General features: G+C 69.8%; 53 protein-coding genes, 6 tRNA genes and 1 riboswitch (2 of these 60 cut by a window edge). Of the genes, 34 read left to right on the forward strand and 25 right to left on the reverse strand.

The annotated features are described in order from the left end of the window. Both E6A26_RS05455 and E6A26_RS05460 read left to right on the forward strand, forming a co-directional pair. Positions 1-863 carry the 3' portion of an ABC transporter ATP-binding protein gene (locus E6A26_RS05455; protein ID WP_136610182.1) on the forward strand. 655 nt of this gene lie to the left of the window's left edge, so 863 of the gene's 1,518 nt are visible here — the last part of the coding sequence; the start codon falls outside the window, past its left edge; it ends in the stop codon at positions 861-863. A gap of 77 nt (positions 864-940) precedes the next feature. Then, positions 941-1,561: a hypothetical protein gene (locus tag E6A26_RS05460; protein ID WP_136610183.1), complete on the forward strand. Its 621-nt coding sequence runs from the start codon at positions 941-943 to the stop codon at positions 1,559-1,561. Between the two features lie 124 nt (positions 1,562-1,685). On the opposite strand, the gene E6A26_RS05465 is transcribed toward E6A26_RS05460, so the two are convergent. The 8 genes from E6A26_RS05465 to E6A26_RS05500 form a co-directional block, all read right to left on the reverse strand. After that, positions 1,686-3,836 (reverse strand): 3-hydroxyacyl-CoA dehydrogenase NAD-binding domain-containing protein, encoded by a 2,151-nt coding sequence (locus tag E6A26_RS05465; protein WP_136610184.1) that lies wholly within the window; start codon positions 3,834-3,836, stop codon positions 1,686-1,688. A gap of 1 nt (position 3,837) precedes the next feature. Then, complete coding sequence (locus E6A26_RS05470; protein ID WP_136610185.1) at positions 3,838-5,055, reverse strand: thiolase family protein; 1,218 nt, start codon at positions 5,053-5,055, stop codon at positions 3,838-3,840. A gap of 119 nt (positions 5,056-5,174) precedes the next feature. Then, on the reverse strand, positions 5,175-6,548 hold the full coding sequence (locus E6A26_RS05475; protein ID WP_136610186.1) for a ribonuclease D: 1,374 nt from the start codon (positions 6,546-6,548) through the stop codon (positions 5,175-5,177). Between the two features lie 28 nt (positions 6,549-6,576). After that, positions 6,577-7,191, reverse strand: a complete 615-nt coding sequence (locus tag E6A26_RS05480) for a DUF3000 domain-containing protein (RefSeq protein ID WP_136610187.1) — start codon at positions 7,189-7,191, stop codon at positions 6,577-6,579. 60 nt (positions 7,192-7,251) lie between these two features. Next, on the reverse strand, positions 7,252-8,445 hold the full coding sequence (locus tag E6A26_RS05485) for a M20 metallopeptidase family protein (protein ID WP_136610188.1): 1,194 nt from the start codon (positions 8,443-8,445) through the stop codon (positions 7,252-7,254). 58 nt (positions 8,446-8,503) lie between these two features. Continuing rightward, positions 8,504-9,289: an amino acid ABC transporter ATP-binding protein gene (locus E6A26_RS05490; protein WP_136610189.1), complete on the reverse strand. Its 786-nt coding sequence runs from the start codon at positions 9,287-9,289 to the stop codon at positions 8,504-8,506. Then, positions 9,279-10,223 (reverse strand): amino acid ABC transporter permease, encoded by a 945-nt coding sequence (locus tag E6A26_RS05495; protein ID WP_234865085.1) that lies wholly within the window; start codon positions 10,221-10,223, stop codon positions 9,279-9,281. Before E6A26_RS05495 ends, E6A26_RS05490 begins: the two co-directional genes overlap by 11 nt. Then, positions 10,220-11,161 (reverse strand): ABC transporter substrate-binding protein, encoded by a 942-nt coding sequence (locus E6A26_RS05500; RefSeq protein WP_136610190.1) that lies wholly within the window; start codon positions 11,159-11,161, stop codon positions 10,220-10,222. Before E6A26_RS05500 ends, E6A26_RS05495 begins: the two co-directional genes overlap by 4 nt. A gap of 218 nt (positions 11,162-11,379) precedes the next feature. Between E6A26_RS05500 and E6A26_RS05505 the strand changes: the two genes are divergently transcribed. Beyond that, positions 11,380-12,009 (forward strand): GntR family transcriptional regulator, encoded by a 630-nt coding sequence (locus E6A26_RS05505; RefSeq protein WP_136610191.1) that lies wholly within the window; start codon positions 11,380-11,382, stop codon positions 12,007-12,009. Positions 12,010-12,084: 75 nt separating this feature from the next. Here E6A26_RS05505 and E6A26_RS05510 read toward each other — a convergent pair whose 3' ends face one another. The 5 genes from E6A26_RS05510 to E6A26_RS05525 form a co-directional block, all read right to left on the reverse strand. Further along, on the reverse strand, positions 12,085-13,185 hold the full coding sequence (locus tag E6A26_RS05510; protein ID WP_407695365.1) for a threonine aldolase family protein: 1,101 nt from the start codon (positions 13,183-13,185) through the stop codon (positions 12,085-12,087). A gap of 40 nt (positions 13,186-13,225) precedes the next feature. Then, entirely contained in the window at positions 13,226-14,002 is a 777-nt protein-coding gene (locus tag E6A26_RS05515) for an SDR family NAD(P)-dependent oxidoreductase (RefSeq protein WP_234865089.1), read from the reverse strand. Further along, positions 13,999-15,408, reverse strand: a complete 1,410-nt coding sequence (locus E6A26_RS17855; protein WP_407695366.1) for a DUF6421 family protein — start codon at positions 15,406-15,408, stop codon at positions 13,999-14,001. The genes E6A26_RS05515 and E6A26_RS17855 overlap by 4 nt, the downstream gene beginning before the upstream one ends. Positions 15,409-15,619: 211 nt before the next feature. After that, complete coding sequence (gene msrB, locus E6A26_RS05520; RefSeq protein ID WP_136610194.1) at positions 15,620-16,072, reverse strand: peptide-methionine (R)-S-oxide reductase MsrB; 453 nt, start codon at positions 16,070-16,072, stop codon at positions 15,620-15,622. A 14-nt stretch (positions 16,073-16,086) separates the two neighbouring features. Beyond that, complete coding sequence (locus tag E6A26_RS05525) at positions 16,087-16,572, reverse strand: hypothetical protein (protein WP_136610195.1); 486 nt, start codon at positions 16,570-16,572, stop codon at positions 16,087-16,089. Positions 16,573-16,668: 96 nt separating this feature from the next. Here E6A26_RS05525 and E6A26_RS05530 point away from each other — a divergent pair, with 96 nt between their 5' ends. Next, positions 16,669-18,057, forward strand: coding sequence for an alpha/beta hydrolase family protein (locus tag E6A26_RS05530; protein ID WP_136610196.1), 1,389 nt, complete (start codon positions 16,669-16,671; stop codon positions 18,055-18,057). Here the strand turns inward: E6A26_RS05530 and ybaK are convergent. Next, the gene (ybaK, locus tag E6A26_RS05535; protein WP_136610197.1) at positions 18,031-18,537 is read right to left on the reverse strand and encodes a Cys-tRNA(Pro) deacylase; all 507 of its coding nucleotides are present in this window, start codon (positions 18,535-18,537) and stop codon (positions 18,031-18,033) included. The genes E6A26_RS05530 and ybaK overlap by 27 nt on opposite strands. Before the next feature lie 174 nt (positions 18,538-18,711). Here ybaK and E6A26_RS05540 point away from each other — a divergent pair, with 174 nt between their 5' ends. Next, entirely contained in the window at positions 18,712-19,611 is a 900-nt protein-coding gene (locus tag E6A26_RS05540; protein WP_136610198.1) for a phosphotransferase, read from the forward strand. Here the strand turns inward: E6A26_RS05540 and E6A26_RS05545 are convergent. The 4 genes from E6A26_RS05545 to E6A26_RS05560 all read right to left on the reverse strand — a co-directional run bounded on the left by E6A26_RS05545 (position 19,601) and on the right by E6A26_RS05560 (position 22,414). Beyond that, positions 19,601-20,269 carry a DUF1254 domain-containing protein gene (locus tag E6A26_RS05545; protein WP_211128967.1) on the reverse strand — a complete coding sequence of 223 codons (669 nt, stop codon included), beginning with the start codon at positions 20,267-20,269 and terminating at the stop codon, positions 19,601-19,603. The genes E6A26_RS05540 and E6A26_RS05545 overlap by 11 nt on opposite strands. 1 nt (position 20,270) lies before the next feature. Continuing rightward, positions 20,271-20,873 carry a DUF1214 domain-containing protein gene (locus E6A26_RS05550; RefSeq protein WP_211128969.1) on the reverse strand — a complete coding sequence of 201 codons (603 nt, stop codon included), beginning with the start codon at positions 20,871-20,873 and terminating at the stop codon, positions 20,271-20,273. Positions 20,874-20,945: 72 nt separating this feature from the next. Then, on the reverse strand, positions 20,946-21,413 hold the full coding sequence (locus E6A26_RS05555) for a SufE family protein (RefSeq protein WP_136610199.1): 468 nt from the start codon (positions 21,411-21,413) through the stop codon (positions 20,946-20,948). An 86-nt stretch (positions 21,414-21,499) separates the two neighbouring features. Beyond that, entirely contained in the window at positions 21,500-22,414 is a 915-nt protein-coding gene (locus E6A26_RS05560) for a sulfurtransferase (protein ID WP_136610200.1), read from the reverse strand. Positions 22,415-22,633: 219 nt separating this feature from the next. Here E6A26_RS05560 and zapE point away from each other — a divergent pair, with 219 nt between their 5' ends. After that, complete coding sequence (gene zapE, locus E6A26_RS05565; protein WP_136610201.1) at positions 22,634-23,677, forward strand: cell division protein ZapE; 1,044 nt, start codon at positions 22,634-22,636, stop codon at positions 23,675-23,677. Between the two features lie 468 nt (positions 23,678-24,145). On the opposite strand, the gene E6A26_RS05570 is transcribed toward zapE, so the two are convergent. Further along, on the reverse strand, positions 24,146-24,766 hold the full coding sequence (locus E6A26_RS05570; protein ID WP_327407438.1) for a response regulator transcription factor: 621 nt from the start codon (positions 24,764-24,766) through the stop codon (positions 24,146-24,148). A 507-nt stretch (positions 24,767-25,273) separates the two neighbouring features. Between E6A26_RS05570 and E6A26_RS05575 the strand changes: the two genes are divergently transcribed. Beyond that, complete coding sequence (locus E6A26_RS05575) at positions 25,274-27,319, forward strand: hypothetical protein (protein WP_136610202.1); 2,046 nt, start codon at positions 25,274-25,276, stop codon at positions 27,317-27,319. Positions 27,320-27,381: 62 nt separating this feature from the next. After that, the gene (locus E6A26_RS05580) at positions 27,382-28,089 is read left to right on the forward strand and encodes an ABC transporter ATP-binding protein (protein ID WP_136610203.1); all 708 of its coding nucleotides are present in this window, start codon (positions 27,382-27,384) and stop codon (positions 28,087-28,089) included. Positions 28,090-28,101: 12 nt separating this feature from the next. Here the strand turns inward: E6A26_RS05580 and E6A26_RS05585 are convergent. The 5 genes from E6A26_RS05585 to E6A26_RS05605 form a co-directional block, all read right to left on the reverse strand. Continuing rightward, positions 28,102-28,173: transfer RNA gene (locus E6A26_RS05585), tRNA-Val, on the reverse strand. Between the two features lie 57 nt (positions 28,174-28,230). Continuing rightward, a tRNA-Gly gene (locus E6A26_RS05590) sits at positions 28,231-28,303 on the reverse strand. A gap of 24 nt (positions 28,304-28,327) precedes the next feature. Next, positions 28,328-28,399: transfer RNA gene (locus E6A26_RS05595), tRNA-Val, on the reverse strand. 38 nt (positions 28,400-28,437) lie between these two features. Beyond that, a tRNA-Cys gene (locus E6A26_RS05600) sits at positions 28,438-28,508 on the reverse strand. A 40-nt stretch (positions 28,509-28,548) separates the two neighbouring features. Beyond that, positions 28,549-28,621 (reverse strand) — tRNA-Gly (locus E6A26_RS05605). A 244-nt stretch (positions 28,622-28,865) separates the two neighbouring features. Between E6A26_RS05605 and E6A26_RS05610 the strand changes: the two genes are divergently transcribed. The 15 genes from E6A26_RS05610 to hisF all read left to right on the forward strand — a co-directional run bounded on the left by E6A26_RS05610 (position 28,866) and on the right by hisF (position 40,739). Further along, positions 28,866-28,937, forward strand: a tRNA-Val gene (locus tag E6A26_RS05610). Positions 28,938-29,021: 84 nt separating this feature from the next. Next, complete coding sequence (locus E6A26_RS05615; RefSeq protein WP_136610204.1) at positions 29,022-29,930, forward strand: PD-(D/E)XK nuclease family protein; 909 nt, start codon at positions 29,022-29,024, stop codon at positions 29,928-29,930. Positions 29,931-29,998: 68 nt separating this feature from the next. After that, positions 29,999-30,598 (forward strand): peptide deformylase, encoded by a 600-nt coding sequence (def, locus tag E6A26_RS05620; RefSeq protein ID WP_136610205.1) that lies wholly within the window; start codon positions 29,999-30,001, stop codon positions 30,596-30,598. Beyond that, positions 30,595-31,518 carry a methionyl-tRNA formyltransferase gene (fmt, locus tag E6A26_RS05625; protein WP_136610206.1) on the forward strand — a complete coding sequence of 308 codons (924 nt, stop codon included), beginning with the start codon at positions 30,595-30,597 and terminating at the stop codon, positions 31,516-31,518. The genes def and fmt overlap by 4 nt, the downstream gene beginning before the upstream one ends. Continuing rightward, positions 31,515-33,044 carry an RsmB/NOP family class I SAM-dependent RNA methyltransferase gene (locus E6A26_RS05630; protein ID WP_136610207.1) on the forward strand — a complete coding sequence of 510 codons (1,530 nt, stop codon included), beginning with the start codon at positions 31,515-31,517 and terminating at the stop codon, positions 33,042-33,044. The genes fmt and E6A26_RS05630 overlap by 4 nt, the downstream gene beginning before the upstream one ends. A gap of 70 nt (positions 33,045-33,114) precedes the next feature. Next, complete coding sequence (rpe, locus tag E6A26_RS05635) at positions 33,115-33,783, forward strand: ribulose-phosphate 3-epimerase (RefSeq protein ID WP_136610208.1); 669 nt, start codon at positions 33,115-33,117, stop codon at positions 33,781-33,783. A gap of 184 nt (positions 33,784-33,967) precedes the next feature. Further along, positions 33,968-34,109: riboswitch (FMN riboswitch) on the forward strand. A gap of 75 nt (positions 34,110-34,184) precedes the next feature. Further along, positions 34,185-34,934, forward strand: coding sequence for a nicotinamide riboside transporter PnuC (gene pnuC, locus E6A26_RS05640; protein WP_136610209.1), 750 nt, complete (start codon positions 34,185-34,187; stop codon positions 34,932-34,934). Positions 34,935-34,957: 23 nt separating this feature from the next. Beyond that, on the forward strand, positions 34,958-36,109 hold the full coding sequence (gene ribD, locus E6A26_RS05645; protein WP_136610277.1) for a bifunctional diaminohydroxyphosphoribosylaminopyrimidine deaminase/5-amino-6-(5-phosphoribosylamino)uracil reductase RibD: 1,152 nt from the start codon (positions 34,958-34,960) through the stop codon (positions 36,107-36,109). Then, complete coding sequence (locus tag E6A26_RS05650; RefSeq protein ID WP_136610210.1) at positions 36,109-36,786, forward strand: riboflavin synthase; 678 nt, start codon at positions 36,109-36,111, stop codon at positions 36,784-36,786. The genes ribD and E6A26_RS05650 overlap by 1 nt, the downstream gene beginning before the upstream one ends. Continuing rightward, a complete protein-coding gene (gene ribB, locus E6A26_RS05655; RefSeq protein ID WP_136610211.1) occupies positions 36,783-37,430 on the forward strand; it encodes a 3,4-dihydroxy-2-butanone-4-phosphate synthase in 648 nt (215 codons plus the stop codon). Before E6A26_RS05650 ends, ribB begins: the two co-directional genes overlap by 4 nt. 1 nt (position 37,431) lies before the next feature. Then, positions 37,432-38,103 (forward strand): GTP cyclohydrolase II, encoded by a 672-nt coding sequence (gene ribA / locus E6A26_RS05660; RefSeq protein WP_211128971.1) that lies wholly within the window; start codon positions 37,432-37,434, stop codon positions 38,101-38,103. A gap of 81 nt (positions 38,104-38,184) precedes the next feature. Further along, positions 38,185-38,658 carry a 6,7-dimethyl-8-ribityllumazine synthase gene (ribH, locus tag E6A26_RS05665; protein ID WP_136610213.1) on the forward strand — a complete coding sequence of 158 codons (474 nt, stop codon included), beginning with the start codon at positions 38,185-38,187 and terminating at the stop codon, positions 38,656-38,658. A 101-nt stretch (positions 38,659-38,759) separates the two neighbouring features. Then, on the forward strand, positions 38,760-39,023 hold the full coding sequence (locus tag E6A26_RS05670; protein ID WP_136610214.1) for a phosphoribosyl-ATP diphosphatase: 264 nt from the start codon (positions 38,760-38,762) through the stop codon (positions 39,021-39,023). Positions 39,024-39,105: 82 nt separating this feature from the next. Then, positions 39,106-39,951, forward strand: coding sequence for an ATP phosphoribosyltransferase (hisG, locus tag E6A26_RS05675; RefSeq protein ID WP_136610215.1), 846 nt, complete (start codon positions 39,106-39,108; stop codon positions 39,949-39,951). 14 nt (positions 39,952-39,965) lie between these two features. Continuing rightward, the gene (gene hisF / locus E6A26_RS05680; RefSeq protein WP_136610278.1) at positions 39,966-40,739 is read left to right on the forward strand and encodes an imidazole glycerol phosphate synthase subunit HisF; all 774 of its coding nucleotides are present in this window, start codon (positions 39,966-39,968) and stop codon (positions 40,737-40,739) included. Between the two features lie 93 nt (positions 40,740-40,832). On the opposite strand, the gene E6A26_RS05685 is transcribed toward hisF, so the two are convergent. Then, complete coding sequence (locus E6A26_RS05685; protein ID WP_136610216.1) at positions 40,833-41,477, reverse strand: TIGR03085 family metal-binding protein; 645 nt, start codon at positions 41,475-41,477, stop codon at positions 40,833-40,835. Positions 41,478-41,555: 78 nt separating this feature from the next. Here E6A26_RS05685 and hisI point away from each other — a divergent pair, with 78 nt between their 5' ends. The 11 genes from hisI to pyk all read left to right on the forward strand — a co-directional run. Then, complete coding sequence (gene hisI, locus E6A26_RS05690; RefSeq protein ID WP_136610217.1) at positions 41,556-41,948, forward strand: phosphoribosyl-AMP cyclohydrolase; 393 nt, start codon at positions 41,556-41,558, stop codon at positions 41,946-41,948. Between the two features lie 67 nt (positions 41,949-42,015). Further along, positions 42,016-43,578, forward strand: a complete 1,563-nt coding sequence (locus E6A26_RS05695) for an anthranilate synthase component I (RefSeq protein ID WP_136610218.1) — start codon at positions 42,016-42,018, stop codon at positions 43,576-43,578. Beyond that, positions 43,571-44,245 (forward strand): Trp biosynthesis-associated membrane protein, encoded by a 675-nt coding sequence (locus E6A26_RS05700; protein WP_234865093.1) that lies wholly within the window; start codon positions 43,571-43,573, stop codon positions 44,243-44,245. The genes E6A26_RS05695 and E6A26_RS05700 overlap by 8 nt, the downstream gene beginning before the upstream one ends. Before the next feature lie 90 nt (positions 44,246-44,335). Beyond that, entirely contained in the window at positions 44,336-44,599 is a 264-nt protein-coding gene (locus E6A26_RS05705) for an HGxxPAAW family protein (protein WP_136610219.1), read from the forward strand. Then, positions 44,599-45,429 carry an indole-3-glycerol phosphate synthase TrpC gene (gene trpC, locus E6A26_RS05710; RefSeq protein ID WP_136610220.1) on the forward strand — a complete coding sequence of 277 codons (831 nt, stop codon included), beginning with the start codon at positions 44,599-44,601 and terminating at the stop codon, positions 45,427-45,429. Before E6A26_RS05705 ends, trpC begins: the two co-directional genes overlap by 1 nt. A 70-nt stretch (positions 45,430-45,499) precedes the next feature. Next, entirely contained in the window at positions 45,500-46,894 is a 1,395-nt protein-coding gene (trpB, locus tag E6A26_RS05715) for a tryptophan synthase subunit beta (protein WP_136610221.1), read from the forward strand. Next, the gene (trpA, locus tag E6A26_RS05720; RefSeq protein ID WP_234865095.1) at positions 46,891-47,733 is read left to right on the forward strand and encodes a tryptophan synthase subunit alpha; all 843 of its coding nucleotides are present in this window, start codon (positions 46,891-46,893) and stop codon (positions 47,731-47,733) included. Before trpB ends, trpA begins: the two co-directional genes overlap by 4 nt. Next, a complete protein-coding gene (gene lgt, locus E6A26_RS05725; protein ID WP_136610222.1) occupies positions 47,730-48,890 on the forward strand; it encodes a prolipoprotein diacylglyceryl transferase in 1,161 nt (386 codons plus the stop codon). The genes trpA and lgt overlap by 4 nt, the downstream gene beginning before the upstream one ends. Before the next feature lie 253 nt (positions 48,891-49,143). Next, complete coding sequence (gene gltB / locus E6A26_RS05730) at positions 49,144-53,754, forward strand: glutamate synthase large subunit (RefSeq protein WP_136610223.1); 4,611 nt, start codon at positions 49,144-49,146, stop codon at positions 53,752-53,754. Beyond that, positions 53,747-55,204 carry a glutamate synthase subunit beta gene (locus E6A26_RS05735; RefSeq protein WP_136610224.1) on the forward strand — a complete coding sequence of 486 codons (1,458 nt, stop codon included), beginning with the start codon at positions 53,747-53,749 and terminating at the stop codon, positions 55,202-55,204. The genes gltB and E6A26_RS05735 overlap by 8 nt, the downstream gene beginning before the upstream one ends. Positions 55,205-55,330: 126 nt before the next feature. Beyond that, positions 55,331-56,293, forward strand: partial view of a pyruvate kinase gene (pyk, locus tag E6A26_RS05740; RefSeq protein WP_136610225.1) — the 5' portion only. Its footprint extends 546 nt past the window's final position; the window shows 963 of its 1,509 coding nt (coding positions 1-963); the start codon lies at positions 55,331-55,333; its stop codon lies beyond the right edge, outside the window.

Genomic DNA, 56,293 nt, shown 5'->3' on the forward strand with positions numbered 1-56,293 from the left:
CCGTCGACGCCTTGGTTCGGCGCGCGGATCGGTGCCTCCTGCTCGACGGCGGTACCTCCGCCGCCGAGGGCACGCCGGACGAGGTGCTCGCGTCATCGGCGTTCGCCGCGTCGGGGGTCGCTAGCGCGGGCCGGGAGGCGACCGGACCGACGGATGGCCCGGCGGCTCAGGCCCCTGGGGGCCAGGGTTCCCGCCCGCTGGCCGAGCTCGACCGCGTGACGTTCGCGTATGCCCTGGCCCGCGGACATGCCGCACGCCCCGTGCTGGACGGCGCGTGCCTGACGGCCGGCCCCGGCGAGGTCATCGCGCTGACGGGACCGAACGGCGCCGGCAAGTCCACGGCCCTGCGCCACTTCGCTGGGCTCGCGCGGCCGCTCTCGGGCACCGTCCGGATCGGTGGCACCGACATCGCGGGCGTTCCCGCAGGGCGCGTGGCGGCGACGGTCGGGACCCTCTTCCAGGATCCGCGCGATCAGCTCTTCGAGCGGACGGCCCTCCGCGAGGTCTCCTTCGGCCTCGCCGCATTGGGCCTCGCCCGCGATGCGGCGAGGGCGAGGGCGCTTGAAGCGCTCGACGCGGTGGGGCTCGCGCGGCAGGCCGACGTGCACCCCTACGAGCTCTCCTCGTCGGAACAGCGTCTCGTGGCGCTCGCCACGGTCCTTGCGCGCCGGCCCACGGTGCTGCTGCTCGACGAGCCGACCGTGGGGCTCGACGGGCGCGCGCTCGGCCGCCTCGACGCCGCGGTGACGGATGCGGCTCGGGCGGGCTCCGCCGTCGTCCTTTCCACGCACGACCACGCGTGGGCTCGGCGCCGCGCGCATCGCGTCCTGGCCCTCGAGCGCGGGCGCTTCGCGGAGGCGTGACCCGCGCGGGGGCGCGGATTCGTCCGGTAAGGTCGAACGCTGGGGCCACTCCCGGTGGGCGGCCGTCAGGAGGAACAGTGGAGTCGGCATGGGAGCTGTGGGAGAGCTTCTGGGTGGCTGGCGTCCGGCGCGGTGCCGCGGTTCGGCGCTTCGACGGCGAGCTTCTGTCGACCCGCATCGCGTTCGACGACGGCGTCGGCGCTCCGCTCGCGTCCGAGTCTGAGGTCTGGCTCTCCGACAATCGGGAGACATGGAGCCGGCTCCGCTACCGCCAGGAGCCCGGCGGGCTGCGCGCATCGGCGGACCGCGCTGGGGCCGGACTCGGCGTCGATACGCTGCCAGCGAGCGGCGAGTTCCTGCTCCTCTCCCGTCTGGCCGGATCCGGCGAGCGCAGCACGAGCTATCGGCGCGTGGACGAGGCACGCCCCGAGTTCCCCGCGGCGCCCGCCGAGATCCGGCGGCGACCCGCAGAGGGCATCGACCTGCTGGCGGGACGGTCCGTGCTCGCGGAGCGGTTCGACGTCGTGGCCGGGGGCCTGCGCGTCGCGATGCACTGGGCGTTCGACGGCGCGATCGTGCGGAGCGCGTGGGGCGGGGCCCTGCTCTTTGCATGCCGCAGCGAGGCGGATGCGCTCTACGGACTCAATCCCCGCATGGGCGACTTCCTGCGCCACGGATTCGGCGAGCCCCGGCCCTGACCAAGGACCCCGCAACGGGGCGGACGGGACCCCGCAACGGGGCGGACGGGACCCCGCAACGTTGTGGGGTCCCGTCCCTCAGGTTGTGGGGTCGCGTCCCTCAGGTTGCGGGGTCTCTGGCCACTCAGGCGTCCGCGTGGAACTTGCGTCCCGTGACCCGTTCGGACGCGCCGACCCGGTCGAGGTACGGCGTGATGCCGCCCAGGTGCATGGGCCACCCGGCACCGAGGATCATGCACAGGTCCACGTCCTCCGGACCCGCCACGACCCCCTCTGCGAGGAGCAGCCCGATCTCCTCGGCGAGCGCGTCCTCGGCGCGCGTGAGCACCTGCTCCGCCGTCGACGGCGCGTCGCCGAACGTGAGGAGCTCGAGCGTCGACGCCGGGACCTCCTGGCCGCCGTCCGGCGTGGGGGCCCAGAGGCCCTTGATGCCGGCGTCGATGAGCGCCTGCTGGTTGGCCGAAACGTGGAAGCGGTCCCCGAACGCCGCGTGGAGCGACTCGGAGACGTGCTGCGCGACGGGCAGCCCGACCATGGCCGCGAGAGTGAACGGCGTCATGGGCAGGCCCAGCGGCTTGAGGGCCGTGTCCGCGACCTCGGCCGGGGTGCCCTCGTCGAACGTCGCCGTGACCTCGCCCATGAGCCGGAGCAGGACGCGGTTCACCACGAACGCGGCGGCGTCCTTGACGAGGACGGCGGTCTTTCGGAGCGACTTGGCGAGCACGAACGCGGTCGCGAGGACGGCGTCGTCCGTTTCGGGCGCCCGGACAACCTCGACGAGCGGCATGACCGCAACGGGATTGAAGAAGTGGAAGCCCACCACGCGCTCGGGATGCTCAAGGCCCTCGGCCATCGCCGTGACCGAGAGCGAGGACGTGTTGGTGGCGAGGATGCATTCGGGCGAGACGACGGCCTCGACCTCGGCAAAGACCTGCTTCTTGACCGAGAGCTCCTCGAAAACTGCCTCGATGACGAAGTCGGCGTCCGCGAACGCGTCCTTCGAGACCGAGCCGCTGACGAGGGCCTTCGTCCGGTTGGCGGCCCCTGCGGAGAGGCGTCCCTTCGCGAAGAGCTTCTCGATCTCGCCGTGGACGTGGGCCACGCCCTTGTCGACTCGGGCTTGGTCGATGTCCGTCATCACCACGGGCACCTTGAGCTGGCGTGCAAAGAGGAGCGCGAGCTGGCTCGCCATGAGGCCCGCGCCGACCACGCCGACCTTGGTCACGGGTCGCGCGAGCTTCGCGTCCGGTGCACCGGCCGGGCGCTTGGCCCGCCGCTGGACGAGGTCGAGGAACGCGTAGACCGTGTCGCGGAACTGCGGGGTCTGCATGAGGTGAGTGAGTGCCTCGACCTCGAGCTCGGCCGATTCCTCCTGGGTCGCGAGCTTGCCCGCCTCGAACACGTCGAGCACCTTCCCCGGCGCGGGCGCGGCGTCGCCGGTCTTCGCGGCGACGAGGGCGCGCGCGGCCTTCGCCGCAGCGTCCCAGCGCTCGCCCACCGCCGCGTCCGCGGAAGGATCGACGGCGTGCGGACGTTCGACGGCGGTGCGGCCCGCGAGCACGCCGCCCGCCCAGGCGAGGGACTGCTCGAGGAAGTCGGCCGGCTCGAAGAGTGCGTCCGCGATCCCGAGGGAGAACGCCTCCTGGCCGCCGATGGTCCGGTTGTTGCTGAGCGGGTTCTCGATCATGATCTTGAGCCCCGCCTCCGGGCCCGTAAGGCGCGGGAGGCGGTACACGCCGCCCCAGCCGGGCACGAGGCCGATGAACGCCTCGGGGAGGCCCAGCCCGTTCGCGCCGCTCGAGACGGTGCGGTACGTGCAGGCGAGCGCGATCTCGAGCCCGCCGCCCAACGCCACGCCGTTGATGAAGGCGAACGTCGGCACCCCGAGGTCCGCGAGCAGGTCGTAGGCCGCGTGCCCGAGGCGGGCCATCTGGGCGCCGTGCTCCGGCTTGCGCAGCTTCTTGACCGTGGTGAGGTCGGCGCCCGCGACGAGGAAGTAGGGCTTGCCCGTCACCGCGACGGCCTGGATCTCCCCGTCCCGCGCGCGCTCCCGCAGGCCCTCAAGCGTGCGCCCGAGTTCAACGAGCGTGTTGGGTCCGAGGGTCGTGGGCTTCGTGTGGTCGAGGCCGTTGTCGAGGGTGATGAGCGCGATCGTGGCACCCATCTCGCCGCCCGCTCCGGGCAGGACGACGTCCTTCACGAGGGAGTGGGTGACGATCTCGTCGGGGACCTCGGCGACGAGATCGGCGAACTGGTCGAAAAGCGAGGCGGTCACGTCATTCGCCCTTCCGGTAGTCGGGGTGGTTCGGGTTCTCCCAGATGACGGTTCCGCCCATGCCGAGTCCGATGCACATCGTCGTCATGCCGTAGCGCACGCTCGGGTCCTCGGCGAACTGGCGCGCGAGCTGGGTCATGAGGCGCACCCCCGATGAGGCGAGGGGGTGGCCGACGGCGATCGCCCCGCCGTAGCGGTTGACGCGCGGGTCGTCGTCGGAGATCCCGAAGTGGTCGAGGAAGCTCAACACCTGAACCGCGAATGCCTCGTTGATCTCGAAGAGCCCGATGTCCTCGATCGACAGGCCCGCCTTCGCGAGGGCCTTCTCCGTGGCCGGGACGGGCCCGATGCCCATGACCTCGGGCTCGACGCCCGCGAACGCGAAAGCAACGAGGCGCATGCGCGGGGTGAGCCCGAGCTCCTCGGCAGTCTCCGCGGACGTCAGGAGGCACGCCGTCGCGCCGTCGTTGAGCCCGGCGGCGTTGCCGGCTGTGACGTTTCCGTGGGGGCGGAACGGGGTCCGGAGCGCGGCGAGGTCCTCCATCGTGGTGCCGGGCCGGGGCGGCTCGTCGGCCGTCGCGAGGCCGAAGCCCTCGCCCGGGCGATGGGTCGAGACCGGGACGAGGTCCGGCTGGATCCGGTCCGCGGCATATGCGGCCGCGAGCTTGGCCTGGGACGCGACCGCGTAGCGATCCGCCCGCTCCTTCGTGATGGCGGGGAAGCGGTCGTGGAGGTTCTCGGCCGTGTTGCCCATGTTGAGGGCAGTCGGGTCGACGAGGCGCTCCGACAGGAATCGCGGATTCGGGTCGGTGCCCTGGCCCATCGGGTGGTTGCCCATGTGCTCGACGCCACCGGCGATGACGACGTCGTAGGCGCCGACGCCGATGCCGCTCGCTGTCGTCGTCACCGCTGTCATGGCACCGGCGCACATGCGGTCGATCGCGAAGCCGGGAACCGTGCGGGGGAGTCCGGCCAGGAGCGCCGCGCTGCGCCCGATCGTGAGGCCTTGGTCGCCCGTCTGCGTCGTTGCCGCGATCGACACTTCGTCGACGCGCTCGGCCGGAAGCGACGGGTTGCGGCGCAGCAGCTCGCGGATCGCCTTGACCACGAGGTCGTCCGCTCGCGTGCCGTGGCACATGCCCTTCTCGCCGGCCTTGCCGAAGGGTGTTCTGACGCCATCGACAAAGACGACGTCCCGGATGTGCCTGCTCGAGGCCATGGGCAGCTCCTGCGGTGTGGGGTGGGGTGGGTAGGGTCACTCGGTCCGAGGGCAGGACCGCCCTCAGCCAACATGTTACTGACGAGTAACTTAGCTGGCAATGCCCACCCTGCCACAGGTCAGTGCTCGGACGCAGCCGCCTTCTTGCGCGCCGGGAGGGGCTCAGGGTGCTCGAACGCGTCGAGGACGGTGCCGAGGACGCGCTCGATCTGCCACTCGCGCGCCCCGAGCTCCCGCAGCGCGTCGGCCAGCGACTCGGCGGTGAGCTCCTCGGGCGGCCGCCATGCAATCCGGCGCAGGTGATCGGGCGTCAGGAGGTTCTCGGTCGGCATTCCGAGCTGCTCCGCGAGCTCCGCGACCCGCGGCCTCACCGTGTGCAGCCTCGCGGCGGCTTCGGGATCCCGGTCGTCCCACACGCGCGGCGGCGGGGGCGCGTTGGTCGGCAGGTGGAGGGGCGGCAGGTCGTCGTCCGGCAGGTTCCGCGCGGTCGAGACGGCGCGGAGCCAGCGGGGAGCCTCCCGTTGGGCGGCCCGGCCGTGGAAGCCCTTCGTGGCGATGAGCTGCGGCACCGTGGTCGGCATGGCGCGGGCGACGGCGACCACCGCCGAGTCCGGGATGAGCTTCCCCGGGGCGATGTCCCGCTTCCGGGCGAGCGCGTCGCGTTCGGTCCAGAGCTCGCGCACCGCCGCGAGCTGCCGGCGGTTGCGGATCTGGTGGACGCCGGATGTCCGGCGCCAGGGGTCCGGCTTGGGCTCCGGCAGCCCAGCCGCGAGGATCCCGTTGAACTCCTCCTCGGCGAGCTCGAGCTTGCCCTGGGCTGCGAGGAGTTCGGCGAGCTCGTCCCGGAGCTCCACGAGCACCTCGACGTCGAGGGCCGCGTAGCGGAGCCACGGCTCCGGGAGCGGGCGCGTGGACCAGTCCGCCGCCGAGTGCTCCTTGGCGAGGCCGAAGCCCAGAAGCTGCTCGACGACCGCGGCGAGGCCCACGCGGGGGAGCCCCGCGAGGCGCGCGGCGAGCTCGGTGTCGAAGAGCCGGTCGGGCCACATGCCGAGCTCGGCGAGGCACGGAAGGTCCTGGGTGGAGGCGTGCAGCACCCACTCGACGCCGCGGAGCGCCTCGCCCAGGACCGCGAGGTCCTCGAACGGCTCGGGGTCGATGAGCCACGTCCCGGCGCCTTCGCGTCGTATCTGGACGAGGAAAGCGCGCTGGCCGTATCGGAACCCGGACGCGCGCTCGGCGTCGACGCCAGCGGGGCCCGTGCCGGCCGCGATGGCGCGCGCGGCGCGCTCGAGGCCTTCAGGTGTCTCGATGACGAGCGGCACGCCGTCGCGCGGCGCGTCGAGCTCAATGACCGCGGGAACAGGTTCGGCGAATCCCTCGACGTGGAGGTGGGCCGTCCCGCCGTCGTTCGCGTCAGGGGTCGGTGAGAGGGTAGCTTCGGTGGGGCCGGGCTCCGAACCGGCTTGAGCGGCGTCCTGTGACTGTGCGGTCATGATTCCCTGAGTCTACGCCCGCCGCCCATCACGCCCGGCGGCGAGGCAGCGGTGCGACGCCCTCGGGGAGGGGCGGAACGCCTGCGAACGTGCAGACCATGTCCGCCCAGGCCTCGAGGTGCGATCGGACGGCGGGACTCGCGGGCGTCCACGACGCCCTGAGCTCGATGTCGATGGATTCGCGGCGCCCCGCGAGCGTGCCGAAGCTCTCGGAGAGCACGCGGGTGGCCGTTCCTCCCGCCGCGGTGTAGTCGGCTCCGTGCTTCTCGAGTGCCTCGACGAGCCACGTCCACGCGACGGAGCCCAAGAGCGAATCCTCGGCCATCTCCGGCTCGAGGCGGGCCCGAATGTACGTGACGATGCGGAACGTGCCCTGCCACACCGCCGGCGGTTCGGGGTCGTGGAGCAGGATGAATCGCCCCGTGGCCAGCTCTCCGGAGTCCGGGGCGGCTGCGGCGCGCTCCGGGGCGCGCGAACGGATCACGGCGTCGAGCACCTCGGCTTCAAGTGCGACGGCGTACGGCGCGAGCCGGGCGGGCGCCGGGATCTCCTCGAGCCGCAACTCGGAGCGGCCGACGGCGGCGCGCAGCGAGCGCAGAGCGCTCTGGAAGTCCGCAGGCAACTGGGCTAATGCGGTCACCATCTCAGGGTACGTCGCGGGGCCCCGCCGTGCGCGTCTGGCACGCCGAGGCCCCGCCGATACTCAGAGCGCCGCGTTGGCCGCGATGTAGCCCGCGATGAAGGCGAGCGCGCAGTCCCGGACGAGGCGGTCGGGTGGCAGGAACCTGGAGTGGTGGAGGCCGGGGCCCCCTTGCTCCCGCCCGGCGCCCACGAAGGTCATCAGGCTGGGGAGGCTCTCGGTATAGAACGAGAAGTCGTCCGAGCCGCAGGACCGGAAGCCCGGGCTGGCGACCCTGAAGGACGCGTCCCTGAGCAGGGCTTCGGCACGGACCGAAAGGGCATCGTCGTTGACCAGCGGTGGGCCGCCCCCGTCGACTGTGTAGTCGCCGTCGACCCCGTGGCCGGCGGTGTACGCCTTCACGATGCTCTGGATCTCGGAGTGGACCAGGACGCGGTCCTGCTCGAGCGAGGTTCGCAGCGTTCCGGAGCAGGTGACGCTGTCGGCCACGATGTTGGCACCCGATCCTCCGCGGATCGTCCCGACGGTCAGCACCGTGGCGCGCATCGGGTCCGTGCGCCGGGAGACCACCTGCTGCAGCGCGGAGACGATCGAGCACATCACCGGGATCGGGTCCTTGGTTGTCTGCGGATAGGCTCCATGACCGCCTCGGCCCCGGACGGTGATCGTGAAGTCGTCCCACGATGCGTTCACCATGCCGGGGAGTGCGGACACCGTCCCCACGGGCAGTTCGGGCTGGACGTGGACGCCGATCACCGATCTGGCTCCGAGGCGGTCGAGGATGCCGTCCCGCACCACGTCGGCCGCGCCCTGCGGCGCAGCTTCCTCGCGGGGCTGGAGGAGCAGGGCAGGGGACAGTGGTCCTGGTCCGGCGTCCCTCAGGGCCGCGAATGCCAGCCACGCCGAGGCCATATGCACGTCGTGACCGCAGGCATGCATCGAGCCCGGCACTGCCGAGCGCCAGTCGACGCCTGTTTCTTCATGGATGGGAAGGGCGTCGGTCTCGGCGCGGAAGACCACGGTGCCCCTGTTCGGTCCCTCCAGCCGGGCGACGGCTCCGGTGAGGGCCACAGCTTCGGGGACGGCCCACGGCACGCGCCTGAGGACCATGTCCCGGGTGTCGGCCTCGTCGCCGGAGAGCCGCGGCGAGGCGTGAAGTTCGCGCCGGAGGTCAACGGCCTCGGGAAGCCGGGCGTCTACTGCTGCGGTCAGGGACGATATGAAGTCAAGGTCGTTGATGTTGTCGGAGTTCTCCATCCCCAGGAGCCTGGGGACGCTGGGACTATGGGACGGCACGGGCCACCGCTTCCTTGGACTAGAGCACAGCCGAGAGGAACGCGCGCGTCCGCTCGTGCCGCGGGTTGGTGATGACGGATTCGGCGGGGCCTTCCTCGAGGATCCGCCCGTCGTGCATGAAGACGACGCGATCTGCGACGTCCCTGGCGAAGCCCATCTCATGCGTCACGACGATCATCGTCATGCCCGTCCTGGCCAGGTCCTTCATGACCCGCAGCACCTCGCCCACGAGCTCGGGGTCGAGCGCTGAGGTCGGCTCGTCGAAGAGCATGAGCTTGGGCTCCATGCACAGGGCCCGGGCGATGGCGACGCGCTGCTGCTGCCCTCCGGAGAGGTGCCGGGGGTAGGACTTCGCCTTGCCTGCGAGGCCCACCTGCTCCAGGAGCTTCAGGGCGCGGGCCTCCACGGTCTTCCTCGGCTGCTTGAGCACCCGGAGCGGCGCTTCCATAAGGTTCTCCAGCGCGGTCATGTGCGGGAAGAGGTTGAAGTGCTGGAAGACCATGCCGATGTCGGTCCGCGCGGCGCAGACCTCGTTGTGGGACTGCTCGTAGAGCTTGTCACCTTTGAGGTGGTAGCCGACCACGCGGTCCGCGATCCGGATGAGGCCGCCGTCGATCTTCTCCAAGTGGTTCACGCAGCGGAGGAAGGTGCTCTTCCCCGACCCGGACGCGCCGATGAGGCACACCACTTCGCCGCGCTCGACCTCGAGGTCGATCCCCTTGAGGACCTCCAGGGGGCCGAAGCTCTTCCGGACACCCTCCGCCCGCACGAGCGGCATGGTGTCTGCATTGGTCTCAACGCTCATCGTTCGTGCCCTTTCTCGTGGCCAGCGGTGAATGGACCCTGAAGAACGCCCTCAGACGCCCCCAAGCGGTGGGCGGGGCGCTCCGCGTGGTCCCGCGGGAGAACCGCCGCTCGAGGTACCCCTGTCCGACCGTGAACACGGTCGTGACGACGATGTACCAGATGCTGGCAACGACTAGCAGCGGGATGACCTGGAGGTTCTTGGAGTAGATGATCTGCGCCGAGTAGAGCAGATCGGGAACCGCCAGCACGCTCACGAGGGACGTGGTCTTGAGCATGCCGATGAACTCGTTGCCGGTGGGCGGGATGATGACGCGCATCGCCTGGGGCAGCACCACCCGGGACAGGGTGAGGAGCCGTGGCATGCCGAGCGCGCCGGCGGCCTCGGTCTGGCCCTGATCCACGGACTGGATCCCGGCCCGGACGATTTCCGACATGTAAGCGGCCTCATTGAGCCCGAGGCCAAGGATGGCGGCCGTCATCGGCGTGATGAGCTGGTTGGCGTCGAGGCTGACGCCGGGGATGCCGAACGTGATCTCCGGGTACAGGGCCGCGAGGTTGAACCAGAACAGCAGCTGGACGAGGACGGGCGTGCCGCGGAAGATCGTCACGTAGCCCCCGGCGAAGGCGCTGGCCACGGGATTCGGGGAGAGCTGCATGACGGCCAGGACGACGCCCAAGGCGACACCGACGGCCATGCAGATCACGGTCAGAAACAGGGTGACTTCGATGCCGTTGACCACCGTGACGTCCCGGAAGTACCGCGCCACCTTGTCCCAGCCGAAGCGGGGGTTGGTGACGGCGGAGAAGACCAAGAGGCCCATGATGGCCGTCAGCATGATCCCGGCCGCCCAGCGCCAGGGGTGGCGGGCCGACACCACGGTGAACGCGCCCCCGCCCACGGGAGTGCTCGGGGGCGTGATGGTCTCGATCACTGGGCACCCCTTGCGTCAACGGCGTCCGGGGAGACGGCCACGGACTGGGCCAGGCCGTACTTGGCGTTGATCTGCTTGTAGGTGTCGCCGGTCACGAGCGCCTTGACGGCGGCCATGATCGCCGGGGCCAGCGGCGAGCCCTTGGCCATGGCCATCCCCACCGGGGTGGGCAGGTAGGACTTGTCGCTGGAGAGCTGGAAGGCGCCCCCGGACTGCTTGCTCGCCCAGGCCATGCCGAGTTCGCCGGAGAGAATGCCGTCGATGCGCCCGGAGGCGAGGGCCGTGTTGGCCTCGTCCTGAGTGGGGTACAGCTGGATGTCGATCGCCGGCTTGCCTGCGTCGGTGCACGTCTTGGACCACGCAGGGAGGGTCTCGATGCCCTGGGTGGTGCCCTTCTCGCCGCCGATCTTGGTGCCGCACAAAGTCATCGGATCCACGTCGAGATGCTTCGGATTGCCAGTCTTGACGGCAAGGGCGGCACCGCTGAGCTGGTACTCCGCGAAGTCCGCGTTCTTCTTCCGCTCGGCTGTCACGTTGAAGGCGGAGATCCCGAGGTCGTACTTGTGCGAGCTGAGGCCGGGGAGGATCGCGTCGAACGTGGCGGGCACCATCTCGACCTTCACGCCCAGGGTCTCGCCGAGCGCCTTGGCCAGGTCGGCGTCCAGGCCGATCACGGTCTTGTTGTCGGAGGCGTAGAACTCGAACGGCGGGTAGGTGGGGTCGGTGCCCACCGTCAGCGTTCCCTTTGCCTTGACGTCGGCGGGCAGCAGGTCGGCGGCTGCCTTGTTCAGGGGTGCGGCCGCGACCTCGGCGCTCGGCGCGGAGTTCGCCGTCGCGGCCTGTTTGGCATCGTCGACGGACGCCGACGTGCAGCCGGTCATGGACATAGCCGCGGCCGCCGTGACGGCGGTGGCAGTGAGGAGCTTGGGAAGGGACATGATTGCCTTTCTACGGTGTCGGGCCGTGGTCAACGGCGGTGTTGACCAGTGGTGCCTACCTCGACGGGGCGCAGTCGATGCCGGGGATACGGGGGAATGCGGGGTGTCATGGGCCACTACTTCCGTGTAGTTGGCGTGACTGGATTCACTGTATACAGTGGATTCTGTGATGTAAAGCACCCTAGACTCGGGGTGCACATGAAGGGAGGCGAGCGGTCATGCCCGCACAAGCCGTGAGGACTGGGCGTCCTCTCAGCGAGCAGGTCTACGAGAAGATCAGCAATGACATTGTCAAAGGCGTGATCGCCCCGGGGGCGCCGCTCATCCAGGAGCAGCTTGCCGAAGAGTACTCCGTCTCGCGCACCCCGGTCCGGGATGCGCTCAACCGGCTGGTCCACGAGGGGCTGGCCACGCTCACGCCGGGGTCGGGCTACGCCGCCACAACCCTGACGCGCTCAGAGGTCGCGGAGGTCTACGAGGTCCGCAAGGCGCTCGAGGTCATGGCCATCCGGCAGCTCGAAGGGAAGTACACCGGGTTGGAACTTGCCCGGCTCGAGTTCCTGATCGCCGAGGGGGCCGCGAGCGCTGACGCCGAGGAATTGTTCGAGGCGACGCGCGCCTTCCACCTCGCGCTGATCGCGGCGACCCCCAACCGCTTCCTGGTGAGGACGCTGCAGGCGGTGTGGGACAACCCGGTCCAGCGGCTCATCAGCCATTCCTACCCCGTGGACCAGGCCAAGCTCGACCGCGTCGCGGAAGCGCACCACAAGATCGTCGACGCCGCCCGGGCGGGCGATCTGGAGGCCCTGATCCTGCTGCTGGACACGTGCCATCAGAAGGACCAGTGACGTCTGCATGGTCGTGCGTCGCGTGCGCCGAGCGCCAGAGGCCGCGGTAGCGCTCGGCAGCACGCGCCGAGCGGCCTAGCGGGCGAGTTCCTCGCGTACGGCGGCCGCGAAATCGTCGACATCCTGCTCAGTCGTATCGAACGAGCACATCCACCGCACCTCGCGGCGCTTCGCGTCCCAGTCGTAGAACTTGAACCGGTCGCGGACGCGGTCGGCCACGCCGTCCGGCAGGATCGCGAACACGCCGTTGGCCTGGGTCTCCTGGGTGATCTCGACGCCGTCGAGCCCTTCCACGGCCGCGCGTAGCCGGGCGGCCATGGCGTTCGAGTGGGCGGCCGAGCGCAGCCACAGGTCGTCCTCGAGGAGCGCAAGGAACTGCGCCGAGACGAAGCGCATCTTCGACGCGAGCTGCATGTCCATCTTGCGCAGATACGCGAGGCCATGGGCTGCCTCGGGGTCGAGCGCCACGACGCACTCGCCGAACAGCATGCCGTTCTTCGTGCCGCCGAAGGAGAGGATGTCCACGCCCGCGTCGCGCGTGAACGCCCGCACCGGCACCCCAAGGCCGGCCGCGGCGTTCGCGAGCCGCGCGCCGTCCATGTGCACCTTCATGCCGAGCGAGTGCGCGTGCGACGTGATGCCGCGCAGCTCCTCGATCGAGTATCTGGTCCCGAGCTCGGTCGTCTGGGTGATCGACACGGCGAGCGGCTGGGCGCGGTGCTCGTCGCCCCAGCCCCAGGCCTCGCGGTCGATGAGCTCGGGGGTGAGCTTGCCGTCCTCAGTGGGGACCGAGAGCAGCTTCAGTCCGCCGACCCGTTCCGGGGCGCCATTCTCGTCGACGTTGATGTGGGCCGTCTGCGCGCACACGACCGCGCCCCAGCGCGGCACGAGCGACTGCAGCGAGAGCACGTTCGCGCCCGTGCCGTTGAAGACGGGGTAGGACTCGACGCCGTCCCCGAAGAGCCGCTCCATCTCGGCCTTGAGACGCGCGGTGTAGTCGTCGTCGCCGTAGGACGTCTGGTGTCCGCCGTTCGCTGCGGCGAGCGCCGCGAGGACCTCGGGATGCACGCCCGAGTAGTTGTCCGACGCGAAGCCACGCCGGGCGGTGTCGTGGAGGGGCCAGCCCGCGGGCGCGCCGGGAAGTGCGGGAGGAGCAGGGGTCGAAGTCACTGTCACAGTATTGCGTACCGTTCTCTGGAAGTTTTCGGGGGCGCTGTCACGCCGTGAGGTCGAGCCGGGTGCCGTTGAGTGCAGCGGCATCCTCGGAGAACAGCGACACCACCCGGGCGGCGAGCTCGTCCACGTGCGTGTAGCCGGGGAAGCGCCGCTCGGGCTGGGCCGTGCGCATCGCTTCGTCGAGCAGGGCCTTGACGGCGAGGACGACGGCGGCGCTCGTCTGCGGCGCGGGGTCCGCCTTGCGCGCCGACTGGGCCGCCAAGAGGCCTTGGGCCATCGAGCGGGTCCACATCTCCGCCGCGGCCTTGGCCGCCGCGTAGTTCGCGATCCCGGCGGTGGGCCGATCGAGCGTCGTCGACGTGACCATCGCGAAGCGGCCGCGCGGCGAAGCGGCGAGGTCGTCGAAGAAGGCGCGGCTCGTGTTGCGCAGGGTCGTGATCGCCCCCCGCGAGAGGAAATCCCAGTCCTCGTCGGACTGCTCGGCGAGCGAGCCGCCGCCGCGCCATCCGCCCACGAGGTGGATGACGCCGTCGACCGCGCCGAAGGTTCCGCGCAGCTCCGCGGCGAGCGCCTGGACCGCGGGGAAGTCGGCGAGGTCGCACGCGCGCTGGGGAACGCCGGCGTCATGCGTTCCGAGCGACGGCGAGCCGAACGCCTCGGCGAGGCGGCCGGCGCTGCTGCCCACGGCGACGGCCGTGGCGCCGGCGGCGCGAAGGGCCCTGACCGTCGCGATGCCGGACGCCGCGGTGGCCCCGGCAACGACGACGACCGCGCCCTCCGCCCCGCGCGCCCCCAAGCCGGTGCCGGGTTCGCTCACTGGGCGGCCTCGCCGAACGTGCTCCGGCCAGTGATGCCGGCGGTGGATTCGATGACGTGACGCATCTTCTTCTCCAGGGCCTCGTAGAACATGGATAGCGGGAACTCGTCGTCGAGCACCTGGTCCGTGATCTCCCGAGGCGTTCCCGTGAGGGGGAGCGCGTCGGGACCCTTCGCCCATACCGACGCCGGGTGGGGCGTGACGGTGCCCGAGACGAGTTCGTACGCTGCGAGCCAGTGTGCCACCTTCGGGCGGTCGATGGAGCGCCAGTACAGCTCGTCGATCGCGTCGCCGAGCGCGCTCACGACCGAGGGGACCTTGGCCCAGTCGATCGTGAGCTTCGTGTCGGTCCAGTGCAGCACGCGGTGCTGATGCATCCAGGCAAACAGGAGCTGCCCGCCGAGGCCGTCGTAGTTGCGCGCGCGGTTGCCCGTGATGGCGAAGCGGAAGATCCGGTCGAAGACCACGGCGTACTGGACGAGCTTCGCGTGGCGGCGGGCCTCAGGGTCCGCCGTCTCGTCGCGCTCGATCCTGACGGACTCCCGGAACGCCGTCAGATCGCACCGCAGCTCCTCGAGCGAGTAGAGGAAGAACGGCATGCGCTGCTTGATCATGAACGGATCGAACGGGAGGTCGCCGCGCATGTGCGTCCGGTCGTGGATGAGGTCCCACATCACGAACGTCTCCTCTGCGAGCTTCTGGTCCGCGAGGAGCTCGGCGGCGTCGGCCGGCAGCTCGAGGTTCGTGACCGTGGCGGCGGCGTCGAGGACGCGGCGGAACCGCGCGGCCTCGCGGTCGGCGAAGATGGCGCCCCACGTGAACTTCGGCACCTCGCGCATCGCGACCGTCTCGGGGAACAGCACCGCGGAGTTCGTCGCGTAGCCCGGCGTGAAGTCGAGGAAGCGGATCGGCACGAAGAGCCTGTTGCTGTAGGCGCCGGCCTCGAGCTCGGCGACGAAGTCCGGCCACACGACCTCGACAAGCACCGCTTCGACGAGCCGGTCGCGGCTCCCGTTCTGCGTGTACATCGGGAACACCACGAGGTGCTGGAGCCCGTCGGCGCGGTCGAGCTGGGGCTGGAACGCCACGAGCGAGTCGAGGAAGTCCGGGACGCCGAAGCCCTGGTCGGACCAGCGGCGGAGGTCCCGGACGGCGAGGCGCAGGTAGTCGGCGTCGTGGGGGAAGCGCGGCGCGAGAGCCTCGATCGCGCTCGCGATCTGCTCGATGAGCCGCGCCGCGAGGGCGTGGTCGGAGGCCTCGGGGACCGAGCCATCGTGGGCCTGGAGCGGCTGGAGGCGGATGGCGGCCTCCTTGAGGGTGAGCCACTGGGGATCCTGGGCGACGCTGCCCAGGGCCTGGGGGTCGGGTGAAGTGCCAGGGGCGTGAGCGATGGTGGTCACGGCCAACTCGCTTTCTCTCGCTAGTTCTCTCGCGGTTCCTTCCCGTCGGGGAAGACTGATTCGAGAGTAGCCAAGAGGAAGCATCGCTGACGCTGAAAAGCCGTGAGCATCAGGAAGACTATCGCTTAGGTTCCGGAAAAACCGGCCGTGGCCCGCTGCAGCGAGGCCTCGGCCGGTTTCCTTTTCAGCCCTGCGTCAGTCCTAGGTCAGTCCCACGTCAGTCCTCGTCGGGGACGAGGGTCAGGGAGATCGAGTTGATGCAGAAGCGCTGGTCCGTGGGAGTCCCGTATCCCTCGCCCTCGAAGACGTGCCCGAGGTGGGAGTTGCAGTTCGCGCAGCGGACTTCGACGCGATCCATCCCGAAGGTGCGGTCGTGCAGGTAGACCACGGAGTCGTCCGCGAGCGGGGCCCAGAACGAGGGCCAGCCGCAATGCGAGTCGAACTTCTCGCGGCTGGTGAACAGTTCGGCCCCGCACGCGCGGCAGCGGTAGCTGCCCTTCGTGTGCGTGTCCCAGTATTCACCGGTGTAGGCGCGCTCGGTGCCGGCCTCGCGGAGCACGTGGTACTCCTCGGGGCTCAGGCGCGCGCGCCATTCGGCGTCGGTCAGCGCGGTGGGGTGGGGGAGATCTGGGCGGGTCTGGCCGGCAGGGGTGGGCTGTGCAGCATCCATGCCTACGTCAACGATCAGGAGTCGCCGATGAATCCCGTCCCCGCGTAAAGATGCAGCACGGGGATCCCGATCTTGCGCTGTGCCTGATTGGCCCAGTCGGTGTGGAAAGTGTCCTCGATCGCATGCGGGAGGGTCACCACAACGGCCTGCGCCGCGCCAGAGGACGACGCGCGGTCCGCGAGGGCCGCTACCGGGTCGCCTTCCACGAGGGTGCCGGTAGCGCCGGCCCCAAGGTCTTCGACCGCGGCGAGGGAGCCCGCGAGCGCCGTCTCCGCCATGGCGCGCTGCGCCGCCGGATCGCCTTCGCCGCCGAGGCCTTCGAACGCCTTGCTGAATTCGAGGAGCGAGAGGTGGTCGAGGAAGTCGACCACGAGGCGGCGCTTGCGTCCCGTCGGGACGAGAACCTCGATGGGGGTGTCGTGCTCGACGAGTTTGGACACCGCGGTCCGCTCGGCGGGTCCGAGGGCGACTTCGGTCAGGATCAGGATCGGCGCCGTCATGGGTTCAGACTAGCGGCCGCCCGCCGAATCGCCCACAGGCTGCCGTGGAGCGCGCCGCCGTCCGCGTGGCACTCCCGAACTTGCGACAATGGGGCCATGGCCCGCACATCATCCGGCTCCGAGTCCACCCGCAGCGCCCCTCTTCCGCGCAGCGTCTGGGCGCTCCTGGGTGCCGGGGTGGGCCTCGGCGCCGCGTCCGCGGTCGCGGCCTCGAGCTCGGCGCTTGCGGCGTACTTCGCGCGGCGCATCGTGACGCCGGAGCGCGTCAAGAGCGAGGACCAGGAGGTTCTGGCTGTCCAGGGTTCGGATGCCGAGCGCCGTGTCATCCTCCGCGCGACCCCTGAGACCGTGGTCGACGGCGAATACAGCCTCTTCTTCGACGCCGGGGCGGGGCATGTACGGCTCGGGCCCCTTGAGGACTACACGCCCGGCGACGAGACCGTGACCCGCCGCGTCGTCGCGGAGTACGCCGGGGATCTCGGCAAGGCAGTGCGCGCTCGGTGGAGCGGCGTCGTCTTCAGTTCGCCCGCGGACCTCGACTGCCAGGCTGAAGACGTCACGATCCAGACCGATCTCGGGCCGGCACCCGCGTGGCTCGTGCGGCCCTACAGCCCGGAGCGCTCCCGGACGTGGGCGATTATGGTCCATGGGCGCGGGGCGTCGCGCCTCGAGTCACTGCGCGGCCTCATTCCGGCCCGCCGGCTCGGGCTCACGAGCCTCGTGATCTCCTACCGCAACGACGGCGACGCCCCCGCGACGGCCGACGGCCGCTACGGGCTCGGCATGACGGAATGGCGGGATGTCGAGGAGGCTATTGCCTTCGCACTCGCGAACGGGGCGGAGGACGTGGTGCTCTTCGGCTGGTCCATGGGTGGCGCGATTTGCCTCGCCGCAGCCGACCGCTCGAGCCTGCGCCAGTACATCAGCGCCCTCGTGCTGGACGCGCCCGTGGTCGACTGGGTCGACGTCCTCGCGCATCAGGCGCAGAAGAACCGGATCCCGGCTGGGGTCGGGCGGTTCGGACAGTTCATGCTCGCCCATCCGTGGGGGCGCCGGATCACAGGGCTCGCGGCGCCGCTCGACTTCCAGGCGATGGACTGGGTCACGCGTGCCGTCGAGCTGCGGACGCCGACGCTCATCCTGCACAGCGCCGACGACGACTTCGTCCCGTTCGGGCCCTCCGCTCTCCTGGCAGGCCGCAATCCCGAGATGGTCACGCTCGAGACGTTCCGGAAGGCGCGCCACACCAAGGAGTGGAACGTCGACCCGGAACGGTGGGAGCAGTCGATCGTCACGTGGCTCGGCGAGGTGCTTGCCCCGCGTCCTGGACCCGGGCAGGGCGCCGAGCGCGCAGCCGGCGAGACGCCCTCTGCGGACGTGGCGGCGGAGAGCCGCATGGTCGCGCGGGCAGATGAGGGGCTTCCGCAGGAGGCCGCCTCGGCGAGCTCGGTCGAAGCCTCAGTGCCCGCGCAGGCGGGCGACTGACGCCCTCGTGAGGCGCACGAGGTCCGCCGGGGCGAGCTCGATGTCGAAGCCGCGGCGCCCACCCGAGACGAGGATCGTCTCGTATCGGAGCGCCGAATCGTCGATGGCCGCGGGGGAGGGCTGGCGCTGCCCGAGCGGGGAGATCCCGCCGAGGACGTAGCCCGTGCGGCGCTCCGCAGCGGCCGGATCGGCCATCGACGCCTTCTTCGCGCCGAACGCGGCGGCGGCCGCCTTGAGGTCCAGGCTCCCACTCACAGGCACGACGGCGACGCACAGCTTGCCTGCGACGTCCACCATGAGCGTCTTGAAGACGCGCTCAGGCTCGATGCCCAGCGCGTCCGCTGCCTCGCGACCGTAGCTTGGCGCGGACGGGTCGTGCTCGTATGGTCGCGGGGTGTACTCAACCCCGGCCGCGTCGAGCGCGGCCGTCGCCGGGGTGCCGGGACCCTGAGGTCCCTTGGTCTTGCCCGTGGACCGCATCGGCGCCTCCCTTCGGGCGGAATGCTCATCGGTCGGAGGTGACCGCTCGTCGTCGAAGGACTGTTGCGCGACAGACTACCGGGGGCGGGCCATCCCTCGACACCTGCAGGAGTGCGACCTGAGGGCAGAGCCGGCCAGAGGCTGGATCGACGCATCCCGATTAGGGTGAGTCCCGTGCACGAGAATCAGGTGGAGATCGGCCAGGCCGACGTCGAGCGGCTCGTGCGCGAACAGTTTCCTGAGTGGGCTCGTGAGCCCATCGTTCCCCTTCGGACTTCCGCGACGACGTGCCACATCTTTCGGATCGGCCCGCGCCTCGCGGCGCGCTTCCCGATGCAGGTCGCCGACCCGGGGGACCTTCGGTCGTCGCTTGAAGCGGAACGGACCGCGCTGGCCGAATTCGCCGCCTCGAGCACCGTCCCGTCACCGACAACGGTCGCCATCGGCCAACCCGGTTCCGGCTACCCCATGCCTTGGACGGTGCAGACGTGGATCGACGGAGACGTCGCGACACCCTCGTCCGCGCAGGGGTCCGGGCTGCTTGCACAGGACCTCGCCGAACTGCTCCTGCAGCTTAGAGCAGCCGAGACCCGAGGCAGGCGATTCTCGGGAGGCGGTCGCGGCGGGGACCTGTCCGTCCACGACGAGTGGGTCGAGTACTGCCTGACGCGAAGTGAGGGAATGCTGCCGGTGAGTCAGGTGCGGGCCGCGTGGAAGACGCTTCGCGCGACGCCCCGCACCAGTCCCGACGTCATGGCTCACAAGGACCTGACTCCCGCGAACCTGCTTGTCGCCGATGGCCGATTGGCCGGGGTCCTCGATGCCGGCGGCTTCGGTCCGGCAGACCCGGCCTTGGACCTCGTGGTCGGCTGGCATGTGTTGGACCGAGGGCCCCGTGAGCTCTTGAGGTCGCGGCTCAGCGTCGACGACGACGAATGGCGGCGAGGGGCGGCCTGGGCGCTGCAACAGGCGGTCGGCCTCGTCTGGTACTACGAGGAATCCAATCCCTCGATGAGCGAACTCGGGCGCAGTACGCTCGGCCGCATCCTGGCCGCACCCGACCTCACCTGGTGAGGCCCCTGGCACCCAGCGGGGCGAGCGCAACCTGCTTCGCGAGCCCGTAGGCGGTCGGAAGGTCGCTTTCGTTCGCGACGAATACGCGGCCGATGACGAGCACGGAATGGCCAGGCGAGGGGATGTGCGTCATGCCTTCCGGCACGGATCCGTTCCAGCCCGGCCCGCTGATGACATATTCGCCGGCCCCCGTGCCGGTGGTGCGCGTGCCGACATAGGCAAAATTCGAGCTGTCCGACGGGTTCGTGAACTGGAGGCTGTAGTACCGTCCGGCCATCTCGGGCACGTGGAGGACCAGGGGGCCGTCCTTCAGTTCAAGCCAGCCGCCGAGGTAAAGCAAGTCGTCGGTGCCCGTCGCCAAGAGGCTCCCTCGCGACTCCGATGGCGAGGGCGTGCTTGGCATGGCGTACAACGAGTTGACGGGGATCGGCCCTTCGCCGAACCCATGCTTGACGATCGCCCTCTTGAATCCGCCGACCGTGAGCCGCGGCCACAGGTAGATGAAGGCCGGTGCGCCGACCAACCACACGATGACCGCCGCCACCGCGAGCGGGACGATATCGCTCCCGCCGCGGATGCGCTGGTAGATGACCCACGCGAAGACCGCGAGGATGACCACCGTGAGGGGAATTCCGTACTTCAAGATCAGGCGGTTCACGTCACTGCGCCTTCGCGACAGGCGGTACGCGGTAACTGCCGTTGAGTATTTCGGCTCCCGGCAAATAGGCGCGGAGGGTCAGCTTGAACTTCCCGGAAGGGCTCGGCAGCCAATTCTGTTCGCGGCCCGGGGGAGCGTCGCGTTGGAGATAGATATCGACCGAGCCGTCGGCGTTCTTCTGGAGGGCGGTCCGATCGTCAATGCTCGACCGGTCAATGGCATTGCCCACCATGTATCCGACCGTGTCGGTCATGGTGAGTGACCAGAATGCTCCATTCGGCGGCAGCTGCCCTGCCGGGAAGCGCAGAACATACTCGTGCCTGCCGCTGAGCGGCTGCCCCGTGCCGTCCTTCGTCGTGGTCCAGTAGGCGGCCTCTTCGAAGACGTTGACGAGCGGCAGGGCCTTGGCACAGGCAGCCCGGAGGAGGATCCCGTTTCCGGGCCGTCCGCATTCCCGGAGGGTGCTCCAGCCATTGACCGTCGTCGTCGCGGCCCTGGCCACCGAATTCATGATCAGGATGGCCGTCAAGAACGCGAACGTGGCCCCGATGATGATCCCCTGCACCACACCTGATTGTGCAACCCACGCGAGGACGCTTCCCATGAGCGCACCTTAGCTCCGTTGCGGAGAGTGCACCATCTGCAGCGAATCTTCCTAGGAGCGCGAGCAGGAGCCTCAGGCGGTTTGGCCGAGGTGGCACTCGCCGGCCACCTTGCGCTTGATGCGCGCGAGCATGGCGCTCATGCCGCGCAGGCGCAGGGGCGAGACGGCGCGATCGAGGCCGAGCTCGTGGGCGATGTCGTCCGGCACTGCGAGGATCTCGGTCGCAGGGAGGCCGTCGAGCCCCTCGGCAAGGATGCTCGCGAATCCTCGCGTGGTCGGTGCCTCCCGCGGGGCGGTGAGGAAGAGGCGCACGGTGGGGGACCCGCCGTCGTCCGCTGGCTCCGTCTCGATCGTGATGAACACGGGCGACTGGCACTCGACGACCTGCTCAAGCCGCTCGGGATGGTTCTCGTACCGCTCAGGCAGCTCGGGGAGTGACTGTGCGAACTCGAGCAGGAGCTGAAGGCGCTCGCGCTCCTCGAGCTCCTGGAACTCGTCGATGATCTCCGCGAGGGCCGCGGGCGTGGTGTGAGTCGTCATATCCCTTCCAGACTATGCCGGCGATACGCTGCGCGGCGGCCTCGCTGTGAGACCGCCGCGCCCGTATCGGTGCCTGTGCCCGCTCCCTAGGAGAGCGGCCAAGTGCCTCGTTCTTCACCCTTAACAATCGGAACCCGCACCGCATTTCCCCACTCGGTCCACGAGCCGTCGTAGTTGCGCACGTTGTCGAAGCCGAGGAGGTACTTGAGCGCGAACCACGTGTGGCTCGAACGCTCGCCGATGCGGCAGTACGCCACGACCTCGTCGCCCGCGGTGAGGCCGGCCTCGCCGAGGTACAGCGCCTCGAGGTCGCCGCGCGATTTGTACGTTCCGTCCTCGGCGGCCGCGCGGGCCCAGGGGATGGACGCGGCCGTCGGGATGTGGCCGCCGCGCAGGGCGCCTTCCTCGGGGTAGGCCGGCATGTGCGTCCGCTTGCCGGTGTACTCCTCGGGCGAGCGGACATCGATGAGCGGCTTGCCGAGGTGCGCGAGGACGTCGTCCTTGAATGCGCGGATCGGCGCGTCGTGGCGCTCGACGACGGGGTAGTCGCCTTCGACGGGGTTCGGGACCTCCGTGCTGAGCTCGCGGCCTTCGGCGATCCACTTGTCGCGGCCGCCGTCGAGCAGGCGGACATCCTCGTGGCCGAACAGGGTGAACACCCACAGGGCGTAGGCGGCCCACCAGTTCGACTTGTCGCCGTAGATCACCACGGTCGTGTCGCGGGAGATGCCCTTCGAGGAGAGCAGCTTCGAGAACGCGGGGCCGTCCACGTAGTCGCGGGCGACTTCGTCGTTGAGGTCGGTGTGCCAGTCGATCTTGACGGAGCCCGGGATGTGGCCCGTCTCGTAGAGCAGGACGTCCTCGTCGGACTCCACGACGGCGAGCTTGCCACCCTCGAGCGCGCCATCGGCGAGCTGGGCGGCGAGCCACTCGGTGGAGACGAGGCGCTCGGGGTGGGCGTAGGAGGCGAACTTCTCGTTCGTGTCGAGGGGGTAGCTCACGGCGGTTGCCTTTCGCTCGGGTGAGTCGGAGCCACGGCCAGTCACGACCGCGTGCTCCTGGGAAGCCTCTCCCAGCGTAGCCACGGTGCGCGTGCGGGGTGAGTGCCGCCGTCGTGCGTTGTCATGCTGCGAAACATGACGCGCGTGTCCGCGCTATCCTTGCCCTTGCCCCTCAAACCGATGTAGAGCCCTTGCTCGCCCATATAACGGACGGATTCCTTGGCGACTGTCGCACACCTGACCACCCGCACGCCGAAAGTGTCCGTGGACGAGATCCTGGCGGGCTTCCACCCGTCGCCGCGCTTCGGCGAGGTCTCCTTCGCGAGCTATCGTCCGGACCCGGCGCAGCCCTCGCAGGCGGCGGCGGTCAAGTCGCTCGAGGATTTCGGCGCGTCGGTGGACGGCGCGCGCGACGGCGGAGGCCTGTTCTCCAGGCTCTTCCGCGGCACCAAGGACAAGGGGCGGGCGGGCGTCTACCTCGACGGCGGCTTCGGCGTCGGGAAGACGCACCTGCTGGCGTCGCTGTGGCACTCGGTCCCGGGGCCCAAGGCCTTCGGCACCTTCGTCGAGTACACGAACCTCGTGGGCGCCCTCTCGTTCCGCAAGACGGTCGAGGCGCTCAGCACCTACCGGCTTGTGTGCATCGACGAGTTCGAGCTCGACGATCCGGGCGACACCGTGCTCATGTCGCGCCTCATGCGCGAGCTCGCCGACGCGGGCGTCAAGCTCGCGGCCACGTCCAACACGCTCCCCGGCTCGCTCGGGGAGGGGCGCTTCGCCGCCGTCGACTTCCAGCGGGAGATCCAGGTGCTCGCGGACCAGTTCGACGTCGTGAGGATCGACGGCGACGACTACCGCCACCGCGGTCTGCCGGCGGCCCCGGCACCCCTCGAACCGCACGAGCTCGACGCGCGGATGAATGCAGAGTTCGACGGCGGGACGGTCGCCGTCGATGATTTCGGTGCCCTCCTGAACCACCTCTCGGGGGTCCACCCGAGTCGCTACCGCCAGCTCATCGACGGGATCGACGGCGTGGTGTGGAAGGACGTCCACACGATCGAGGAGCAGGCCGTGGCGCTGCGCTTCGTGGTCCTCGCGGACCGCCTCTACGACAAGGACGTGCCGATCCTCGCCTCCGGGGTTCCATTCGACCAGCTCTTCACTCCCGAGATGATGGCGGGCGGGTACCTGAAGAAGTACTTCCGCGCCGTCTCCCGGCTCACGGCCCTGGCCCGCGAGGGCCAGGCGCACGAGCCCTCGTAGGCCGCTCGCAGACGACTCGGAGACGACTCGGAGACGACCCGGAGACGCAGAAATGCCGGTCCCGCCTCTCAGCGGTACCGGCATCCCTGTGACGTATCTTGGTCGGTCCGGCCTGCGCCGGCTGAGTCCCTAGGACTGGCCCCCGATAGATCGGGACGATGACTCGATTCGCTCGAATCTCATAACGCAGTTACCGGCCCTGCCCGCGATTGCGTCGACTGAAGACACGGCCACCTCCTTTCGCTCAGGGAGCCACAGCGCTCCACCACGAACGATAGTAGCCACGTGTCGGGCCCAATCCAACACCCTCCCCAGAGTTGGGGGCGTTTTCCCGGGGAAGGAGTTGGGGGCGGCCCGCACGTGGCTACCGGGGGGAGAGAGCAGCGGGAGACGCGGATATGACGCGGGTTCCTTCCTCGGGCACGTAAACTCCAAGTGAACGACCCGCCGTTCTGGTGCCAGGGACGCTTATAGCCATTCGTGTTCACGCGCGCGCCGTGCCGCATCATGCCGAGTTGGCGAGTGCATCTTCTGCATGGCGTGTGACAGGTAGTTCCGCACAGTTCCTTCGGCGAGGTGGAGCCTCTCGGCGATGTCGGCGACCGAATAGCCGTGGCTGGTCTCCCTGAGCACGTCGAGTTCGCGTGCGGTCAGTGGGCAGTCGTCGACGACGGCGAGGGCTGAGAATTCCGGGTCGATCCACCGTCGGCCGCGGCTGAGGGCACGGATCACGGCCGTGAGCTGGACGGGTTCGGCGGCTTTGCTCAGGATGCCCCGTACCCCGACGGAGAGGGCGCGGTGGAGACTCCTGGGGCGTGCATGGCGTGTCAGCAGAAGCACGATCTGGGTGGGATTGCACTCCAGGACAGCCTTGGCTACGTCAATGCCGTTCATTTCGTGCATCTCGGCAGCGACGACGAACACATCGGGGCGAATTTCGAGCACGAGTTCAACGGACTCCTCGCCCGTTGCGGCTTCGCCGATCACCACGATGTCTTCTTCGAGGGCGAGAACCGTCGCGAGTGAGCGCCGGAGGAGCCCTTCGTCATCGGCCAATACGACACTCGTTTGCATCCATCCCCCCCCCATAAGCCTGACCTGCGGTCGCCCCTGATGGATCCCGAGGTGCGGTCGGAACCATGATCGGAGAGGCAGGTTTGACACATTACCCGACCGTGAGTCACTGAATTTCGGACGGTGGAGGCACACATCAGTACCCGCCCTCCCAGCGTCTCAACACTCCGCGCCAGGCTGGAGGGAGGGCCGAACCAGTGATGGATGTCATGCATGACTCGTGACAGAGGGACACTGCAGCCGCCTCCGCTGAACGTGCATGCTGGTTGTGCGAGCGGCCAGCACCAATGCGTAAATCAATCACTAACATCTTTGGGGGGAATAATGAATGGTTTGAAGAATGAGCGTCGGCTCGGCGCTCTTATGACGGTTGCGATTGCGGCATCTCTCCTGTCATGGGGCCTGCTTTAGCGGAACAATGCCTAAATTTACAGTCTTAGGAGGCGTCATCGAGGCCGAGGATTTCGTTTGATAGCTCAGGCGCGTCATGTCCACCTCCTCGTATGGATCGGCAGTCTTTGTGTGGGTGTACTGCTGTTTCTCGTCGCGGTGCTGGGCTATCAGGCCATCGATCGGCAGCTTCCCCCGGGCACCCGTGCCGTGGTGCAGATCCAGCAGGTTTCCACGAGCGAAGCCGCCGCGGTGACGACGCTTGAGGCCGTCGCCGTCGATGCCAAGGTAAACCTGCTGAGAATCGGAGCAAATCCTGCTGGGCCCGGTGCCCCTCCGTGGTATTTCGCCTTTGTTGGGGACAGGGCGCTTTTTGAGGCCACGATGCCAAACGGTGCCTACCCAGCGTTCACTCCGACTGCCGCCCCCGAAGTCTTTCCCGGTGCCACCCTCGCCGAGCGCGATCAGCCAGTCCGCGGTGCGTACGCGGTCCAGGGCGAATTCGGCAATCCGCTGACCCTCCGGGCCATGCTGGCGGACGGTGGTCTGGGTGCTGAAGTCACCCAGGTCAGGCCGATCGACAACTATGCAGCGGGATTATTCGCTTCTTTCTCCTGGCTTTCTCTCGTGGCCGCGGTGCTCTCTTTGGCGCTCGCGATCGTCTACTGGATTGCATTCAGCAGAAAGTCGACGGCGCTACAGGAGTTCCATGGATATTCGGCCTGGCGCATAGTCGCAGGCCAGACGCTCGGTGTGATGACGGCTTACGGCTGCTCGATGGTCGTTGTTGTCGTAGTCGGAACGGTCGCCCTGAGCCTTTACAACGGTCTGAGTCAGTTCCCATCGTTTATCTGGTGGGTTGTAGTGCCGATGGTCGTGGTGGGCGTGGCCAGCCTATTGGTCCAACTGTTCGCATCCTTCGCTGCATTGCGGCTGTCGAAACACGCCGCGGTCAAGGGCGCCCGCCCGATGCTGCTCCTCGGTGCCGCCGCAGGCCTGACTCAGATGCTCATGCTGGGACTTGTCTACGTGACGGTCGCCCAGGCGGGCGCTGGAATTGCGAAGATCGTCTCTGACTCGCGCAGTTTCGCTGATTGGGAGGGCGCACGGTCGAGCGTGACGGTCCAGATCAATCCCCACGCCTTCGAAGATCCGCAGGCTCGGCAGGTAGAACCGGCCGTGATGTCAGCCTACGAACGCTTCCGCCAGCTATTTTCCGAGCTGGACCGTGAGGGCAGCGCCGTGCTGAGTTTCCACCAGACGAACCAGCAGACTGATGCGCCGGGCGCCGACCTCGCCAGCTTCGGCCCGCTCGGCGGCAATTCACTCGTCGTGAACAATAACTATCTAGATCGCCACGCGGTGGTCGGTGCCGGCGGGTTACGTTACCGCGGTATGGAACCGGCGGAAGGCCGGATTCATTTGCTCATTCCGGAGGCCCGCCGGGCCCAGAGCGCCGAGCTCGTAGACGCTTGGGCGCAAAGTTCATTTGTCTCGAGAGAGCCATGGAACACCAGTGCGCGGACCGAGCCCTATGACGTGGCCGTCCATTACACGCGCGACGGACAGGAGATCTTCAACTACGGCGACACCTGGAGAATGGAGCGTTGGAGTCAACACGATCCGGTGATCGCGGTGGTCTCGCCCGAGACGGGCTACTTCAGCGGGTACAACCTACTTGGAGCGGCGGCCAATAGCGGCAACGTGGTCTTCAGCGATTCAGCGAGATTCCGGGCATTGGTGAACGAGGCAGGGCTCGCGCCTCGTTTCGCTTCGATCAGCAACCCGGCTACTCATGCCGCGCAGCAATTGCGAGATCGGGAGACCAAGCTGATCGTCGCGGTGGGCAATGCGACGGTCGGCGGAGCCGTGCTTGTCGCGGCTATCGCCGTGCTCGCGGCCATCTACACTAGCGCGTTCCGCCGCGAATCATTTGTTCGGCGCACCCATGGGTGGGGCTCGGTGCGCATTCATGGGAAGGTGGTCAGCGCCGTGGGCATGATCAGCGCCGTCACGGTGGCCGTGACCGGTGCCATGCTCGGGCCCGCGGGTTACATGCGACCGTGGTGGGCGGTTGTCTTGGCCGCGGGGCTTACGGCGACATTCATCCTTACCTTTGCCATCGCGATCATCTTCCTCGACCGCCGAGCGCGAGCCGAGCTGATCAAATGCCCCTAATCGGTTCGAGCCCTGTGCCGTCGAATTCGGCCGACTGTCGATTGAACGTAAGGACCCTTTTCATGAGCTCAGATTCGACGGACCTTCTTCCCGTGCGCGTTGACGGGCTTGAAAAGGGTTTTGGCCGCCGTCGTCTCTGGAGCGGGGTGAGCTTCCAGATCGGTGCGGGCCAGATGCTCTCCCTCGCCGGAGCGAGTGGCTCGGGGAAGACCACCCTGCTCAACTGCGTAGGTTTGCTCGAATCCTCCGACAAGGGGGTGATCCGGTTCGGTAACGTCGATGGCACGCGTCCGGGTCGGGGTCTGCGCCGCCGCCTGTACCAGGACGCGATCGGTTTTCTCTTCCAGAACTCGGGCCTCGTGGAATCCTGGACGGTGCGGGAGAACGTTCAGATCGCACTTGGTCACCGGCGAATGGGCTCGGCTTTGAAGCGTGCGGCGATCCAGGGCGTCCTCGATCGGATGGGAGTTGGAGGCTTCCAGGACGATCCGGTGCACACCCTCAGCGGGGGCGAGCAGCAGCGTGTGGGCCTAGCCAGACTCCTGCTCAAGAAGCCTCGTGTTGTACTGGCTGACGAGCCGACGGCTTCCCTCGATGCCGAGAACGCGATGTCCGTGATCGAGGCACTGCAACAGCTGGCGCTCGACGGCGCCGCGGTGATGGTGTCCACCCATGATGATCGAGTTCTGGGGGCGAGCGACGGGATCCTCCGGCTACACCAGGGAAGTCGTGAACGAGGCGCGCTCGCTGAAGTGAGCTGGCTCGGCTAATCGGCCTTCCGGTGGGCGATACTGGGATCGAACCAGTGACCTCTTCCGTGTCAGGGAAGCGCGCTACCGCTGCGCCAATCGCCCAATGCGCCTTCGACTCATCGACAACTTCCGATTGCGAAGTCCCGTTAAGAAGAAGAGAGCGGACGACGAGACTCGAACTCGCGACATCCACCTTGGCAAGGTGGTGCTCTACCAACTGAGCTACGTCCGCAGGGGAGGCCGTGAAGCCTCTCCGTGGGCGATACTGGGATCGAACCAGTGACCTCTTCCGTGTCAGGGAAGCGCGCTACCGCTGCGCCAATCGCCCAGAGTCCCGGTCGGATCCGGGAATCAGGATGTTCACCGAGGTGGGGACGGGATTCGAACCCGCGTATACGGCTTTGCAGGCCGCTGCCTCGCCTCTCGGCCACCCCACCGTGTTGGCATCCGCATGGATGCTTCCGACAGTGTCCTGCGAGCGGACGACGAGACTCGAACTCGCGACATCCACCTTGGCAAGGTGGTGCTCTACCAACTGAGCTACGTCCGCAGGGTTGTTGTTTGGCCTCATTCCGCCCCGCAACCCATCGGGCCGCGTTCGGGCTCGAGGCCGCGCTTCAACGAGTAAAAACTCTATAGGACGGGCGGGCGATGCACAAATCGCGGCGAGGCGAACCGCCGGTTGCTGCGCGGTGAACCACAAGGATGCAATTCGGGGGCCGTGATTTGGGATCTTGGCGCGGCGTGGGCTAAAGTCGTAGAGCGCTCGGAGACGGGTGCCGCACCGAGAACTCGGGCGATTGGCGCAGTGGTAGCGCGCTTCGTTCACACCGAAGAGGTCACTGGTTCGAACCCAGTATCGCCCACGACTGGACCCCCGGACGCTGTCCGGGGGTCCTTCCTTTTATCGGCGCGCTCGCGTTGTCGGACCCGCGTGAAAGGGTGACCTCATGACAGTCCCTGGCCTCGCTGCAGAATCTCCGGACGGTTTCGGCAGGATGTATCGGCGGTCTCTCTCCGTCGAGCCCACCGTGCCGTCGATCACGACCGTCATAGCGCAGCAGCCGCTCGACCTCGACGGGTGGCGCAGCTATATGGCCGCGCGTCATGTGGCGGACCACCCCGAACTCCGCGACGCACTCGACAGTCCCGCCCGGATCCGGCAGCTGGTGCGGACCGCGGTCGACGCGTCGGAGGTCTACGCGAAGTCGGCTGCCCAGCGCGGCGACCGGGTCCACACGTTCGCCGAGCAGCTTGCGCTGCGCGCGCTCGGGCGGCCGCACCGCCTCGACGACGCGCGCGAGGACCTGAGGTCCCAGGGCGAGGAAGCGTTCGCGCTCAGCGTCGAGCGGTGGTGGGAGAGCTTCGGTGTCGAGCCCATCGCTCCAGAGCTCACCGTGTGGAACACGACGGTCGGCTACGCCGGGACCCTCGATCTCGTGGCACGAATCAACGGGCGGGTCTGCGTCGTGGACTACAAGACGAAGGGCACCACTCGGGACGGACGCGTCAAGCCCCCGGACGACAAGGTGGCGATGCAGCTTGTGGCGGGGATGAAGGCCGAGGAGAGCCTCGTGGACGCGGCCGCGGGGGAGTGGGAGCCGTGGAAGTACGGCGAGGACCCGATCCTCATCGCTGTCGCCGTCGGCGAGACGGAATTCGCGGCGGTCCGGGTCAACCCCGAGGTCCGGAAGTTCCATTGGCAGACGTTCTGCCGGCTGCGCCGGGTGTGGGCAGCGAGGGTCGAGGCCGCCTCGGCGGGACGTACCCTCCTGCCTCTTCCTCCGCCGCCCCGCGCGGCCGAGGCGGGCGAGCCGGACGTGAGCCTCGCCCCGCCGTCCTCCGTCACGCCCGATTAGACTTGCCCCAGCTCACCTGCCGTCTCCCACCTCAGCCCTGACCCCGTCCTGAAAGGCTCCGAAGCGCCATGGCCATCCTGCCCATCCGGATCATCGGCGACCCCGTGCTGCGCACCCCAGCGGACCCCGTAGCCGACTTCGGGCCGGAGCTCGAACGGCTCGTAGCGGACATGATGGAGACCATGGAGGACGTCGACGGCGCGGGCCTCGCCGCGCCGCAGGTCGGCGTTGGCCAGCGCGTCTTCACGTATCATATCGACGGCGTGCGCGGGCATCTGGTCAACCCTGTCCTCGAGCTGTCCGACGACTTCCAGGACGACGTCGTGGAGGGCTGCCTGAGCATTCCGGGGGTTGCCTACCCCGTCCGGCGCCGTCGCACTGTCACCGCGTCCGGTTTCGACGTACAGGGCAATGCCATGACGATCGAGGCCGAGGGAATGCTCGCGCGCGCATTCCAGCACGAGACGGACCACCTCGACGGAATCCTCTTCGTCGACCGGCTCGAGGGCGACGAGCGCCGCTCGGCCTACCGGGCGATCCGCGCGGCCGACTACTCCTCGGTGGCCGGACAGACCGTGACGAAGCGAGCGGGCCACGTGGGCTCGGCCTTCGGCACCGGCGCGTCGTTCGGCAAGAGCGCGTTCGGCGCGGCGAGGAGCAGCGCGTGAGGGTCCTCTTCGCGGGCACCCCAGAGGTCGCTGTGCCGTCGCTCGATCGGCTCGCGGCCGAGCCGGGCATCGAGCTCGTCGGGGTGCTGACCCGGCCGGACGCGCCGATCGGACGCAAGCGGGTCCTCACGCCGTCGCCCGTTGCCTCGCGTGCCGCGGAGTTGGGGCTGCCCGTCGTCAAAGCCGCGCGCATCACCGCCGAGGTGACCGAGCAGCTGGCCGCGCTTCGGCCCGAGGCCGCGGCGATCGTCGCCTACGGGGGCCTGGTGCCGCCTGCGGCTCTCGCGGTACCGGCCTATGGCTGGGTCAACCTGCACTTTTCGCTGCTGCCGGCATGGCGCGGGGCGGCCCCCGTGCAGCACGCCGTGATCCACGGGGATGACGTCATGGGGGCCTCGACGTTCCGGCTCGAGGAGGGCCTCGACACGGGACCCATCTTCGGGACTCTCGCGCTCACCCCCGCCGCGGACGCGACGGCGGGGGAGCTGCTCGGCGAACTCGCCGTGAGCGGGGCCTCGCTGCTCGCGCGGACCCTCGGGGGGATCGCGGACGGGTCGGCGGCCCCCCAGCCGCAGACGGGCGAACCGACGTATGCGCCGAAGCTCTCACTCGAGGACGGCCGCCTCGACTGGGAGCAGCCGGCCGTGGCGATCCATCGACGGGCCCGCGGCGTCACCCCGGAGCCGGGTGCGTGGACGACGCTCGGCGGCGAGCGATTCAAGCTCGAGCCCCCCAGGCTCAGGTCCGATGTCACCGGGTTGCCCGCAGGCGAGCTCTCGTGGGACGGGAAGACGCTCCTCGTCGGGACTGCGACGCACGCGCTGGAGCTCGTCCGCGTCCAGCCCGCGGGGAAGAAGATGATGGCCGCCGCGGACTGGGCCCGTGGAGCGGCCACCGCCGAAGGGATGAGGTTCGCATGACGCCGTCGGAGCGCGGATCCGCAGATCGCGGGCGCTCGTCCCGGCGCAACGAGCAGGGGCGCGAGCGAAATCGCGGCGCGACCGGGCAGCGGCACTTCAGCCAGCAGGCGCCGAGCCAGCGCGCGCGGGCCGCTGACCCCGCACGGCTTGTGGCCTTCGAGGTCCTCCGGGCCGTCTCGCGCGACGACGCCTACGCGAACCTCGTGCTTCCCGCCCGGATCCGGCATCACCGGCTGGACCGCCGGGACGCGGGCTTCGCGACGGAGCTCGCGTACGGGGCGCTCCGCGGGCAGGGAACGTACGACGCAATCCTGGCGCGGTGCGTGGACCGCCCACTCGATCGCCTCGATCCGGCCGTCCTCGACGTCCTGCGGCTCGGGGCCCACCAGCTCCTCGCGATGCGCGTCCCGCCGCACGCCGCGCTCAACCAGACCGTCGCCCTCGCGCGGGGCACGGTCGGTGCGGGCCCGGGCTCGCTCGTCAACGCGGTCCTGCGGCGCGTGAGCGAGCGCGACCTTGGGCAGTGGCTCGACGAGCTGACGAGCACGACGGCGGACGAGACTGAGGCGGCCGCGGTGCGGTACGCGCATCCGCAGTGGATCGTGCGCGCGCTGCGCCAGGCGCTCGTGGCCCATGGGCGCCCGGTGGCCGAGATCGATGCCCTCCTCGAGGCCGACAACGCCGCCCCGGTGGTCAACCTCGTCGCCCTGCCCGGGCTGGGGAGCGTCGATGAGGCGCTCGACGCCGGCGCGACACCGGGAGAGCTCGTCGAGGGCTCCGCCCTGTCGGCGGGCGGGGACCTGGGCCGCTGGGCGGCCGTGCGCGGCGGGACGCTCCGGGTGCAGGACGTCGGTTCCCAGCTCGTGGCCCGCGCGGTGGCGGCTGCGCCGCTCGTCGGGCAACGCGGCGAGGACGACGGCGAACGCTGGCTTGATCTGTGCGCCGGCCCTGGCGGCAAGGCCGCGCTCCTCGGTGCGCTCGCCGCCGAACGCGGGGCGACGTTGCTCGCGAACGAGCCCGCCGAACACCGCGCGGACCTCGTGCGCCAGGCCCTGCGTCCCGTTCCCGGGCGGGCGTGGGACGTCCGCACGGGCGACGGTCGGACGCTCGGCGCGGAGCTCAACGGCACGTTCGCCCGCGTGATCGCGGATGTTCCGTGCAGCGGGCTCGGCGCGCTCCGCCGTCGTCCGGAGTCGCGCTGGCGCCGCACGCCCCAGGACCTCGCAGAGCTGGCGCCGCTCCAGCGCGAGCTCCTCGCGGCGGCGATCGACGCGACGGCGCCGGGAGGCGTCGTGGGCTACGTGACGTGTTCCCCGCACCCTGCCGAGACCGTCGCCGTCGTCGAGGATGCGCTCCGCCGGCGCACCGACATCGAGCCGGTCGACGCGGGCGCGGCGCTCGATGCGGTCGCACTCAGGCCGCTGGGCGCGGGGCACGGCATGACCGCCCAGCTTTGGCCGCATGTGCATGGGACCGACGCGATGTTCCTGGCGCTCTTTCGGAAGCGCAGCCGCGGAGACGGCTGAGGCCCGCCGTGTTGCCCAACCCTGCCCGCGGCGTGCCGCCACGCCGCCGCACCCACAGAAGGAGTCCTGAGTGAGCCGCTGCAGCATCCACCCGAGCATCCTGTCCGCAGACTTCGTGAACCTCGAGGCCGAGCTGGCCCGGATCGGGACCGCGGACGCCGTGCACGTGGACGTCATGGACAACCACTTCGTCCCCAACCTGACGCTGGGGCTGCCCATCGTGGAGCGGCTCCAGGCGGTGAGCCGGCTGCCGCTCGACGCGCACCTCATGATTGCCGACGCCGACCGTTGGGCGCCGCTGTACGCCGACCTCGGGCTCGCGTCCGTCACCTTCCACGCCGAGGCGGCCATCGCGCCGATCAAGCTCGCGCGCGAGCTTCGCGCCCGGGGCTCCAAGGCCGGGATGGCGCTGCGGCCCGCCACGCCGGTCGAACCGTACCTGGACATGCTGACGGAGCTCGACATGCTGCTTGTCATGACGGTCGAACCGGGCTTCGGAGGCCAGGCTTTCCTCGACCTGACGCTCCCGAAGATCCGCCGGGCGCGGGAGGCCGTGGACGGCAGCGGGGCCAAGGTCGCGATCCAGGTCGACGGCGGGATCTCGGCCGCGACCATCGAGCGCGCCGCCGAGGCCGGGGCGGACGTCTTCGTGGCCGGATCGGCGGTCTACGGGGCTGACGACCCGGCGTCGGCCGTCGACGCGCTGCGCGCGGCAGCCGAGGCCGCAGTTCGGGCGTAGCTCCCCGCGGCGGCGCGGCGGCGCGGCGGTGCAGCGGTGCCTCGGCCCGGCGGTGCCGTGACGTTTATGACGTTCGCACCCCGCCCACAGGGACCGTGTGCCACAATGGCAATGGCCGTTTGATTGATCTGTCATCTGCAGCACTTGGGCATCGATGGCGGGTCATGAGCGGTTGAGAAAAATGAACGTGCTCCGGGGTCGGTGAAAGTCCGAACCGGCGGTGACAGTCCGCGACCCTGCGGCCGAGCTCCCTGTGGGCGAGGCCAACGGTTGAACCGGTGGAATTCCGGTACCGACAGTTAAAGTCTGGATGGGAGAAGCACGTGCAGTCTGCGGTGCGCTGTGGCGCGCCGCCTCTGTCGCAACCCCGGAGCCGCTGCGGTCCGGAAAGGAAGGTTGCGATGGACTTCTTGCAGTGGCTCTTTACCGCGCAGATCCCGATTGCGGGATCGGCGCTCCTTGTCCGTGAGGTGCTGGGCAACGTCTTCGGCCTCGCGAGCGCCCTCGGCGGGATGGCCCGCCGCGTGTGGGCATGGCCCGTGGGCATCGCGGGCAATCTCCTCCTTGTCACAGTCTTCGCGGGCGCGGCCTTCGGGGTCGCCCCGGAAACCGGCGTCGGCTCGGCGACCCTGTGGGGCCAAGTGGGGCGCCAGCTCATGTTCCTCGCGGTGTCGGCGTACGGGTGGGCCAAGTGGCAGCGCGCGCGGGACGCCGCCCGGCGGGGCGACCCAGGAGCCGGCCAGGCGGACCTCGCGCAGGGGGCGATCGCGCCCCGCTGGGCGAGCGGACGCACGCGGCTGGGGCTCGCCATCGCGCTCGTCGCCGGAACGGCGGCGCTCACCCCGCTCTTCGCGACGCTCGGCTCGTACCCGCCCGTGTGGGCCGACGCGTGGACCTTCATGGGCTCGTTCCTCGCGACGTACGGCATGGCGCGGGGCTGGACCGAGTTCTGGCTCATCTGGGTCGCGGTGGACGTCGTGGGCGTCCCCCTCCTCTTCAGCGCGGGCTACTACGCGAGCGGCACGATGTACGCCCTCTACGGCACGTTCACCCTCGCCGGCTTCTTCGTGTGGTGGCGCGAGCAGCGCCGGGAGTCCCGCGCGGCGGCCGCCGCGGCACGGTCCGCGGACGGCGAGGCGGCGGCGGTATGAGCGTCGCCCCGCTCCCAGCGAGCATGGACCCTTGGACGTGGAGCGCTGACGACGTCGCGCACATGGCCGACGCGCTCTCCCTCGCCAGCCGCGGGCTGCGGGGAGCCAACCCGCTCGTCGGGGCGGTCGCCGTCGGCCGCGATGGCTCGATCCTCGCGACGGGCCACCACCGCGGCGCCGGCACGGCGCACGCGGAGGCGGACGCCATTGCGAGCGCCGAGCGCGCGGGCGTGGACCTCAGGGGCGCCACGATGTTCGTCACGCTCGAGCCGTGCAACCACACTGGCCGCACGGGCCCCTGCGCGCAGGCCCTCATCCGCGCCGGGGTCGAGAGCGTGGTGTATGCGATCGACGATCCCCACAGCGCCGCCGCCGGCGGGGCCCAGACGCTGCGCGCCGCCGGTGTCGAGGTCAAGTCGGGACTCCTCGCGGACCGCGCCGAAGAGCTCAACGAGCGCTGGCTTGCGGCCGTGCGCGGGCGCCGCCCGTTCGTGACGCTGCACATGGCCCAGACACTCGACGCCCGGATCGCGGCCGACGACGGCACGAGCCAATGGATCTCCAGCCCCGAATCGCTCGCGGACAACCACGCGATCCGCTCCCGGATCGACGCGATCCTCGTGGGCACGGAGACCGTGCTCGTGGACAATCCGCGGCTCACCGCGCGGGACGGCGACGGCACCCTGCTTCCGAGCCAGCCGCTGCGCGTCGTCATGGGACTTCGCGACGTCCCCGAGGGCGCCGCGGTGCGCGGCACGGACGGCCGCTTCCACCACGTGCGCACGCAGGATCCAGCGGCGGCCCTCGCGGAGCTGTTCGACCTCGGAGTGAGGCATCTCATGGTTGAAGGCGGCTCGCGAATCATTGCGGCCTTCCTCGCCGCGGGGCTCGTCGACGAGCTCATCGTCTACGAGGCGCCCACGATCCTCGGCTCCGGCAAGGGGACCGTCTCCGACCTGGGCATCCGCACGCTGGCCGACGCCCAGCACTGGGCGTGGGACGAGAGTGGGGGAGGCGCGGTCCGACGCCTCGGCACCGACCTGCGCCTGCATCTGCGGCCCGCCGCTGCACCGCCCGCCACCGCCCCGCAGGCCACCACACCGCCCGCCACCACACCGCCCGCCGAGGCAGGACCTCGCGACACCCCTCATCCATCCGAAGAAGGACACCACTGATGTTCACCGGGATCATCGCCGAGCGCGGCATCGTCGAGGCCGTCGAAGCCACGGCCCAGAGCGCCGTCATCACCCTCACCGCCCCCACCCTCGCAGCCGACCTGCCCCTCGGGGGCTCCATCGCGGTGGACGGCTGCTGCCTCACCGCGATCCGCAACGACGGCCACACGTTCGCAGTCGACGTCATGGGCGAGTCCCTGGCCCGCACGACGATTGGGGGCCTCGCCCCCGGAGACAGCGTGAACCTCGAGCGCTGCGTCCCTGCAGGGGGCCGGCTCGACGGGCACGTGGTCCAGGGGCACGTGGACGGTGTGGGCGCCCTGGTTGAGAGGGAGCCGCAGGGCAACTGGCATCGCCTTCGCTTCACCGTGCCGGCCGGGCTCGCGCCGTACGTCGCCGAGAAGGGCTCGATAGCGGTCGACGGCGTGTCCCTCACCGTGACAGCGGTGAGCCCTGCGTCCGAGCCCGAGCAGTGGTTCGAGGTCGGACTCATCCCCGCGACGCTCGCCGAGACGGGGCTCGGTGCGAAGGCCGTCGGCGCCGCCGTCAACCTCGAGGTCGACGTGCTCGCGAAGTACACCGCGCGCCTGCTCTCTTTCGAAAGCGTGGCTCAGGGCAGTGCCCGGGCGCGGCATGCCGCCGGCGTGACGATGGACCCCGAGGAGGCGACGGCATGAGCGCCCCTGCCCAGGCCATCCGCCTCGAGCCCGTGCAGGCGGCGGTCGACGCGCTCCGGGCGGGCCGCGCCGTCGTCGTTGTCGACGACGAGAACCGCGAGAACGAAGGCGACATCATCTTCGCCGCGCAGTATTCGACGCCAGCGCTCATGGGCTGGACGATCCGGCACACGTCCGGCGTGGTGTGCGTGCCGCTCGCGAACGCCGTCGCCGATCGCCTCGCGCTGCCGCCCATGGTGGAGCGCAACGAGGACGCGAAAGGCACGGCGTACACGGTTTCGTGCGACCTCCGCGCAGGCATCTCGACCGGCATCAGCGCGACGGACCGCTCCAAGACCGTCGCGGCCCTCGCCGACGCGACGTCGACGGCCTCCGACTTCACGCGCCCGGGGCATATATTCCCGCTGCGGGCGGTTGACGGAGGTGTGCGGGCCCGCCGGGGCCACACCGAGGCGGCCGTTGACCTGTGCCGTCTGGCTGGATTGGCCCCAGTAGGAGTGATTGCAGAAGTGGTCCACGACGACGGAGAGATGATGCGGCTCCCTGCATTGCGGGGATTCGCGAACGAGCACGGATGCCCGCTCATCTCGATCGCGGACCTCGTCGACTTTGTGGCGGCCCGCGGGCATGCCGGGGAGGAATGAGATGAGCAGCACGAGTGCAGACGGCGCGCGGCGCAAGCATCCGGTCAGCGGCGGCCCCATCGTGAAGCTGCCGACGGCGTTCGGCGAGTTCGTCGCGCAGGCCTGGATCGATGAGGAGACGGGACACGAGCATCTCGCCGTGAGCTCACCGGAGCCACCGGCCGACGGCGTGGCCCCCCTCGTGCGGCTCCATTCCGAGTGCCTCACGGGAGACGTCTTCGGTTCTTACCGCTGCGACTGCGGCGAGCAGCTCGCCTACGCGCTCGCGCTCATCCGCGAGGAGGGCGGCACGCTCCTGTACCTCCGCGGGCAGGAGGGCCGGGGGATCGGCCTCGCCAACAAGATCAAGGCGTACGCGCTCCAGGAGGCCGGCTTCGACACCGTCGAGGCGAATGAGCAGCTGGGCCTCCCGGTGGATGCGCGGTGCTACGACGCGGCCGCCCAGATCCTCGCAGAGATGGGCCTCACGCGGATCCGGCTCCTCAGCAACAACCCCGACAAGCAGCACCGGCTGGCCGATGCTGGCGTGCACGTGGTCGAGATGGTGCCCACCGAGGTTCCCTCGCGCGCCGAGAACCTCCGGTACCTGCAGACCAAGAAGGAGCGCATGGCGCACCGCCTGACGCTTGACGTCGAGGCCGTCCTGCCGCGCATCCAATCGGACAACGACTGAGCGTCCCTTCGCGGAGACGTCGCCTTTCACGACCACGCGGACGTCCAGCGACGTCCCTGAGAGACAAGGAACCACCACCACGTGAGCGGACACGGCGCGCCCACCCTCGCCCTCGACGACCCACGCCTCGCGCAGCTGCGGCTCGCGATCGTGGCCGCGAGCTGGCACACCGAGATCATGGACGGCCTCCTCGACGGCGCCCTGCGCGCCGCGCGGGACGCGGGCATCGCCTCGCCCACGGTCGTGCGCGTCCCGGGCAGCTTTGAGCTCCCGGTGGCCGCGAGTCGCCTCGCGGCGACGCACGACGCCGTCGTCGCCCTCGGCGTCGTGATCCGGGGCGGAACGCCGCACTTCGAGTACGTGTGCGAAGCGGCCACGGTCGGCCTCACGGACGTGAGCGTCCGCACGGGCGTGCCCGTGGGCTTCGGCGTGCTGACGTGCGACACGGAGCAGCAGGGCCTCGACCGGGCGGGCCTGCCGGGGTCCGTCGAGGACAAGGGGCACGAGGCGACGACGGCGGCGCTCCTCACCGCTGCCACGCTGAGCGCGCTCTGAGCGGCGAAGGCCCCGTTCCCGCTATGGGCTTGGTCACATCGTCGAGGTCATACGGCCCCCGCCGATGCGGGCGGGCCATGAGCCTCCAGTAGGCTTGACCCGTGAAGGATTTCGAGTCGCTGTTCGCTGAGCTCAGCGAGAAGGCCACGAGTCGCCCCGAAGGGTCGCGGACCGTCGTCGAGCTGGACTCGGGAGTCCACGGCATCGGGAAGAAGATCGTGGAGGAGGCCGCCGAAGTCTGGATGGCGGCCGAGTACGAGTCGGACCAGGCGGCCGCTGAGGAGATCTCGCAGCTGCTGTACCACGTCCAGGTGCTCATGATCGCGAAGGGCCTCACGCTCGAGGACGTGTACACGCATCTGTAGCCGCGGGCGCACCCGGTTCCCCGCAGAACCGGGCGTCCGTGGCGGAAGCCGCGTACCTCCCCTTCCGAACAGAAAGACCACCATGCTCCGTGTAGCAGTTCCCAACAAGGGCTCCCTGTCCGAGGCCGCGTCCTCGATGCTCTCCGAGGCGGGCTACCGCCAGCGTCGCGAGGGCCGCGAGCTCGTCATGCTCGATCCCGAGAACGACGTCGAGTTCTTCTTCCTCCGGCCGCGCGACATCGCGGTGTACGTGGGCCAGGGCACGCTCGATGTCGGCATCACCGGGCGCGACCTGCTCATCGACGCCGAGGTCGAGGCCGAGGAGCTCCTGCCGCTCGGCTTCGCGGCGTCGACGTTCCGCTTCGCGGGACCCGACGGCGAGTTCACGTCCGTCGCCGAGCTCGACGGCCGCCGCGTCGCCACGAGCTACGACGGCCTGGTCCGGACCTATCTCGAGGATCTGGGCGTGACCCCCTCTCGGATCGTGCGGCTCGACGGGGCTGTCGAGTCCTCGGTGCGCCTCGGCGTCGCGGACGCCATCGCGGACGTCGTCGAGACCGGCAACACGCTCAAGGCCGCGGGGATGGCGGTCTTCGGGGATCCGATCCTGGAGTCCGAGGCCGTCCTGATCGGGCGCAGGGGCCACGAGCTTCCCGCCATCGACGTGCTCATCCGCCGGCTGACTGGTGTGCTCGTGGCACGCCGGTATGTGCTCATGGACTACGACGTGCGCAAGGAGCTCGTCGAGCAGGCCTCGGCCCTGACGCCGGGCCTCGAGTCACCCACTGTCTCGCCGCTGCGGGACTCTGAGTGGGTCGCCGTGCGGTCGATGGTGCCGAAGCGGGACACGAACCGCGTCATGGATGAGCTCTACGACCTCGGCGCGCGCGCGATCCTGGTCAGCAGCATCCACGCGTGCCGGATCTGAGGGAGGGGCCGGCCATGGGCGTCGCCGTCCGCGTCATCCCGTGTCTCGATGTCGACGCCGGGCGCGTCGTCAAGGGAGTCAATTTCAAGGGCCTGCGCGACGCGGGCGATCCGGTCGAGCTCGCGCACCGCTACGATCGGGCGGGCGCCGACGAGCTCACCTTCCTCGATGTCACGGCGTCCTCGTCCGAGCGGGAGACGACGTTCGACGTCGTCCGCCGCACCGCGGAGGAGGTCTTCATCCCCCTGACAGTGGGCGGTGGCGTCCGCGGGGTCGCCGAGGTGGACCGGCTCCTGCGCGAGGGCGCCGACAAGGCCTCGATCAACACCGCCGCGATCGCGCGTCCCGACGTCATTGACGAGATCACGCGCCACTTCGGCTCGCAGGTCCTGGTCCTGTCCGTCGACGCGCGCAGGGTCCAGGAAGGCACCCACACGCCGTCGGGCTTCGAGGTGACCACCCACGGCGGGAGGCGCGGCACGGGCATCGACGCGGTTGCGTGGGCCAAGGAGGCGGCGGACCGAGGGGTGGGGGAGATCCTGCTCAACTCCATCGACGCGGACGGCACCAAGGAAGGCTTCGACCTCGAGCTCATCCGGCTCATCCGCGACGCGGTCTCGGTGCCGCTCATCGCCTCGGGCGGCGCGGGCGTGCCCGAGCACTTCCCGCCGGCGATCCAGGCCGGCGCCGACGCCGTCCTCGCCGCGTCGATGTTCCACTTCGGGCCGGACAGCATGATCGCCCAGGTCAAGGCGGCCATCCGCGAAGCAGGCTACGAAGTCCGCTGACCCGCGTTGCGGCGGTCGCGGTCTGGCGCGGTCTAGGGTTCTTCGAACTCTAGGGATCTTCGAACTCTAGGGTTCTTCGAACGCAGACGCGGCTCAGGGCCCGACGTCTGCGGTCGTGAGGAGGGCGACGGCGTCAGGCTGGCCCTCGAACGTCACGAGCGCGTGGGATCCGCGGCCAGTCGCGTGCAGGAGCAGCTCGCCGGGCTCGCCGACGATGGCGACCGATACGGCGGCGCGCTTCGCCACGTGGCGCGGGCCGTGCGGGCTCACGAGCACGATCCCCAGATCGACGCCGCGATACAGGATGGCCGCCTGCCGGACCACGTGCTCCCACAGGGCGTCGGAGTAGGCTGCGTCGAGCGCGCGGGGAGCCCAGCGCTCGGTCGCGCGCCGGACGTCCTCGGTGTGGACGAAGAACTCGGCCAGGTTCGCGGCCTCGTCGAGGCGCGGGATGCGCAGAGGCGACGCCTTGGGCGGGCCTGCGCGGAAGGCCGAGACGAGGGAGGCGAACGCCTCGGGCGCGGCGTTCTTGGACGCGAGGCGCTCGGTGGCGGCGTCGGACACGCCACGGAGACCTCGCACCGCCAGGCCGAAGCCCACACGGGGGCTGCGTTCGCGGAGGTAGAGGTGAGCGGCGAGTTCCTTGGCGGCCCAGCCCTCGCACAGAGTGGGCGCGCTGGGACCGGCCGCGAGCAGGGTCTCGGCCAGAACTTCCCGGGACGGCGGTACGAAGTGCATCACTAGCGAAACTAGCACGCGAGCGGGTACCCGCGCGCGCGGACCGGCGCGCCGTCGATCAGCACTAGACTTGAGGGGATGTCTGAGCAGAAGAACCCCACTTTCGGCGCCCTGCCGGCCGAGATCGCGGACCGCCTCAAGCGGGATCCCGCGGGCCTCGTTGCCGCCGTCGTCCAGCAGTTCGACACCCTCGAGGTGCTCATGGTCGGCTGGATGGACGAGGAGGCGCTCCACCGCACGCTCACGAGCGGCCGGGTCACCTTCTGGTCGCGTTCGCGGCAGGAGTACTGGCGCAAGGGGGATACCTCCGGCCACGTCCAGTGGGTCAAGTCGGTCGCGCTCGACTGCGACGGCGACGCGCTCCTCGTCCAGGTGGACCAGATCGGGGCCGCCTGCCACACCGGCACGCGGACCTGCTTCGACGGCCGCGAGCTGCCCGCCGTCGTCGGCTCCGCCGCAGCGACGGCCTGAGGGTCCCGCCCCGCCACCCGAACCAGCCACCCGCCCCGCCCTCAACGGAAGGCACACGACCCACGCCATGCTTGACCTAGGAGTCATCGAACCCTCGCTCGGGGAGTTCCGGACGCTCGCCGCGGACCGTCGTGTCATCCCGGTCCGCGTCAGGCTCCTCGCCGACGCAGAGACGCCCATCAGCCTGTACCGCAAGCTCGCGGACGGCCATCCCGGCACGTTCCTCTTCGAGTCGGCGGCCGTGGGCGGGTCGTGGTCCCGCTATTCGTTCATTGGCGCCGAGTCGCGCGCGACGCTCACGAGCAAGGATGGCGAGGCATTCTGGACGGGCGAGCCTCCCGTGGGCGTCCCGACGAGCGGCAACCCGCTCGAGGCCCTGCGCGACACGGTCGCCGCGCTGCGGACCGAGCGTTTCGACTCCCTCCCCCCGCTCACGTCCGGGATGGTCGGCTTCGTGGGCTGGGAGGCCGTGCGGCGCTGGGAGAAGCTCCTCTCCCCGCCTGAGGACGACCTCCAGCTGCCCGAGCTCGCGATGAACCTCGTGACCGACCTCGCGGTGCACGACAACGTGGACGGCTCCGTGACCCTCGTGGCCAACGCGATCAACTTCGACAACAGCAACGAGCGCGTCGACGACGCGTGGCGGGACGCCGTGGCCCGGCTCACGCGCATGGTCGAGCGCGTCCTCAAGCCGGCCCCCGCCGCCGTGTCGGTGCTCGGCCCCGTGGTCGACTACCGCGACAAGGTCCAGGAGAACTGGGCGGAGTCCGGCTACCTCGCAGCGATCGCGCGCGGCAAGGAGGCGATTGTCGACGGCGAGGTGTTCCAGGTGGTGATCTCGCGCCGCTTCGAGCTCGACTTCGATGCGGCGCCGCTCGACGTCTACCGCGTGCTCCGGGCCCTCAACCCGAGCCCGTACATGTACCTCCTGAGCCTCGCCGACGCGGACGGCCGCGAGTACTCGATCGTGGGCTCCTCGCCCGAGGCCCTCGTGACCGTGACCGGGGACCAGGTGGTGACGCACCCGATCGCCGGCTCGCGCCCGCGCGGCGCCACGGTTGAGGCGGACCGCGCCCTCGCGGAGGAGCTCCTCGCGGACGAAAAGGAACGGGCCGAGCACCTCATGCTCGTCGACCTCGCGCGCAACGACCTCTCGAAGGTGTGCCGCCCGGGCACGGTCGAGGTGAGCGAGTTCATGGAGGTCGAGCGCTTCAGCCACATCATGCACCTCGTCTCGACCGTCGACGGCCACCTGCGCCCGGACGCGACGGCGTACGACGTTCTCGCCGCGACGTTCCCGGCCGGCACGCTCTCGGGCGCGCCGAAGCCCCGGGCGCTGCGGCTGCTCGACGAGGTCGAGCCCTGCCGGCGAGGGGTCTACGGCGGGGTCGTGGGCTACTTCGACTTCGCGGGGGACATGGACATGGCCATCGCGATCCGCACCGCGCTCCTGCGCGAGGGCCGCGCCTACGTCCAGGCCGGCGGCGGGATCGTGGCCGATTCCGACCCGGTGGCCGAGGCGCTCGAGTCGGTCAACAAGGCCGCGGCGCCGCTGCGCGCCGTGCACACCGCGTCCGCACTGCGCTCCGCCGCGACGCTGCCTGGGGTCGGAGGTGGTTCGCGTGGCTGAGCCGCAGGAGAACGGGATCGTGGAGACCGCGGGACATGAACCGGCGCGCGTAGCCGTGTGGGCCCGCAAGTCGACCGTGATCGGCCTGAGCGTCGTGGTGGCGCTGCTCGCGTTCGGCTCGACGACGCAGACTTGGATCGACGCCGAGGTGCAGGGCGCCGCCGTGCGGACCGCGCACGTCACGGTCCAGGGCAGCAAGGCCGCGACCGCCGTCACGGCCCTCGCACTCGTGGGCCTCGCGGGGGTCCTGGCCGCCGCCGTCGCGGGGCGACTCGGGCGCATCGTGGCGAGCGTCGTCGTCGTCCTCGCCGGGTTCGGCATCGCCTCGGCGTGCATCGCCGTCATCGCCGATCCGCGAGGCGCCGCGGACAGCTCGATCGCCAAGGCGACTGGAGTCTCCGGTGGGGCCGCGACGACGGCGCTCACCTGGTTCCCCGTCGGCGCCACGGTGGCGGGCGCGCTGCTCGCGCTGTGCGGCGTCCTGGCGCTGGTCGCCTCGCGCCGTTGGCCCACCCGGACGAAGTACGACGCCGGCTCCCGCACCTCGCGCGGTGCAGGCCAAGGGGACGGCTCGGGCGGCGAGGGCGACGCCGAGGCGCCCGCGTCCCGCGTCGACGAGATCGAAGGCTGGGACCGGCTCACGCGCGGCGACGACCCCACGCGCTGACGGCGCGACGCATAACGCGGGCGGGCCGCGGCAGACCCGTCGAAGATGGCAGAATGGCCACTGGACACCCTGACTGAGGAGAAGAAGGAAATGAGCAACGCGAGCGGTTCCCAGAGCAGCACGAAGGAAGTCCTCCACGGCGAGGACCTCGGCCATGGGAACAGCCCGGCCGCCTGGACGTGCGTGTTCGTCATGCTCCTCGGCGCGCTCGTCTCAAGCATCGCGTTCGTCATCGCCAACGCGCCGATCTTCTGGGCCGGCGTCGTGATCGTCCTCGCCGGTCTCGTGGTCGGCTGGGTCATGCGACGCGCGGGCTACGGCGTGGGCGGCAGCAAGCTCAAGAACACGCACTGATGCCCACGGTCCTCGACGAGATCGTTGTCGGGGTCCGCGAGGACCTCGAGGAGCGGCGGCGAGCCCTCCCGCTCGCCGCGGTCCGCGAGGCCGCAGCGGCCCGGGGTGCCGCGTACGACGCCTTCGCGGCCCTTGGCGGCCCCGACGATCCGCGCAGCCAGCTCAAAGTCATCGCGGAGGTCAAACGGCGCAGCCCGTCAAAGGGCCAGCTCGCCGACATTGCGGATCCCGCAGAGCTCGCCCGACAGTACGCGGACGGCGGGGCCTCCGTCATCAGCGTTCTGACCGAGCAGCGCCGCTTCAACGGGAGCCTCGCCGACTTCGACGCGGTGCGGGCCACGGTGGAGATCCCGCTCCTACGCAAGGACTTCACGGTCGACGAGTACCAGATCTTCGAGGCCCGGGCCCACGGTGCCGACCTCGTGCTGCTCATCGTCGCGGCGCTCGATGGCGCCGAGCTGGCCGACTACCTCGCGCTGACCCACGAACTCGGCATGAGCGCGCTCGTCGAGGCGCACACCGAGGAGGAGATCGACCGGGCGCTTGCCGCAGGCGCCCGGATCCTCGGCGTGAACGTCCGGAACCTCAAGACGCTCGACGTTGACCGCAGCCTGTTCGGCAGGCTCGCCGGGCGCATCCCGGCCGGCCCCGTGGTGGTCGCCGAGTCCGGAGTGCGCGGACCGGAGGATGTCGCCGAGTATGCGGGCCAGGGCGCCAACGCAGTGCTCGTCGGGGAGGCGCTCGTGACGCACGGCTCCCCGCGCGAGAGGATCGAAGAATTCAAGCGCAGCGGCGCGGTGGCCATCGCCGAGCGGCTCGGCGCACACTAGAGACCGGCCGCGCCCCGCCCGGACCCCGGTTCGCCCAGATCAGCAGACTTCAAGAAGGACGGTGAGACTGGTGGCTGAGAACGCGCCAGAAGCAGCCGCGGCAGACTTTACGTCGCGCGCGGCGGACACGAACGGCTCGGGCACCGAGCCCGCGGACGTCTTCCTCTCGGGAAGCCTCCGCCACTCGCCGGGCCCGTACTTCGGCGCCTACGGCGGCCGCTGGATGCCTGAATCCCTGATCGCGGCGCTCGACGAACTTGAGGAGACGTTCGAGAAGGCGAAGCAGGATCCCGAGTTCGTCGCCGAGATCGCGGAGCTCAACCGGAACTACTCCGGGCGCCCCTCGCTCCTCACCGAGGCGAAGCGCTTCTCGCAGCACGCAGGCGGCGCCCGCGTGTTCCTCAAGCGCGAGGACCTCAACCACACGGGCTCGCACAAGATCAACAACGTGCTCGGGCAGGCCCTGCTCGCCAAGCGCATGGGCAAGACCCGGATCATCGCCGAGACGGGCGCGGGGCAGCATGGCGTCGCGAGCGCCACGGCCGCCGCGTTCCTCGGTCTCGAGTGCGTCGTGTACATGGGGGCCGAGGACTGTCGCCGCCAGGCGCTCAACGTCGCCCGCATGCAGCTGCTCGGCGCGACTGTGGTCCCGGTGACGAACGGCTCGCAGACGCTCAAGGACGCGATCAACGACGCGCTCCGGGACTGGGTCGCGAACGTCCAGACCACCCACTACCTGCTCGGGACGGCGGCCGGCGCGCACCCGTTCCCGGCCATGGTCCGCTTCTTCCACGAGGTCATCGGGGACGAGGCTCGCTCGCAGATCCTCGAGCAGACGGGACGGCTGCCAGATGCCGTGTGCGCGTGCATCGGCGGCGGTTCGAACGCGATCGGCATCTTCCATGGCTTCCTCGACGATCCGGACGTCGAGCTGTTCGGCTTCGAGGCGGGCGGCAGCGGGGTCGAGACGGGCCACCACGCCGCGACGATCACCCTCGGGCGGCCGGGCGTGCTGCACGGTGCCCGCTCCTACCTCATGCAGGACGAGGACGGCCAGACGGTCGAGTCCCACTCGATCTCGGCGGGCCTCGACTACCCGGGCGTCGGGCCGGAGCACTCCTACCTCCACGACATCGGTCGGGTCACGTACGAGCCCATCACGGACTCCGAGGCCATGGACGCGTTCAGCGTCCTGTGCCGCACTGAGGGCATCATCCCCGCGATCGAGTCCTCGCACGCCCTGGCCGGCGCGATCAAGGTCGGGAAGCGGCTCGCGGAGGAGGGCGACGCGTCCGAGAAGATCATCATCGTGAACCTCTCGGGGCGCGGCGACAAGGACGTCCAGACGGCGGCCGACTGGTTCGGCATGCTCGACGAGAACGGGCAGGTCAGGGGCACGACGCTGTCCACGAGGCGGCCGAAGGGCTTCGCTCCCAACGGTGACGAGGGCGAGGAGAACGCATGAGCGCGATGGAGCAGGCCGCGGAAGGCACGGTTGAGGGGCACGCGAGCAAGAGTGCTGCCGCGATCGACCGTGCGAAGGCCGAGGGCCGGGCGGCTCTCGTGGGCTACCTCCCCGCGGGCTTCCCGAGCGTCCAGGAGAGCATCGACGCCGCGATCGAGCTGGCCCACAACGGCGCGGACATCATCGAGATCGGCATCCCGTATTCCGATCCGGTCATGGACGGAAGCGTCATCCAGGCGGCCACGACGGAGGCCCTCGCGAGCGGCTTCCGGGTGGCGAGCGTGTTCGACGTCGTCAAGGCGGTCACGGATGCGACCGACGCCGCGGTGCTCGTGATGACCTACTGGAACCCCGTCATGCGGATGGGCGTCGACGAATTCGCCCGCAGGCTCGCGAGGGCCGGGGGAGCGGGACTCATCACCCCGGACCTCATCCCGGACGAGGCGTCGGAGTGGTTCGAGGCCTCGGACCGCTACGGCCTGGACCGCGTGTTCCTCGTGGCCCCCTCGACCACGCCGGAGCGCATGGCCATGACCGTCGACGCCACGCGGGGCTTCACCTATGCCGTCTCACTCATGGGCGTCACCGGCGCGCGCGCGGCCGTCGACGAGAGCGCCCAGCGCGTCGTCGCGGGGGCCCGCGAGGCGGGCGCGGAGCGCGTGTGCGTGGGGCTCGGCGTGTCGAATGCCGAGCACGTCCGCGAGATCGCCGCCTACGCCGACGGCGTGATTGTGGGCACCGCGATCGTGAGCGCCCTCCGCGATGGGGGACCGGCCGCCGTCGGACGTCTCGCCGCCGCGCTGAGCGGCGGGCTCGCCCGCGAGGGGCACCCGGCATGACCATGGCCCTGCACGGGGCGCCGGCGCTCCTTCCGGGGGCGCTTCCGGCGCCCGCGTGGTCGGGCTTCGACATCCCGCTCCCGTGGGGCTCCCTCAGGATCCACGCCTACGCGTTGTGCATCCTGCTGGGCATCATCGTCGCGCTGTGGCTCACGATGAGCAGATGGAAGGCTCGCGGCGGCCCGGGCGACGCCGTCTGGGACATCGCCATCTGGGCCATTCCCGCCGGAATCATCGGCGGGCGCCTGTACCACGTCTTCTCGTCGCCCGACCGCTACTTCGGCCCGGGCTACAACGGGACCGGCGACCTTTGGGCCATTCCCCGGATCTGGGAGGGCGGCCTCGGCATCTGGGGCGCGGTGGCGCTGGGCGCCCTCGGTGCCTGGATCGGCTGCCGGCGAGCGGGCGTGAGGCTCACCGCGTTCATGGACGCGGCCGCTCCCGGCCTCCTGCTGGCGCAGGCGATCGGCCGCTGGGGCAACTACTTCAACCAGGAGCTGTTCGGCGGCCCGACGAACCTTCCATGGGGCCTTCAGGTCGACCCGTTGAGCCCGAACTTTCCCGCCGGCTTCCCCGCCGAAACGCTCTTCCACCCGACGTTCCTCTACGAGTCGGTGTGGGACATGGTCGGCGTCCTCCTCTTGCTCGCCCTCGACCGCCGCCTGCGCTTCCGCGGCGGCCGCCTGTTCTGGATCTACGCCGGGTTCTACACTCTCGGCCGGGTGTGGATCGAGGCCCTGCGGATCGACCCCGCCGAGCAGGTCACGCTCTTCGGCGTGACCGCGCGTCTCAATGTCTGGACGAGCATCTTCGTCTTGGTCCTCGCGCTCGTCGTGTTCTTGGCGCTGAGCGCCGTCCGCGGGCGCGAAGTGGACACGGTGTGGCTTCCCGGGCGCGATCCCGCGGCCCCGACGACCGAGGCCGGGGAAGGGGCGACCGAACCGCCCGAGGGCGCGGCAGAAGCGGACGACGACGGCGCGGTGTCACACAGCGACGGCGCGGTGTCACAGAGCGAAACGGCGCCTATCCAGCATCCGGACTCTTCCGTCTCGGCATACGGCGACCGTGGTAAGGTTGCGACACACCGAGCCGCCCTCGATGAGCCGCGTCCCGCATCTCAGGACGCGCTGACTTCAGCGGAGGACGACGGCAAGTAGGGCTCCGGCCTGCCTCGCCAACGCACAGGGCCACCGCCCACGCGTTGCTCGCTCCACAAAGGCGTGGATCACAGGTCGCCCGAGCCCAGTGCCGCCGGCCGCACGTGGGGTTGGTTGCCCGACGCTGTTCGACGGCGCGGCACCCACCCTACAATTTCCAGTAATCAGCGCCGTGCTCGGTCCGCCGTGGCCAGCAACGCGGGGCCAACGTTGTCCCCTGTCGCTCATCGATCAGGAGGAAGGACGTTCCGTCATGACTCACCCGACACACGGCACAGCCGTCGAACTCAGGTCAGGAGGGGTCGTCTCGCCGTTCGAACGGTTCTCGGCCCTTCCTCCTTCGGCCGGTCTCTACCGTGCGGATCAGGAGAAGGACGCGTGCGGTCTCGCGATCGTCGCGACGCTCCGTGGCGAGGGCGGGCATGACATCGTCGACGCCGCCCTCCATGCCCTTCGCGCTCTCGAGCACCGCGGCGCCGTCGGCGCCGACGAGGGAACGGGAGACGGCGCAGGCATCCTCCTGCAGATCCCGGACGACTTCTTCCGCGCGGCGGTAGACTTCGAGCTTCCCGCGCTCGGACAGTACGCGGTCGGCATCGCCTTCCTTCCCTCGGAGGACCGTGAGGACACCGCGGCCCGCGCGGGCATCGAGGCTCTGGCCGAGGCCGAGGGCCTCACAGTGCTCGGCTGGCGCGAGGTCCCGATCGTCGCGGAGCTCGTCGGTGCGATGGCGCGCGCCTGCATGCCGCGCTTCGCGCAGCCGTTCTTCGGGAGCGCCACGGGTGAGCTGCTGGACCGCGACGACCTCGACGCGCGGGCCTGGCGCATCCGCAAGCGCGCGCAGAACAAGCACGGCGTCTACTTCCCGTCGCTCTCCTCGCGCACCATCGTGTACAAGGGCATGCTGACCACGGCCCAGCTCGAGCCGTTCTACCCGGACCTCTCGGACGAGCGGTTCACCACGAAGCTGGCGATCGTCCACTCGCGCTTCTCGACGAACACGTTCCCCTCGTGGCCGCTCGCGCAGCCGTTCCGCACGATCGCGCACAACGGCGAGATCAACACGGTCAAGGGCAACCGCAACTGGATGCGCGCGCGCCAGTCCCAGCTCGCGAGCCCGCTCCTGGGGGACGTGCCCGAGGAGCTGTTCCCGATCTGCACGCCCGGGGCGTCCGACTCGGCGTCGTTCGACGAGGTTGCCGAGCTCCTGTGGCTCTCTGGCCGCCCGATCACGCACGCCATCATGATGATGATCCCGGAGGCGTGGGAGAACCACGCGACCATGGATCCCGCGCGCCGCGCGTTCTACGAGTACCACTCCCTGCTCATGGAGCCGTGGGACGGCCCCGCGGCCGTGTCGTTCACGGACGGAACCCTCGTCGGCGCGACGCTCGACCGGAATGGGCTGCGCCCCTGCCGCTACTGGGTCACGGAGGACGGCCTCGTGGTCTTCGCCTCCGAGGTCGGCGTCGTCGACATCGAGCCGGCGAAGGTCGTCAAGAAGGGCCGCGTGGCCCCCGGCAAGATGTTCGTCGTGGACACCGAGGCCGGGCGCATCATCGAAGACGCCGAGGTCAAGGCCGAGGTCGCGGGGGCCAACCCGTGGCAGGAGTGGCTCGACCAGAACGTCATCCGGCTCAAGGACCTTCCGGAGCGCGAGCACGTCATCCACACGCCGCAGTCGGTCAATGTCCGCCAGCGTACGTTCGGCTACACGCAGGAGGAGCTCCGCGTGCTCGTGGGGCCGATGGCCCGCACGGGCGCCGAGCCGATCGGGGCGATGGGCTCCGATACGCCGGTCGCGGTCCTGTCCAAGCGGCCGCGCCTGCTCTTCGACTACTTCGTGCAGTCGTTCGCCCAGGTGACGAACCCGCCGCTCGACGCGATCCGCGAGGAGCTCGTGACGAGCCTCAACGGCGCGATCGGCCCGAACGGCAATCTCCTGCGCATGGGTCAGGTCAAGGAGAAGCAGGTCGTCCTGACCTTCCCGGTCATCAACAACGATCAGCTCGCGAAGATCTCGAACATCGAGAACGACCAGGGCGACCGGATCGCCGTCAAGGTCCGCGGTCTCTACCGTCCCGAGGGCGGCGAGGCCGCGCTGCGGTCGCGGCTCACGGAGATCTGCGAGCAGGTCTCCGGGGCGATCAATCGCGGCGTCCAGTACGTCGTGCTGTCCGACCGCGACTCGAACGCGCAGTGGGCCCCGATCCCGTCGCTCCTGCTCGTCTCGGCCGTCCACCACCACCTCCTCCGCAGCGCGAACCGGACCAAGACCGCACTCATCGTCGAGGCCGGCGATGTACGCGAGGTCCACCACATGGCGGTGCTCCTCGGCTATGGCGCGTCGGCGGTCAACCCGTACCTCGCGATGGAGTCGGTCGAGGAGCTCATCCGTTCCGGCGAGCTTCCCGGCGTCTCGCCCGAGGACGGCGTCTACAACCTCATCAAGGGCCTCGGCAAGGGCGTCCTCAAGATCATGTCCAAGATGGGCATCTCGACCGTCGCGTCGTACTGCGGCGCGCAGACGTTCGAGGCGCTCGGCCTGTCCCAGGACCTCGTCGACGAATTCTTCGCGGGCACACACAGCCAGCTCGGCGGCGTGGGCCTCGACGTCATCGCGGCGGAGGTCGCCGCGCGGCACGAGATGGCGTACCCGGCGTCCGGCATCGAGCAGCCGCATCGCCCGCTCCTCAACGGGGGCGAGTACCAGTGGCGCCGCGACGGCGAGCCACACCTGTTCAACCCGGAGACGGTCTTCCGCCTCCAGCACGCCACGCGCGAGCGCCGCTACGACGTCTTCAAGGCGTACGCGGAGGGCATCGACGACCAGTCGAAGAACCTCATGACCCTGCGCGGCCTCCTCAAGTTCCGCGAAGGCCTGCGCCCGGCCATCCCGATCGATGAGGTCGAGCCTGTCTCGAGCATCGTCAAGCGCTTCTCGACCGGTGCCATGAGCTACGGCTCGATCTCGAAGGAGGCCCACGAGACGCTCGCGATCGCCATGAACCGCCTCGGCGGGCGCTCGAACACGGGCGAGGGCGGCGAGGACGTGGACCGGCTCCTGGATCCCGAGCGGCGCTCGGCAATTAAGCAGGTCGCCTCGGGCCGCTTCGGCGTGACGAGCCTGTACCTCACGAACGCCACAGACATCCAGATCAAGATGGCGCAGGGCGCCAAGCCCGGCGAGGGCGGCCAGCTCATGGCGCAGAAGGTGTACCCGTGGGTGGCCCGGACACGTCACTCGACGCCGGGCGTCACGCTCATCTCGCCGCCGCCGCACCACGACATCTACTCGATCGAGGACCTCGCGCAGCTCATCTACGACTGCAAGCGGTCCAACCCGAGCGCGCGCGTCCACGTCAAGCTCGTCTCTGAGGTGGGCATCGGCACAGTCGCCGCCGGCGTCACCAAGGCGAAGGCCGACGTCGTCCTCGTCTCGGGGCACGACGGCGGGACCGGCGCCTCGCCGCTCAACTCGCTCAAGCACGCGGGCGTCCCCTGGGAGCTCGGGCTCGCCGAGACCCAGCAGACGCTCATGCTCAACGGGCTGCGCGACCGTGTGGTGGTCCAGGTGGACGGGCAGCTCAAGACGGGCCGCGACGTCGTCGTGGCCGCGCTGCTCGGCGCCGAGGAGTACGGGTTCGCGACCGCCCCGCTCGTGGTCTCCGGCTGCATCATGATGCGCGTGTGCCACCTCGACACGTGCCCGGTCGGCGTCGCGACGCAGAATCCCGAGCTCCGGGCGCGCTTCAGCGGCAAGCCCGAGTTCGTGGTCAACTTCTTCGAGTTCGTCGCGGAAGAGATCCGCGAGACCCTTGCGGCGCTCGGGTTCCGCTCGCTCGAGGAGGCGATCGGCCGCTCGGAGTTCCTCGACACGCGTGACGCGATCGAGCACTGGAAGGCGGAGGGCCTGGACCTCTCGCCGATCCTCGCGGGTCTCGACTTCGACGAGGACGCGCCGCTGCGCAACCTCACGGGGCAGAACCACGAGCTTGACAAGCACTTCGACGTGCAGCTCATCGAGATGGCGCGCGAGGCGCTCACGGACCGCAACCCGGTCAAGATCAGCCTGCCCGTGGTCAACACAGACCGCTCGGTCGGCACGATGCTCGGCCACGAGGTGACCCGCACGTTCGGCACCGACTACCTCGCGACCGACACGATCGACGTGACGCTCACCGGCACCGCCGGCCAGTCGCTTGGGGCGTTCCTGCCTGCGGGCGTGACGCTCCGCTTGTTCGGCGACTCGAACGACTACGTGGCCAAGGGCCTCTCCGGCGGCCGCGTGATCGTCCGGCCCGACCGCACGAACGTCTTCCCTGCGGAAGACAACGTGATCGCGGGCAACGTGATCGGCTACGGCGCCACGAGCGGCGAGGTGTTCCTGCGCGGCATCGTGGGCGAGCGCTTCCTGGTCCGGAACTCCGGCGCGACCGCGGTCGTCGAGGGTATCGGCGACCATGGCTGCGAGTACATGACGGGCGGCCAGGCCGTGATCCTCGGACGCACGGGACGGAATTTCGGCGCGGGCATGTCCGGCGGCACGGCGTTCGTGCTCGACCTCGATGCTGCCAAGGTCAATACGCAGTCCCTCAACTCCGGCGAGCTCACGCTCCTCGAGCTCGACGACGAGGACCGCGACATTGTGCGCAACCTCATCGCGAAGCACGCGGAGGAGACGGGCTCGCAGCTCGCGCAGCGGCTCCTCGACAACTTCGACGACACCGCAGCCCGCATGACGAAGGTGCTGCCCCGCGACTACGCGGCGGTGCAGCAGACCCGCCTGGCGGCCCTCGAGGAGGGCCTCGACCCGGACGGGGAAGAAGTTTGGTCTCGCATCCTGGAGGTGACCGGTGGCTGATCCACGCGGATTCCTGAAGGTTCGGCAGCGTGAGACGCAGCCGCGCCGACCCGTGCCCGTGCGCATCATGGACTGGAAAGAGGTCTACGAGGCGCAGGAGAACGGCGTCCTCAAGCGCCAGGCGAGCCGCTGCATGGACTGCGGCATCCCGTTCTGCCACCACGGCTGCCCGCTCGGGAACCTCATCCCTGAGTGGAACGACCTCACGTGGCGAGGCAAGGAACAGGACGCGAGCGAGCGACTGCACGCGACCAACAACTTCCCCGAGTTCACGGGCCGGCTCTGCCCCGCCCCGTGCGAGACGGCGTGCGTGCTCGGCATCAACCAGCCGGCCGTGACGATCAAGCAGATCGAGGTCTCGATCGCCGAGCAGGCGTTCGAGGGCGGCTACGTCGAGCCCCTCCCGCCCGCGCGCCTCACGGGCAAGACGGTCGCGATCGTCGGTTCGGGCCCGGCCGGGCTCGCCGCTGCCCAGCAGCTCACGCGCGTCGGCCACACGGTGGCCGTCTACGAGCGCGATGACCGCATCGGCGGCCTGCTGCGCTATGGCATCCCGGACTTCAAGATGGAGAAGGACGTCCTCGACCGGCGCCTCGAGCAGATGAAGGCCGAGGGCACCCGGTTCCGCTCGGGTGTCGAGGTGGGCCGCGACGTGAGCTGGGACCAGCTGCGCCGCCGCTACGACGCCGTCGTCGTCGCCACGGGCGCTACCCTGGCGCGCGACCTCGCGATCCCCGGGCGGGACCTCGACGGCGTGCACTTCGCCATGGAGTACCTCGTCCAGTCGAACCGCGTCGTGGCCGGAGACGCCGTCGAGAACCAGATCGACGCTCGCGGCAAGCACGTCGTCATCCTGGGCGGTGGCGACACGGGAGCCGACTGCCTCGGCACGGCGCACCGCCAGCAGGCCGCCTCGGTCACGACGCTCGCCATCGGCAAGCAGCCGCCGGCCGAGCGCCCGGGCCATCAGCCGTGGCCCATGTTCCCGACGCTCTTCGAGGTTGCGAGCGCCCACGAGGAGGGCGGCGAGCGGACCTACCTCGCCTCGACGGTCGAGTACATGGGCCAGGACGGGCGCGTCACGGGGCTCAAGGTCGCCGAGACGGAGTACGTGGACGGCAAGCGCATCCCAAAGGCCGGCACCGAGCGGGTCATCCCGGCGGACCTCGTCCTGCTCTCCCTAGGCTTCACGGGGCCGGAGGAGTCCGGGCTTCCCGCGCAGATCAGCGCGCCGTTCGACGCGCGGGGCAACGTTGCGCGGGACTCCGCGTACATGACGGAGACGCCAGGCGTGTTCGTCGCGGGCGACGCCGGTCGGGGCCAGTCCCTCATCGTGTGGGCCATCGCCGAGGGACGCGCGTGCGCGGCCGAGGTTGATCGGTTCCTCATGGGGAGCACCATCCTCCCGGCGCCGGTGGCTCCGACCGACCGAGCCATTTCGGTCCTCTGATACTCGCGCGCAGGGTCCCCTCGGGGGCCCTGCGCGTTGTGGGCGGGGCCGTTCCCACCACGAACGGACCGCTAAGTTCATCCCCCAGACATCCACGTTCCCTACACAACCCCTAGGGTGAGGTATATGAGACGAGCGAAAATCGTTGCCACGTTCGGCCCGGCCATCTCGAGCTACGAGAAGACCCTCGCAGTCATCGAAGCCGGTGTCGACGTAGCCCGACTGAACATGAGCCACGGCGACCACTCCGTGCACGATGCCACGTACGAGAATGTGCGGAAGGCGTCCGCGGAACTCCACAAGGCCGTCGGCATCATGGCCGATCTCCAGGGCCCCAAGATCCGCCTTGGCCGCTTCGTGGACGGCCCCTACGAGCTGGCCCCCGGCGACGTCTTCACGATCACCACCGAGGACGTCCCCGGCACGAAGGACATCTGCTCGACGACGCTCAAGAGCCTGACCGAGGACGTCGCGCCCGGTGACTCGCTCCTCATCGACGACGGCAAGGTCGCCCTGCGCGCGACCGCGGTCGACGACGTCAAGGTGGTCACCGAGGTCGTCGTGGGCGGCATGGTGTCCAACAACAAGGGCATCAACCTGCCCGGCGTCGCGGTCAACGTCCCCGCGCTGAGCGAGAAGGACGAGACGGACCTCCGCTGGGCTCTCAAGCGCGGTGTCGACTACGTCGCCCTCTCGTTCGTGCGGGACGCGAAGGACATCGAGCGCGTCCACGAGATCATGGAGGAGGAGGGCCGCAAGGTCCCCGTCATCGCCAAGATCGAGAAGCCGCAGGCCGTGGAGCAGCTCCACGAGATCATCGACGCGTTCGACGCGATCATGGTGGCCCGCGGCGACCTCGGCGTCGAGCTGCCGCTCGAGGAGGTGCCGCTCGTCCAGAAGCGCGCCATCGAACTGGCCCGCCGCTGGGCCAAGCCGGTCATCGTGGCCACCCAGGTCCTCGAGTCGATGATCGAGAACCCGCGCCCCACGCGCGCTGAGGCGTCGGACTGCGCGAACGCCGTGCTCGACGGCGCGGACGCGGTCATGCTCTCGGGCGAGACGAGCGTGGGCGCCTACCCGATCGAGACG

It is taken from the genome of Sinomonas albida (assembly GCF_004919045.1).
Lineage (GTDB): Bacteria > Actinomycetota > Actinomycetes > Actinomycetales > Micrococcaceae > Sinomonas > Sinomonas albida.

Excerpts from the sequence above, each read along its gene's own strand:
- E6A26_RS05500 (WP_136610190.1), bottom strand. The coding sequence starts at position 11,161 with ATGTCCCTTCCCAAGCTCCTCACTGCCACCGCCGTCACGGCGGCCGCG.
- ribA (WP_211128971.1), top strand. The coding sequence starts at position 37,432 with ATGAGCAGCACGAGTGCAGACGGCGCGCGGCGCAAGCATCCGGTCAGC.
- E6A26_RS05480 (WP_136610187.1), bottom strand. The coding sequence starts at position 7,191 with ATGGTGACCGCATTAGCCCAGTTGCCTGCGGACTTCCAGAGCGCTCTG.
- E6A26_RS05570 (WP_327407438.1), bottom strand. The coding sequence starts at position 24,766 with ATGGGGGGGGGATGGATGCAAACGAGTGTCGTATTGGCCGATGACGAA.
- E6A26_RS05550 (WP_211128969.1), bottom strand. The coding sequence starts at position 20,873 with ATGGGAAGCGTCCTCGCGTGGGTTGCACAATCAGGTGTGGTGCAGGGG.
- lgt (WP_136610222.1), top strand. The coding sequence starts at position 47,730 with ATGACCATGGCCCTGCACGGGGCGCCGGCGCTCCTTCCGGGGGCGCTT.
- E6A26_RS05615 (WP_136610204.1), top strand. The coding sequence starts at position 29,022 with ATGACAGTCCCTGGCCTCGCTGCAGAATCTCCGGACGGTTTCGGCAGG.
- E6A26_RS05650 (WP_136610210.1), top strand. The coding sequence starts at position 36,109 with ATGTTCACCGGGATCATCGCCGAGCGCGGCATCGTCGAGGCCGTCGAA.
- hisI (WP_136610217.1), top strand. The coding sequence starts at position 41,556 with ATGTCTGAGCAGAAGAACCCCACTTTCGGCGCCCTGCCGGCCGAGATC.
- E6A26_RS05555 (WP_136610199.1), bottom strand. The coding sequence starts at position 21,413 with ATGACGACTCACACCACGCCCGCGGCCCTCGCGGAGATCATCGACGAG.
- E6A26_RS05630 (WP_136610207.1), top strand. The coding sequence starts at position 31,515 with ATGACGCCGTCGGAGCGCGGATCCGCAGATCGCGGGCGCTCGTCCCGG.
- trpA (WP_234865095.1), top strand. The coding sequence starts at position 46,891 with ATGAGCGCGATGGAGCAGGCCGCGGAAGGCACGGTTGAGGGGCACGCG.
- E6A26_RS05525 (WP_136610195.1), bottom strand. The coding sequence starts at position 16,572 with ATGACGGCGCCGATCCTGATCCTGACCGAAGTCGCCCTCGGACCCGCC.
- trpC (WP_136610220.1), top strand. The coding sequence starts at position 44,599 with ATGCCCACGGTCCTCGACGAGATCGTTGTCGGGGTCCGCGAGGACCTC.
- ybaK (WP_136610197.1), bottom strand. The coding sequence starts at position 18,537 with ATGCGGTCCACGGGCAAGACCAAGGGACCTCAGGGTCCCGGCACCCCG.
- E6A26_RS05475 (WP_136610186.1), bottom strand. The coding sequence starts at position 6,548 with ATGACCGCACAGTCACAGGACGCCGCTCAAGCCGGTTCGGAGCCCGGC.
- E6A26_RS05490 (WP_136610189.1), bottom strand. The coding sequence starts at position 9,289 with ATGAGCGTTGAGACCAATGCAGACACCATGCCGCTCGTGCGGGCGGAG.
- pnuC (WP_136610209.1), top strand. The coding sequence starts at position 34,185 with ATGGACTTCTTGCAGTGGCTCTTTACCGCGCAGATCCCGATTGCGGGA.
- ribB (WP_136610211.1), top strand. The coding sequence starts at position 36,783 with ATGAGCGCCCCTGCCCAGGCCATCCGCCTCGAGCCCGTGCAGGCGGCG.
- E6A26_RS05530 (WP_136610196.1), top strand. The coding sequence starts at position 16,669 with ATGGCCCGCACATCATCCGGCTCCGAGTCCACCCGCAGCGCCCCTCTT.
- E6A26_RS05685 (WP_136610216.1), bottom strand. The coding sequence starts at position 41,477 with ATGCACTTCGTACCGCCGTCCCGGGAAGTTCTGGCCGAGACCCTGCTC.
- E6A26_RS05485 (WP_136610188.1), bottom strand. The coding sequence starts at position 8,445 with ATGGAGAACTCCGACAACATCAACGACCTTGACTTCATATCGTCCCTG.
- def (WP_136610205.1), top strand. The coding sequence starts at position 29,999 with ATGGCCATCCTGCCCATCCGGATCATCGGCGACCCCGTGCTGCGCACC.
- msrB (WP_136610194.1), bottom strand. The coding sequence starts at position 16,072 with ATGGATGCTGCACAGCCCACCCCTGCCGGCCAGACCCGCCCAGATCTC.
- ribD (WP_136610277.1), top strand. The coding sequence starts at position 34,958 with ATGGACCCTTGGACGTGGAGCGCTGACGACGTCGCGCACATGGCCGAC.
- E6A26_RS05505 (WP_136610191.1), top strand. The coding sequence starts at position 11,380 with ATGCCCGCACAAGCCGTGAGGACTGGGCGTCCTCTCAGCGAGCAGGTC.
- hisG (WP_136610215.1), top strand. The coding sequence starts at position 39,106 with ATGCTCCGTGTAGCAGTTCCCAACAAGGGCTCCCTGTCCGAGGCCGCG.
- E6A26_RS05705 (WP_136610219.1), top strand. The coding sequence starts at position 44,336 with ATGAGCAACGCGAGCGGTTCCCAGAGCAGCACGAAGGAAGTCCTCCAC.
- E6A26_RS05695 (WP_136610218.1), top strand. The coding sequence starts at position 42,016 with ATGCTTGACCTAGGAGTCATCGAACCCTCGCTCGGGGAGTTCCGGACG.
- E6A26_RS05580 (WP_136610203.1), top strand. The coding sequence starts at position 27,382 with ATGAGCTCAGATTCGACGGACCTTCTTCCCGTGCGCGTTGACGGGCTT.
- E6A26_RS05470 (WP_136610185.1), bottom strand. The coding sequence starts at position 5,055 with ATGGCCTCGAGCAGGCACATCCGGGACGTCGTCTTTGTCGATGGCGTC.
- hisF (WP_136610278.1), top strand. The coding sequence starts at position 39,966 with ATGGGCGTCGCCGTCCGCGTCATCCCGTGTCTCGATGTCGACGCCGGG.
- gltB (WP_136610223.1), top strand. The coding sequence starts at position 49,144 with ATGACTCACCCGACACACGGCACAGCCGTCGAACTCAGGTCAGGAGGG.